This window comes from Salinicola salarius (assembly GCF_003206135.1).
GTDB lineage: Bacteria > Pseudomonadota > Gammaproteobacteria > Pseudomonadales > Halomonadaceae > Salinicola > Salinicola salarius.
This window is the reverse complement of record NZ_PZJT01000003.1, coordinates 382158-434031: the sequence shown is the minus strand read 5'-3', so window position 1 is coordinate 434031 and position 51874 is coordinate 382158. Positions and strand designations below refer to the sequence as shown.

48 protein-coding genes are annotated in these 51874 nt (G+C 62.6%); 28 read left to right on the top strand and 20 right to left on the bottom strand.

All coding sequences use genetic code 11. The features are described from left to right. The first annotated feature begins 309 nt into the window (after positions 1–309). Positions 310–792 (top strand): cold-shock protein, encoded by a 483-nt coding sequence (locus DOM32_RS18210; RefSeq protein WP_110631810.1) that lies wholly within the window; start codon positions 310–312, stop codon positions 790–792. A 63-nt stretch (positions 793–855) separates the two neighbouring features. Here DOM32_RS18210 and DOM32_RS05170 read toward each other — a convergent pair whose 3' ends face one another. The 5 genes from DOM32_RS05170 to DOM32_RS05150 all read right to left on the bottom strand — a co-directional run bounded on the left by DOM32_RS05170 (position 856) and on the right by DOM32_RS05150 (position 4922). Continuing rightward, positions 856–1797 carry a cation diffusion facilitator family transporter gene (locus DOM32_RS05170; protein WP_110631806.1) on the bottom strand — a complete coding sequence of 314 codons (942 nt, stop codon included), beginning with the start codon at positions 1795–1797 and terminating at the stop codon, positions 856–858. Between the two features lie 49 nt (positions 1798–1846). After that, positions 1847–2239: a hypothetical protein gene (locus DOM32_RS05165; protein WP_110631803.1), complete on the bottom strand. Its 393-nt coding sequence runs from the start codon at positions 2237–2239 to the stop codon at positions 1847–1849. Continuing rightward, positions 2223–3404 carry a succinyl-diaminopimelate desuccinylase gene (dapE, locus tag DOM32_RS05160; protein WP_110631800.1) on the bottom strand — a complete coding sequence of 394 codons (1182 nt, stop codon included), beginning with the start codon at positions 3402–3404 and terminating at the stop codon, positions 2223–2225. The genes DOM32_RS05165 and dapE overlap by 17 nt, the downstream gene beginning before the upstream one ends. Positions 3405–3439: 35 nt before the next feature. Then, a complete protein-coding gene (dapD, locus tag DOM32_RS05155) occupies positions 3440–4465 on the bottom strand; it encodes a 2,3,4,5-tetrahydropyridine-2,6-dicarboxylate N-succinyltransferase (protein ID WP_110631797.1) in 1026 nt (341 codons plus the stop codon). A 94-nt stretch (positions 4466–4559) separates the two neighbouring features. Further along, on the bottom strand, positions 4560–4922 hold the full coding sequence (locus tag DOM32_RS05150) for an ArsC family reductase (protein WP_071231807.1): 363 nt from the start codon (positions 4920–4922) through the stop codon (positions 4560–4562). Between the two features lie 212 nt (positions 4923–5134). Here DOM32_RS05150 and copM point away from each other — a divergent pair, with 212 nt between their 5' ends. Further along, positions 5135–5542: a CopM family metallochaperone gene (gene copM, locus DOM32_RS18205; protein ID WP_277354940.1), complete on the top strand. Its 408-nt coding sequence runs from the start codon at positions 5135–5137 to the stop codon at positions 5540–5542. Positions 5543–5588: 46 nt separating this feature from the next. Here the strand turns inward: copM and DOM32_RS05140 are convergent, their stop codons facing one another. Together DOM32_RS05140 and map are read right to left on the bottom strand one after the other, a co-directional pair. Next, positions 5589–8264, bottom strand: a complete 2676-nt coding sequence (locus tag DOM32_RS05140; RefSeq protein ID WP_110631795.1) for a [protein-PII] uridylyltransferase — start codon at positions 8262–8264, stop codon at positions 5589–5591. 39 nt (positions 8265–8303) lie between these two features. Beyond that, complete coding sequence (gene map, locus DOM32_RS05135; protein WP_071231809.1) at positions 8304–9095, bottom strand: type I methionyl aminopeptidase; 792 nt, start codon at positions 9093–9095, stop codon at positions 8304–8306. 355 nt (positions 9096–9450) lie between these two features. Here map and rpsB point away from each other — a divergent pair, with 355 nt between their 5' ends. From rpsB to tilS, 18 genes are all read left to right on the top strand, one after another. Continuing rightward, positions 9451–10191 carry a 30S ribosomal protein S2 gene (gene rpsB, locus DOM32_RS05130; RefSeq protein WP_071231810.1) on the top strand — a complete coding sequence of 247 codons (741 nt, stop codon included), beginning with the start codon at positions 9451–9453 and terminating at the stop codon, positions 10189–10191. Positions 10192–10364: 173 nt separating this feature from the next. Continuing rightward, on the top strand, positions 10365–11234 hold the full coding sequence (gene tsf, locus DOM32_RS05125) for a translation elongation factor Ts (protein WP_110631792.1): 870 nt from the start codon (positions 10365–10367) through the stop codon (positions 11232–11234). Positions 11235–11392: 158 nt separating this feature from the next. Continuing rightward, positions 11393–12166 (top strand): UMP kinase, encoded by a 774-nt coding sequence (gene pyrH, locus DOM32_RS05120; protein ID WP_244179812.1) that lies wholly within the window; start codon positions 11393–11395, stop codon positions 12164–12166. 10 nt (positions 12167–12176) lie between these two features. Beyond that, positions 12177–12734 (top strand): ribosome recycling factor, encoded by a 558-nt coding sequence (frr, locus tag DOM32_RS05115; RefSeq protein ID WP_110631790.1) that lies wholly within the window; start codon positions 12177–12179, stop codon positions 12732–12734. Between the two features lie 63 nt (positions 12735–12797). Continuing rightward, entirely contained in the window at positions 12798–13559 is a 762-nt protein-coding gene (uppS, locus tag DOM32_RS05110; RefSeq protein WP_071231814.1) for a polyprenyl diphosphate synthase, read from the top strand. Continuing rightward, positions 13552–14352 carry a phosphatidate cytidylyltransferase gene (locus tag DOM32_RS05105; protein WP_110631787.1) on the top strand — a complete coding sequence of 267 codons (801 nt, stop codon included), beginning with the start codon at positions 13552–13554 and terminating at the stop codon, positions 14350–14352. The genes uppS and DOM32_RS05105 overlap by 8 nt, the downstream gene beginning before the upstream one ends. Positions 14353–14359: 7 nt before the next feature. Further along, positions 14360–15571 (top strand): 1-deoxy-D-xylulose-5-phosphate reductoisomerase, encoded by a 1212-nt coding sequence (gene ispC, locus DOM32_RS05100; RefSeq protein WP_110631784.1) that lies wholly within the window; start codon positions 14360–14362, stop codon positions 15569–15571. Beyond that, positions 15571–16926: a sigma E protease regulator RseP gene (gene rseP, locus DOM32_RS05095; protein ID WP_110631781.1), complete on the top strand. Its 1356-nt coding sequence runs from the start codon at positions 15571–15573 to the stop codon at positions 16924–16926. Before ispC ends, rseP begins: the two co-directional genes overlap by 1 nt. Positions 16927–17100: 174 nt before the next feature. Continuing rightward, positions 17101–19437: an outer membrane protein assembly factor BamA gene (gene bamA / locus DOM32_RS05090; RefSeq protein ID WP_244179811.1), complete on the top strand. Its 2337-nt coding sequence runs from the start codon at positions 17101–17103 to the stop codon at positions 19435–19437. A 92-nt stretch (positions 19438–19529) separates the two neighbouring features. Further along, positions 19530–20033, top strand: a complete 504-nt coding sequence (locus DOM32_RS05085; RefSeq protein WP_110631779.1) for an OmpH/Skp family outer membrane protein — start codon at positions 19530–19532, stop codon at positions 20031–20033. 22 nt (positions 20034–20055) lie between these two features. Beyond that, on the top strand, positions 20056–21096 hold the full coding sequence (gene lpxD / locus DOM32_RS05080; RefSeq protein ID WP_110631776.1) for a UDP-3-O-(3-hydroxymyristoyl)glucosamine N-acyltransferase: 1041 nt from the start codon (positions 20056–20058) through the stop codon (positions 21094–21096). Between the two features lie 182 nt (positions 21097–21278). Next, complete coding sequence (gene fabZ, locus DOM32_RS05075) at positions 21279–21722, top strand: 3-hydroxyacyl-ACP dehydratase FabZ (protein ID WP_071231920.1); 444 nt, start codon at positions 21279–21281, stop codon at positions 21720–21722. After that, complete coding sequence (lpxA, locus tag DOM32_RS05070; RefSeq protein ID WP_110631773.1) at positions 21719–22486, top strand: acyl-ACP--UDP-N-acetylglucosamine O-acyltransferase; 768 nt, start codon at positions 21719–21721, stop codon at positions 22484–22486. The genes fabZ and lpxA overlap by 4 nt, the downstream gene beginning before the upstream one ends. Positions 22487–22495: 9 nt before the next feature. Then, positions 22496–23662 carry a lipid-A-disaccharide synthase gene (lpxB, locus tag DOM32_RS05065; protein WP_110631770.1) on the top strand — a complete coding sequence of 389 codons (1167 nt, stop codon included), beginning with the start codon at positions 22496–22498 and terminating at the stop codon, positions 23660–23662. Positions 23663–23673: 11 nt separating this feature from the next. Next, entirely contained in the window at positions 23674–24297 is a 624-nt protein-coding gene (rnhB, locus tag DOM32_RS05060; protein ID WP_110631768.1) for a ribonuclease HII, read from the top strand. Positions 24298–24405: 108 nt separating this feature from the next. Then, complete coding sequence (gene dnaE / locus DOM32_RS05055; RefSeq protein WP_110631765.1) at positions 24406–27915, top strand: DNA polymerase III subunit alpha; 3510 nt, start codon at positions 24406–24408, stop codon at positions 27913–27915. A gap of 134 nt (positions 27916–28049) precedes the next feature. Beyond that, positions 28050–29003: an acetyl-CoA carboxylase carboxyl transferase subunit alpha gene (gene accA / locus DOM32_RS05050; RefSeq protein WP_110631762.1), complete on the top strand. Its 954-nt coding sequence runs from the start codon at positions 28050–28052 to the stop codon at positions 29001–29003. Positions 29004–29172: 169 nt separating this feature from the next. After that, positions 29173–30438, top strand: coding sequence for a tRNA lysidine(34) synthetase TilS (gene tilS, locus DOM32_RS05045; protein WP_110631759.1), 1266 nt, complete (start codon positions 29173–29175; stop codon positions 30436–30438). Between the two features lie 29 nt (positions 30439–30467). On the opposite strand, the gene ppx is transcribed toward tilS, so the two are convergent. Then, positions 30468–31976, bottom strand: coding sequence for an exopolyphosphatase (gene ppx / locus DOM32_RS05040; protein WP_110631756.1), 1509 nt, complete (start codon positions 31974–31976; stop codon positions 30468–30470). Between the two features lie 188 nt (positions 31977–32164). Here ppx and DOM32_RS05035 point away from each other — a divergent pair, with 188 nt between their 5' ends. The 5 genes from DOM32_RS05035 (at position 32165) to folM (ending at position 37472) form a co-directional block, all read left to right on the top strand. Continuing rightward, on the top strand, positions 32165–32497 hold the full coding sequence (locus tag DOM32_RS05035; protein ID WP_110631753.1) for a thioredoxin family protein: 333 nt from the start codon (positions 32165–32167) through the stop codon (positions 32495–32497). Positions 32498–32921: 424 nt separating this feature from the next. Beyond that, complete coding sequence (gene rho, locus DOM32_RS05030) at positions 32922–34181, top strand: transcription termination factor Rho (protein WP_071231828.1); 1260 nt, start codon at positions 32922–32924, stop codon at positions 34179–34181. Between the two features lie 245 nt (positions 34182–34426). Continuing rightward, positions 34427–35944: a 4-hydroxy-3-polyprenylbenzoate decarboxylase gene (gene ubiD, locus DOM32_RS05020; RefSeq protein WP_110631747.1), complete on the top strand. Its 1518-nt coding sequence runs from the start codon at positions 34427–34429 to the stop codon at positions 35942–35944. A 20-nt stretch (positions 35945–35964) separates the two neighbouring features. Beyond that, entirely contained in the window at positions 35965–36783 is an 819-nt protein-coding gene (locus DOM32_RS05015; RefSeq protein ID WP_071231830.1) for an FAD-binding oxidoreductase, read from the top strand. Further along, entirely contained in the window at positions 36780–37472 is a 693-nt protein-coding gene (gene folM, locus DOM32_RS05010; protein ID WP_071231831.1) for a dihydromonapterin reductase, read from the top strand. The genes DOM32_RS05015 and folM overlap by 4 nt, the downstream gene beginning before the upstream one ends. A gap of 16 nt (positions 37473–37488) precedes the next feature. Here folM and DOM32_RS05005 read toward each other — a convergent pair whose 3' ends face one another. Both DOM32_RS05005 and DOM32_RS05000 read right to left on the bottom strand, forming a co-directional pair. Then, positions 37489–38196 (bottom strand): anti-sigma factor, encoded by a 708-nt coding sequence (locus DOM32_RS05005; RefSeq protein WP_083387332.1) that lies wholly within the window; start codon positions 38194–38196, stop codon positions 37489–37491. Then, on the bottom strand, positions 38175–38729 hold the full coding sequence (locus DOM32_RS05000; protein ID WP_110631744.1) for a sigma-70 family RNA polymerase sigma factor: 555 nt from the start codon (positions 38727–38729) through the stop codon (positions 38175–38177). The genes DOM32_RS05005 and DOM32_RS05000 overlap by 22 nt, the downstream gene beginning before the upstream one ends. A 194-nt stretch (positions 38730–38923) precedes the next feature. On the opposite strand from DOM32_RS05000, the gene DOM32_RS18200 reads away from it, so the two are divergent. From DOM32_RS18200 to DOM32_RS04990, 3 genes are all read left to right on the top strand, one after another. Then, the gene (locus DOM32_RS18200) at positions 38924–39049 is read left to right on the top strand and encodes a hypothetical protein (RefSeq protein ID WP_276233242.1); all 126 of its coding nucleotides are present in this window, start codon (positions 38924–38926) and stop codon (positions 39047–39049) included. A gap of 133 nt (positions 39050–39182) precedes the next feature. Continuing rightward, positions 39183–40259: a 3-deoxy-7-phosphoheptulonate synthase gene (locus DOM32_RS04995; RefSeq protein ID WP_071231834.1), complete on the top strand. Its 1077-nt coding sequence runs from the start codon at positions 39183–39185 to the stop codon at positions 40257–40259. A gap of 99 nt (positions 40260–40358) precedes the next feature. After that, positions 40359–42491 (top strand): PhoX family protein, encoded by a 2133-nt coding sequence (locus tag DOM32_RS04990; RefSeq protein WP_110631741.1) that lies wholly within the window; start codon positions 40359–40361, stop codon positions 42489–42491. 155 nt (positions 42492–42646) lie between these two features. On the opposite strand, the gene ppk1 is transcribed toward DOM32_RS04990, so the two are convergent. The 10 genes from ppk1 to DOM32_RS17860 all read right to left on the bottom strand — a co-directional run bounded on the left by ppk1 (position 42647) and on the right by DOM32_RS17860 (position 51844). Continuing rightward, a complete protein-coding gene (gene ppk1 / locus DOM32_RS04985) occupies positions 42647–44899 on the bottom strand; it encodes a polyphosphate kinase 1 (RefSeq protein ID WP_110631738.1) in 2253 nt (750 codons plus the stop codon). Positions 44900–44938: 39 nt separating this feature from the next. Further along, positions 44939–45946 carry a porphobilinogen synthase gene (hemB, locus tag DOM32_RS04980; RefSeq protein ID WP_071231837.1) on the bottom strand — a complete coding sequence of 336 codons (1008 nt, stop codon included), beginning with the start codon at positions 45944–45946 and terminating at the stop codon, positions 44939–44941. Between the two features lie 185 nt (positions 45947–46131). Next, entirely contained in the window at positions 46132–46905 is a 774-nt protein-coding gene (gene tatC, locus DOM32_RS04975; protein ID WP_071231838.1) for a twin-arginine translocase subunit TatC, read from the bottom strand. Further along, positions 46902–47360 carry a Sec-independent protein translocase protein TatB gene (gene tatB / locus DOM32_RS04970; RefSeq protein ID WP_110631735.1) on the bottom strand — a complete coding sequence of 153 codons (459 nt, stop codon included), beginning with the start codon at positions 47358–47360 and terminating at the stop codon, positions 46902–46904. The genes tatC and tatB overlap by 4 nt, the downstream gene beginning before the upstream one ends. A gap of 5 nt (positions 47361–47365) precedes the next feature. After that, positions 47366–47647, bottom strand: coding sequence for a Sec-independent protein translocase subunit TatA (gene tatA / locus DOM32_RS04965; protein WP_071231840.1), 282 nt, complete (start codon positions 47645–47647; stop codon positions 47366–47368). Positions 47648–47686: 39 nt separating this feature from the next. After that, entirely contained in the window at positions 47687–48028 is a 342-nt protein-coding gene (locus tag DOM32_RS04960; protein ID WP_071231841.1) for a phosphoribosyl-ATP diphosphatase, read from the bottom strand. 185 nt (positions 48029–48213) lie between these two features. Then, on the bottom strand, positions 48214–49836 hold the full coding sequence (gene ubiB, locus DOM32_RS04955) for a ubiquinone biosynthesis regulatory protein kinase UbiB (protein WP_110631732.1): 1623 nt from the start codon (positions 49834–49836) through the stop codon (positions 48214–48216). Further along, positions 49833–50456 (bottom strand): ubiquinone biosynthesis accessory factor UbiJ, encoded by a 624-nt coding sequence (locus DOM32_RS04950; protein ID WP_110631729.1) that lies wholly within the window; start codon positions 50454–50456, stop codon positions 49833–49835. The genes ubiB and DOM32_RS04950 overlap by 4 nt, the downstream gene beginning before the upstream one ends. Before the next feature lie 11 nt (positions 50457–50467). Further along, on the bottom strand, positions 50468–51214 hold the full coding sequence (ubiE, locus tag DOM32_RS04945; RefSeq protein WP_071231921.1) for a bifunctional demethylmenaquinone methyltransferase/2-methoxy-6-polyprenyl-1,4-benzoquinol methylase UbiE: 747 nt from the start codon (positions 51212–51214) through the stop codon (positions 50468–50470). 246 nt (positions 51215–51460) lie between these two features. Then, complete coding sequence (locus tag DOM32_RS17860; RefSeq protein ID WP_167400647.1) at positions 51461–51844, bottom strand: gamma-butyrobetaine hydroxylase family protein; 384 nt, start codon at positions 51842–51844, stop codon at positions 51461–51463. Positions 51845–51874: the final 30 nt, after the last annotated feature.

Below are 51874 nucleotides of genomic sequence, written 5' to 3'. Positions count from 1 at the left end.
CCTGACCAGCCTGTCGAGTGTTTCCAGCCAGTCATCCTGGAACGCCACACGACTCTCTAGTGCATCGAGACGCGCTTCCAGGGACATGCGCGAGGTCGGCTCTACCGTGTTAGACTTCCAAGGCTGTGTGTCATCTTTCATTCACGGCACCTTTAGTTAGTGGCTAGTTAATGTAGTTAGTGGCAATAGATTATTGGCAATAGGTTGGTTAGTAAGTAAGTTGATGATATCTAGTAAGAAAAACCGTCCCTGCTCGAGGTCAAGAGTAGGGCGTTTTCCTTGTTCCGACGTCTAGAGATATGAGAATCCATGAATAGCAAGGTAATTCTGCGTTGTACGCTGATCAGTCTGCTCCTCTCGATACCCTCGCCATTGCTGATCGGTCTCTTGATTACGCTGATCAGTAGCATGTTGGCAACCGATCTGACCTGGTTCTTGAACGTGGAAGGCGTCTCGGCCATGTATGGTGCGACGGTAATCGCCGTCTTCATCGTACTGTGGCTGGGTACTCTGGCCATGGCGCTGCTGGCGCCAGCGACTCCGAAAGCGGTCACCGCTGCCATGCTCGCCGATGTCGAAAACGACGACCGTGAGCTGGGCGAGGTCAAATGGTTCAACGTCAACAAAGGCTATGGCTTCATCACCCGAGCCGATGGCGAAGATGTCTTCGTGCATTTTCGCGCGATTCGCGGCAAGGGGCATCGAACCCTGGCCGAGGGGCAGAAAGTGCGTTACCACGTGATCGAGAACGATCGTGGATTGCAGGCGGATGACGTGACCGTCATCACCTGAGCCGGCAACTGAACGATCGATACCCCTCCGAGGCAAAGCCTCCGAGGGGTATTTTTTACTGGATCAACTGCTGGCGAGGGATTCCGGCGGTATCTTGTCGACCCCGGCCCGGGCCTCGGCCTCGACGAACACGCGCTTGACGCTGTCGTGAGCCTGCTTGATCTCGCGGTCGAGCCTGACGATGGTTCGCTCGATCTGCTCTGCGGTAGTGTTTCGAGCGAAACGGACGCTGAGATTGACCAGAATGAAATTAGGCCCCATGTGCATGGTCAGCACTTCATTGACGCCCTCGACGCCATCGGCGCTCCCCGCCAGCTGCCGGATGTTTTCGACCACATTCTGGTTGGCGCTTTCGCCGATCAGCAGGCTCTTGGTTTCCTTGGCCAGCCAGATCGCGGTGCCGCCCAGCAGCAGACCGATGATGACCGAAGCGATACCATCGAACAGCAGAATGCCGGTCCACTGCGATAGCGCCACGCCGACCAGAGCTACCATCAGCCCCAGAAGCGCCGCCGAATCCTCGAAGATCACCACGAACATCGAGGGGTCCTTGCCGCGATGCACGGCCTCCACGTAGCCCCATTTGCCCTTGGTCTTGCGGAATTCATTGAGCGCGAAGGCCCAGGAGGCGCCCTCGAACAGAATGCCCAGGCCCAGCACGACATAGTTGACCAGCGGCGACTCGATCGGCTCGGGGTGCAGGATATGTATCACCCCTTCGTACAGAGAGACACCGGAGCCGATCGCAAAGATCAGCAGCGCGACCACGAAACTCCAGAAGTAGATTTCCTTGCCGTGGCCGAAGGGAAACTGGGGGCTCGGAGGCCGTTTGGCGCGTTTCATGCCCAGCAGCAGCAGAATCTGGTTGCCGGTATCCACCACCGAATGGATGCCTTCGGACAGCATCGCCGAGCTGCCGGTAATGGCCGCTGCCACGAATTTGGTTACCGCGATGAGCAGGTTGCCGCCCATGGCGGCATAGATGACTGGTTTGGACTCCGCCATTCGATTGACTTCCTGTCAGATGGGCCGCATTTCGGCAGCCAGGGCGCAATTAACGGCCTGAATCCGGCCATTCTATGATGTTTTCGCTGCCGTCCGGCAGTACCTGCCAGAAGCGATCGGGATCATCGCCAGGTTGCCAGCCGCCGAGAGAGCAGCGGGCCTCGCAGCCCAGCTCGCCAGCGGCGGCACGTGCACAGTCGGTATCTCTGGGCCAGGGCGTGGCATCGCAATCGAACCACAGACTGGCGTAGCCATCGGCGGCCCGTTCGACGAGCATGATGCCGATTTCGCGCTCGGCGCCCGCCGCCTTGCCACGCCAGATCCCCTTGCCGGCGCGGCCTAGCGCCATCTCCTCGTCGCCCAGGGCAGCCCTGAGCCATCGGGTGATGGCGTCGACGTCAGCGACGGCGAGATAGATTTCGATGTCAGGAAAGCGCTCCATGGGTTCCTCTGGTGAACAGCCGCTCGAGTGTCGCTTCGTAGATGCGGCTCAGGGTATCGAGGTCGTCGGCACGGATGCGTTCGTTGACCTGGTGAATAGTGGCATTGACGGGACCCAGCTCGATCACCTGTGTGCCCAGTGTAGCAATGAAGCGGCCGTCCGACGTGCCGCCCGAGGTCGAGAGCGTCGGCCGGTGTCCGGTGACGCTCTCGCAGGCCTGCTGTGTTGCCTCGAGCAGCTCGCCGGCTGCGGTCAGGAACGGTTCACCGTTGAGCGTCCAGTCGATCTGGTAGTCGAGTCCGTGAGCGGAGAGCTTCCGCTCGACCCGTTCGCGTAGCTGAAGATGCGTCACTTCACTGGAGTAGCGGAAGTTGAACGTCACTTCCAGCTCACCGGGAACGACATTGGTGGCGCCGGTTCCCGCATGCAGGTTGGAGATCTGGAAGCTGGTCGCCGGGAAGAAGTCGTTACCGGCATCCCAGGACTCGTTCACCAGCTCGGACAGAGCCGGCAGCGCCTGATGGATCGGGTTGCGAGCCAGGTGCGGATAGGCCACGTGCCCCTGAATGCCGCGCACCCGAAGCACGCCGCCCAGCGAGCCGCGGCGCCCGTTCTTGATCACGTCGCCGAGATGGCTGGTGGAGGAGGGTTCGCCGACGATGCAGTAGTCCAGCGCTTCATTGCGCTCGCGCAGCCGTTCGACGACCGCGCGAGTGCCGTGGACCGCTGGCCCCTCTTCGTCTGCGGTGATCAGGAAACCGATCCTGCCGTGGTGATCCGGATACGCGGCGACGAAGCGCTCGACTGCCGTCACCATCGACGCCAGGCTTCCCTTCATGTCGGCGGCCCCCCGGCCGCAGAGAAAGCCCGCCTCGTCGATCAACGGCGCGAAGGGCGGATGTTCCCATTCGCTCTCGGGACCGCTGGGCACGACATCGGTATGGCCGGCAAAAGCCAGCATCGGCCCGTGCTGGCCGCGAGTGGCCCAGAAGTTGTCGATGCCGCCGATCGTCATGCGCTCGACCTGGAAACCGATCCGCTCCAGCCGCTCGATCATCAATGCCTGGCAACCATGGTCGTCCGGCGTCACCGAAGGCCGCCTGAGCAGTTCCAGGGCCAGGGCCAGCGTGTCGGAAGGCGCGGTCGTCTGTGACGCGTGAGGCATGTAGTTCTCCAGGGCAGGCGGCCGGTCGGTCCGGATCAATTGTGAGCGTGCAGGGATTCGTTGAGCGCCACGGCACTCTTGTTGGTGCGGCACTCCAGCCGCCCGGTCACCGAGTGGCGAATGAACAGGAGGTCGTCCTGGCCTGCGAGCTCGCGGGCGGCGACGGTCTTGACGGCTTCGCCCTTGTCGTCGAGTACGGTCACCTTGGAGCCGGCAGTGACATAAAGGCCCGCTTCGACGGTGCAGCGATCGCCGAGGGGAATGCCGAGGCCGGCGTTGGCGCCGATCAGGCAGTTCTCGCCGATCTTGATCACCACGTTGCCGCCGCCCGAGAGCGTGCCCATGGTCGAGCAGCCGGCGCCCAGGTCCGAGCCCTTGCCGACGAAGACGCCGGCGGAGATCCGGCCTTCGACCATGCCCGGACCTTCGGTGCCGGCATTGAAGTTGCAGAAACCTTCGTGCATGACCGTGGTGCCTTCGCCCAGGTGGGCGCCGAGACGCACGCGGGCGGTGTCGCCGATCCGGATACCCTTGGGCACGACGTAATCGGTCATCTTGGGGAACTTGTCGACGCAGTCCACGGAGAGTGCACGTCCCGCGAGGCGGGCCTTGAGACGACGTGCCGGCAACTCTTCGACGTCGATGGCGCCCTCGTTGGTCCAGGCGATGTTCTTGAGCAGGCCGAACATGCCGTCGAGCTGGGTGCCGTGAGGCTTGATCAGGCGATGGGAGAGCAAGTGCAGCTTGAGATAGACCTCCGGCACGCTGGTCGGCGCATGATCCTCGTCCAGAAAGACGGCGACCAGCGGACGCTGCGCGTCGGCGAAGGTTTCGGCGATATCGGCCTGATCGGTGGCGCCAGCGTCGCGCAGGGCCTTGGCCAGCGAGGCTGCCTGTTCCGGCAGGAAGCTGACGACTTCCTCGGCCTCGTCAGCACCCAGCGCCTGGCGTGCAGCGGCGACGAGCTTGGCGTCGGGCTGGTGCAGCGGGGCCGGGTAGTAGACTTCGAGCCAGTCGCCCTGACTGTTCTGAGTGCCGATTCCTAGCGCGAAGCTCAGCATCGCAGGTTCCTCATGATGGTTCTCGAAAGGGGTCGTCGAGATGGTTGTCGAAAGGGGTCGTCGAGACGGCCGTGGACCAGGTGCGCCGGGCCACTCAGGACGCCAGCGCTGCGTAGCGGGCAGGGTCGAAGCCGACGATCAGCGTGTCGTCGCTTTCGGGCTTTGCGCTTTGCAGTACCGGGCGCTTGATCAATGTCGGATTGGCGAGCATCAATGCCCGCGCCCGCTCGGCATCCAGCGGCTGCTTGTCCGCGGCATCGAGCTGGCGCCAGGTCGTGCTGCGGGTGTTGAGCAGCGTTTTCCAGTCGGCCTGGCTCAGGAAGGCGTCCAGTTGCCGTGGCTCGAGGCCGTCTTCGCGCAGATCGTGGTAGCGATAGGCGATGCCCTGATCCTCGAGCAGGCGTCGGGCCTTGCGGCAGGTATCGCAGGTCTTGATGCCGTAAACGGTGATGGTCATGCAGCGGGCCGTTGCGCGTCTCTGAAGAAGCGGACGATTATAGGCGTCCGCGCACGGCGGCTCAAACCGCGCCGGTTTGCCGCAGGGTACAGGCCGGGAAAACTTGGCTGGTTCGGCCCGGGCGGTGAGATAATCGGAACCGTCAGGTCGCGCTTGACCTGTGGGTTACACCTCGGTGCTAGTGTCGCATTTTCCCTGGGGAGAGATAACGAATGATGACTTCAAAGCGCTGGATGGCCGGTCTCGTGGCGGCTGGCTCGCTGGTTTTCGCCGTTGGTGGTTTTGCCCAGTCCGGTGGCGGTAATGGGGATCACCAGGTTCACTCCGGCTCGGATATCCATGCCGACCTCAGCGAGGCCGGCGATGCCTATCGCGAGGCGGCGACGATCATGCAGCACGACATGGAGCAGGCGAATACCGGTGACCCGGATGTCGACTTCGCTACCGGCATGCTGGCGCATCACAAGGGGGCGGTCGCGATGGCTCAGGTCGAGCTGGAGTATGGCAATGACCCGGAGATGCGGGCGCTGGCTCAAAAGATCATCGAGGCCCAACAGGCAGAAATAGAACAGATGCAGGCGTGGCTGAAAGCCAACGCCGATCCTGCACCGGTCGATTGACGATGACTGGCCGTCGCTTCGTCTAGCAGCTCGTCCGCCTGGCACGTCATACGTCGAGCACTTCGTACAAGCGCTCGCGCAGGCGTGCCTGGGCTTCCGGGTCGGTCAGCGGCTGGCCGCGCTTGTCGGTGATGAAGAAGACGTCCTCGACACGCTCGCCGAGGGTGGCGATCTTGGCCGCCGACAAGGCGATGTTCTGTTCCATGAAGATGCGTCCGACGCGAGCCAGCAGCCCCGGGCGGTCCGGTGCGATCAGTTCCAGCGAGGTGCGGGCATTGGCGGGATCCTGCTCGATGATGACCTCGATCGGCACCCGGAAATGCTTCAGCTGTCGCGGGGTATGGCGGCTGACGATCTGCGGATAGTCGTCCGGGTCGTCGAGTTCCTCGACCAGATGACGGCGGATCGTTTCCAGTCGTTCCGGATCGCGAATGGCTTCGTCATCGTCATCCAGCAGGATGAAGGTATTGAGCGTCCAGTCGTCGCTGGACGTGGCGATGCGCGCATCGTGGATCGACAGGCCCAGTTGCTCGATGGCGGCGGCCGTGGCGGCGAACAGGTCATCGGCCGAACGGGTGTGGATGAACAGCTTGGTGCCGCCCTCGGTCATGTCCTCGCTGGGCGCGCTGACCAGGATCAGCGGCAGATGATCGTCACGATGGGCGAGAATGCCCTGGGTCTGCCAGACGATTTCGCTGGGCGTGTACTGGAGGAAATAGTCTTCGCCGAAGGTTTGCCAGAGTGCGGTGACACGGGCGATGTCGGCGCCGATGGCCCGCAGCAGGCCCGAGGCTTCCTCGCGGGTCTCGCTGGCCCAGCCCTGGCGATCGACGGTGTTGTCGAGCCCCCGACGCAGTACGCGACGGGTCTCGGTGTAGAGCTGGCGCATCAGCGAGGCGCGCCATCCGTTCCATAGCGTCGGGTTGGTGGCGCTGATGTCGGCGACGGTCAGTACGTAGAGATAGTCGAGATGGGTTTCGTCGCGCACCGTGCGGGCGAAGGCGTGGATCACGTCCGGGTCGGAGATGTCGCGCTTCTGGGCAGTCTTCGACATCAGCAGATGATGCTCCACAAGCCATGCGACCAGGCGTGTATCCCAGTTCGACAGCGCATGGCGCTGGCAGAATTCGGCGGCATCGACCGCGCCGAGCTCCGAGTGATCGCCGCCGCGGCCCTTGCCGATATCGTGGTAGAGCCCGGCGATCCACAGCAGTTCGAGCTTGGGCAGTTTCTGAATCACGTCGATGGCGACGGTGTATTCATCGGTGTCCCGTTCCTCGCGGAAGCGCTGGAGAAAGCTCAGGAGACGCAGCGTATGTGCGTCGACGGTATAGATGTGGAACAGGTCGTGCTGCATCAGGCCGACGGCTTCGCCGAACTCGGGCAGGTACTTGCCCAGCACCCCGTAGCGGTTCATGCGGGTGAGTTGGGTCGGCACATCGCCGCCACTGCGTAACAGTTCCATGAACAGGCTCTGATGGCGCAGATCGTCGCGAAAGGCATCATCGATCAGATGGCGGTGATCGCGAATCTGGCGGATGGTGTCGGCGCGCACGCCTTCGATTTCCGGATGCTGCGCCATCACCAAAAACAGCTCCAGCAACGCGCCGGGGCGGTGGAGAAAGACGTTGGGATGGCGCAGCTGGATGTAGCCGCCCCGGATCTCGAAGCGTGCATTGATCGGCTTGACCTCGAGCGACTCGCCCGCGTGGAGGATCACCTCGTCGAAATGCTGCAGCAGCATGTCGTTGAGCCCCGCCAGCGCGGTGACGTGGCGATAGTAGGCCTTCATGAACTGCTCGACCGCGAGACGCTGCGGCGTGTCGGTGTAGCCGAACAGCTTGGCCAGGGCGCGCTGATGATCGAACAGCAGGCGGTCTTCGGCGCGTTCCGCAATCATGTGCAGCGCATAGCGCACCTGCCACAGGAAGGCCTGGCCCTGGCTCAGAATCCGCAGTTCGGCGTCGTTCATGAAGCCCTGGGCGACGACATCCTCGTAGCGCAGCGGCCCGAAATGACGCTTGGCCACCCAGCCGATCATCTGGATGTCGCGCAGCCCGCCTGGCGCGCTCTTGATGTTGGGCTCGAGATGATACTCGGAGTTGTTGTGCTTGAAATGGCGGGTAATCTGTTCCTGCCACTTTCCCTCGAAAAACGCGGCCGACGACCACATGTGCCGGGTCGACAGCCGTTCCCGCATCGCCTCGCGCAGACTTTCCGGCCCCGCCAGCGTCCGGGTTTCCAGCAGGTTGGTGATGACGGTGATGTCGCCCCGGGCCTCGCGTTCGCAGTCGTTGAGCGAGCGTACGCTCTGGCCGATCTCGAGTCCGATGTCCCAGAGGAAGGTAATGAAGCCGGTCAGCGACTCGCGATACGGCGTGTCATCGTCGGTGCCGAGCAGCAGCAGCAGGTCGATGTCGGAGTAGGGGTGCAGCTCGCCACGGCCGTAACCGCCGACGGCGAGCAGCGCGACGTTGTCGTCCGGCCAGTCGAATCGCTCCCAGGCAATTTCGAGCAACCGATCCAGGCACCAGGCGCGACCGTAGACCAGGTCGCGCACGTCGGCACCGGCGCGGAAGCGCTCGTCGAGACGCTCCCGGATCGTCCTGAGGGCCTGTTTGAACAGCGGGATCGGTTGACGATCCCGCGCCAGCGTCTCGCGAAAGGCCGTTGCATCGAATAGCGTCGGGTCGGGGTGAAAGCGATAGTGATGCAGCAGCATGCGACGTGCGTCTCCGATGGCGAGGCGTTGGCTGGTCGATCAGGACGCCAGGAAGCTGAAGTCTTCGTCGGAGCGGGCCGTCAGGACTTCCACGCCAGTGGCGGTCACCAGCAGGGTATGCTCCCACTGTGCAGACAGGCTCTTGTCCTTGGTCACGGCTGTCCAGCCATCCTTCAAGACCTTGGTGCGATAGCCGCCGGCGTTGAGCATCGGCTCGATGGTCAGGCACATGCCTTCGGCGAGTTCGACATCGGCCTCCGGAGCATAGCCGTCGTAGTGCAGCACCTGCGGTTCTTCGTGGAAACCGGCGCCGATGCCGTGGCCGCAGAAGTCGCGCACCACCGAGTAGCCGGCTTTCTCGGCGTGTGCCTGGATGACGCGGGCGATGGTCGATAGCTTGACGCCTGGTCGGACCTCGGCGATACCTTTATATAGGCTCTCCTGGGTGATGCGACACAGGCGCTCGCCTTGGATCGTGTCGCCGATCACGAACATCATGCTGCTGTCGCCGTGGTAGCCGTCCGGTGTCTTCACGGTCACGTCGATGTTCATGATGTCGCCATTCTTGAGCTTCTTGTCGAAGTCCGGAATGCCGTGACAGACCACGTGGTTGATCGAGGTGCAGATAGACTTGGGAAAGCCGTGGTAATTGAGCGAGGCGGAGATCGATCCGAGTTCCTGGACCACGAAGTCATCGCAGAGCTTGTCGAGTTCGCCAGTGCTGACGCCTGCCCGCACATGGGGCGTGATCATTTCCAGTACGGCGGCGGCCTGGCGTCCGGCTTCGCGCATTTTCTCGATTTCTTCGGGGGTCTTGCGTGGAATGTTCATGCGCTCTCTCGATAGGGGCGATAGGGTGACGAGTCGTTGCGGGCGTCGATGGGTGGCTTTCCCTGGCGTAGAGGGTTGGACGACCGGCGACTTCATCTTGCGTGCGTTCTATGGTATAAATCCGCGCGCTCGACTGCAATTGCCCTGTCTTCGGGGCAGGCAAAGTGGCATGCGATATGCATCATGTCGTTGCCATCACGATAGTCGAGCCCGTAGCGACGGGGCTTTCCCATGATTGCCACGTCATCAAAAACACACACGCACCGACACATGGTCCCGGGTGCCGCGACGGCTTGGCCGAACGGTCGGATCCATGGGGTGTGTGGAGGCCTAACCCGATTCTTCAGGAGTCATCATGGCACAAGTCAATATGCGTGACCTGCTCAAGGCAGGCGCACACTTCGGTCACCAGACCCGTTACTGGAACCCGAAAATGGGTCAGTACATCTTCGGTGCCCGTAACAAGATCCACATCATCAACCTCGAGCACACGCTGCCGGCACTGCTGGAAGCGACGAGTGTCGTCGAGAAGATGGCCTCTTCCAACAACAAGATCCTGTTCGTCGGCACCAAGCGTTCCGCCAGCAAGATCATCAAGGAAGAAGCCAATCGTGTGGGTCAGCCGTTCGTCAACCATCGCTGGCTCGGCGGCATGTTGACCAACTACAAGACCATTCGTCAGTCGATCAAGCGTCTGCGCGAACTCGAAACCATGCGCGAAGACGGTACGTTCGAGAAGCTGACCAAGAAAGAAGTCCTGATGGCGACTCGCGAGCAGGACAAGCTCGAGCGCTCCATCGGCGGCATCAAGGACATGGGCGGCCTGCCCGATGCGCTGTTCGTGATCGATGTCGATCATGAGCGCATCGCGATCAACGAAGCCAACAAGCTGGGCATTCCGGTGATCGGTGTGGTCGATACCAACTCCAATCCGGACGGCGTCGATTACGTCATTCCGGGTAACGACGACTCCATCCGTGCCATCCAGATCTATGTGCAGGCGATCGCCGATGCCTGCGGCAAAGCGAAGGAAGGTCGCCCCGACGAGTTCGTCGAGGTGAGCGAGACAAGTGAGACAAGCGACGCCGCCCAGTAAGCAAGAAGGAAGCGGCATCGAGTCTGCGCTGAGCATGCTCCCGCAGAGTGGCAGTCGTTTGCCGATCTCGGCGCAGATAAAAGGGGGCTTATAGCCCCCTTTTTACACTTACACCCGGAGCGGTGCGCTTTGGCGCCGCTCGTCAGACGAAACACGATTCTCAGGGGTAGAACATGGCAGCTATCAGCGCTTCTCTGGTCAAGGAACTGCGTGAGCGTACCGGTCTCGGCATGATGGAGTGCAAGAAAGCACTGACCGAAGCCGACGGTGATATCGAGCGTGCGATCGAAGATCTGCGCAAGAACTCCGGCTTGAAGGCCGCCAAGAAGGCAGGCCGTATCGCCGCCGAAGGCGCGATCCTGACTCAGGTCGCCGAAGACGGCAGCTGCGCCGCGATGCTGGAAGTCAATTCGGAAACCGACTTCGTCTCTCGCGACGACAACTTCAAGGGTTTCGCCGCTAAGGTTCTGGCCAAGGTTTTCGAGACCAAGTCCGAAGACATCGCCACGATCATGGAAGGTGAACTGGAAGACGCCCGCAACCAGCTGGTGCAGAAGATCGGCGAGAACATCTCCGTGCGTCGTGCGGTCGTCGTTGAAGCACCGGAAGGCGGCGTCGTCGGTGCCTACGTCCATGGTGATCGTATCGGCGTGCTGACCGTTCTCAACGGTGGCAACCCGGAAGTGGCCAAGGACATTTCCATGCACGTGGCCGCGATCAACCCGGTCGTCGCGCGTCCGGAAGACATGCCGCAGGCGCAGCTGGACAGCGAGAAGGCGATCATCCTGGCGCAGCCGGATATGGCAGGCAAGCCGGCGGAAATCGCCGAGAAGATGGTCCAGGGCCGTCTCAAGAAGTACCTGGCAGAAAACAGCCTGACCGAGCAGCCGTTCGTCAAGGATCCGAATCAGACCGTCGCGGCATATGCCAAGGCTGCCGGTGGCCAAGTCGTCGGGTTCACGCGCTTCGAAGTCGGTGAAGGCATCGAGAAAGAAGAAGTCGACTTCGCCAAGGAAGTGATGGAACAGGCTCGTCGCAGCTGAGTTTCCTGTAATGCCTGGGGCCGAGGGTCAGGTATCATCGTCTGATCTGGCCCCATTGATGGCGTGCGCGAAAGCGCACGCCATCGCGTATCCGGCAGATGAGAAGTGCATCTGTCATGACCTGCCGAACCCGACTCGTCAAACCAGGAGAGAGCGTCATGCCTGAAGTCATCGATCGACCCAACAAGCCCAACGAGCGTGGCGATAAGTCTGAACGTGGCGATAAGTCAAAGTACAAGCGCATATTGCTGAAGTTGTCAGGTGAAGCGCTGACCGGTGAGCAGGACTTTGGCATCGATCCCAAGGTGCTCGATCGCATGGCGCTGGAAATTGGTCAACTGGTGGGCATCGGTGTTCAGGTCGGAATCGTGATCGGCGGCGGCAACCTGTTTCGGGGTGCGGCGTTGCATGCGGCGGGCATGGAACGGGTCACCGGCGATCATATGGGCATGCTGGCCACGGTGATGAACGCACTGGCGATGCGCGATGCGCTGGAGCGCTCCAACATTCGTTCGCGGGTGATGTCGGCAATCCCCATGAGCGGTGTCGTCGAGCACTATGATCGGCGTACCGCGATTCGCTATCTCACGTCCGGTGACGTGGTCATCTTCTCCGCCGGTACGGGTAACCCCTTCTTTACGACCGACTCTGCTGCCTGTCTGCGAGGCATCGAGATCGACGCCAATGTGGTGGTCAAGGCAACCAAGGTCGATGGTGTCTATGACAAGGATCCGGTCAAGCATCCGGAAGCCGTCAAGTACGAGCGTTTGGGCTACGATGACGTGCTGGACCAGAAGCTTGGCGTCATGGATTTGACCGCCATCTGCCTGGTACGGGACCATGACATGCCGGTTCGCGTCTTCGACATGACCAAGCCTGGGGCGCTGTTGAATCTGGTAGTCGGTGGGCGAGAAGGCACGCTGATTGATTGAGGTTTAGGACATGATCGACGATATCAAGAAAGACGCTAGCGCGCGCATGAAGAAGAGCCTGGAAGCGCTCCAGAACAACTTCCACAAGATCCGTACCGGTCGGGCGCACCCGAGCATTCTGGATGCGGTGATGGTGGAGTATTACGGCAGCAACATGCCGATCAACCAGGTTGCCAACATCACGATCGAAGACGCTCGCACTCTGGCGGTAACGCCCCGGGAGCGGCCGATGGTGCCGAAGGTCGAGAAGGCGATCATGATGGCCGACCTGGGGCTGAATCCTGCCACGGCGGGCAACGTGATCCGGGTTCCGATGCCGCCGTTGACCGAGGAAACGCGCCGCAACTATATCAAGCAGGCGCGTGCCGAGGCCGAGAATGCGCGCGTTGCGATCCGCAGCATACGCCGTGACGCCAATGGCGACCTCAAGACGTTGCTCAAGGACAAGGAGATCAACGAAGACGAGGAGCGCCGCGGCGAAGAGGAAATCCAGAAGCTGACCGACAAGCACGTCGCTGAAATCGATCGGCTCCTGGAAACCAAGGAACACGACCTGATGCAGGTATGAGGATCGGGGCGCCCGGGCTCGACAGGGGTCGGGCGCCACTGTCCACCTGTCTTGCGAGCTATCATGACAGACATGCAGTCGCGTGACGTTCAAGCGATGTCGCCGATGCCTCGCCACGTGGCGATCATCATGGACGGCAACAATCGCTGGGCGCGCGCCAGAGGGCTTTCCAGCGCGCAAGGACATCGTGCTGGCGTCGAATCGCTGCGTGCGGTCATTCGACGTGCGGCAGAGCAGCGAATCGAGACGCTTACGCTCTTCGCCTTTTCGAGTGAAAACTGGCGCCGGCCCTCGGCCGAGGTCAGCGCGCTGATGGAGCTTTTCATGCTGGTGCTCAAGCGCGAGGTGAAAAAGCTCCACGAGAACGACATTCGTCTCAGCATCATTGGCGATCGTCAGCGTTTCTCGTCGTCTTTGCAGAAGTCGATGAGTCGTGCCGAAGCACTGACCCGCGACAATACGGGGATGCATCTCGTGGTGGCGGCCAATTACGGTGGTCGCTGGGACATCGCTTCCGCCGCACAGCGCCTGGCGCGCAAGGTTGCCGAGGGCGTGATGAGTCCCGATGCCATCGACGAGACGGCGCTGGATCGCGAGATATGCCTGAGTCAGGAACCACCGATCGATCTGTGCATTCGCACCAGTGGGGAGCAACGAATCTCTAATTTCCTGTTATGGCAGCTTGCCTACGCGGAGTTCGTGTTTGCGCCGGAGCTGTGGCCCGATTTCGATGGTGCGGCTTTCGATGCAGCGCTCGAGACGTTTCAGCAACGTCAGCGTCGTTTCGGCATGAGCCAGCAGCAGATCGAGGCCCAGGGTGCTTAAGCAGCGCATACTGACGGCGCTGGTATTGGCGCCTCTGGCACTCGGTGGCCTGTTCGGGTTGTCGGGGGGCGGCTTTGCGACGTTTACCGCCCTGGTGCTGCTACTTGGGGCGTGGGAGTGGGCGCGTCTCGCCGGGTTCGATGACGTCAAGTCGCGGCTGCTCTACACCGCCGGCCTCGGGCTGTTGCTGTTGATTGCCTGGTGGGCGGATTGGATGCTGGATCGCTGGCCACTATGGATCGGCGCCATGGGCTGGTCGATCAACGCCTGGTGGGTTTCGCGCTATCCCCAGAAGACTGAACAATGGCAGCCGCCGGCGCTGCGCCTTGGCATGGGAGCCTGGGTGCTGTTGCCTTGTTGGGTCGGGCTCTACCAGTTGCGGCAGGACGGTAGCGAGTGGCTGCTGTTCGTGCTGCTGCTGGTCTGGGTGGCAGACATCGGCGCGTATTTCGCCGGTCGTCGCTTCGGCCGCCGCAAGCTGGCGCCGCACGTCAGCCCGGGCAAGTCCTGGGAAGGCGTCTATGGTGGCTGGGTAGCCGTGGCAATCCTGGTCTTCATCTACTCTGCGTGGCTCTCGCTCGACAGTCGTCAGACGCTGGCCTTGCTGGCCGTGGCGCTGGTCGTCGCGTTCATTTCCGTCATCGGGGATCTACTCGAAAGCATGCTCAAGCGCTTTCGTGGCCTGAAGGATTCCAGTCGTCTGCTACCGGGTCACGGTGGCATTCTCGACCGTATCGATAGTCTGACCGCTGCCGTTCCGCTCTTCGCTTTGATCCTCCCCTGGCTGGGATAGCACGCTGATGCCCTCATCTTCTCGCAAGATCACCCTGCTGGGTGCAACCGGTTCCATCGGTCGCAGCACGCTGGACGTGATCTCTCAACACCCCGACGCTTACGAACTCTATGCGGCGACCGCGCATCGTTCGCGCGAGTCGCTGCTCGATATCTGTTTGCGTTTTGCCCCGGCCCGAGCGGTGATCGGCACGGAGAGCGATGCCGAATGGCTGCGAGCGAAGTTGCACGAAGCCGGGCGTGGTGATGTCGATGTCGACCATGGAGAGGCCGCGCTATTGGACGTGGCGCGTGCCGCCGAGGCCGATACGGTGATGGCGGCGATCATCGGGGCGGCGGGATTGCTGCCGACGCTGGCAGCCGTGGAAGCCGGCAAGCGCGTGCTGCTGGCCAACAAGGAAGCGCTGGTGATGTCCGGCGGGCTGTTCATGGATGCCGTGTCGCGTCATGGCGCGACTCTTTTGCCCATCGACTCGGAACATAATGCCATCTATCAGTGTCTTCCTATGCAGCATCGTGGCGGGTTGTCTCGCCACGGCGTGTCGCGGTTACTGTTGACCGCCTCGGGCGGGCCGTTCCGGGAGTGGTCGCGGGAGGCTCTGGAGGCGGTGACGCCGGATCAGGCCTGTGCTCATCCCAATTGGTCGATGGGCCGCAAGATATCGGTGGACAGCGCGACCTTGATGAACAAGGGGCTCGAATTGATCGAGGCCTGCTGGCTGTTCGATGCGGGACCCGATCAGGTCGAGGTGGTGGTTCATCCACAAAGCATCGTTCATTCGATGGTCGGTTATGTCGACGGCACGGTGCTGGCGCAGATGGGAAATCCGGACATGCGGACACCGATCGCCTATGGTCTGGCCTGGCCGGCGCGGGTCGAAGCCGGGGTCGAGCCGCTCGATCTGTTCGCGGTATCCCGGCTCGATTTCGAAGCCCCGGACGAAGCGCGCTTCCCCTGCCTGCGACTGGCGCGGGAAGCCATGACGGCAGGCGGAACGGCACCGGCGAGTCTCAATGCTGCCAATGAAGTGGCGGTGCAGGCGTTCCTCGATGGAAAGCTCTCTTTCCTGGGTATCGCCCGTCTGGTGCAGGCGACCCTGGAGGCGACCGAGGTGCGCGCGGCGGATTCGCTCGACGTGGTATTGTGCGAGGATGCACGAGCACGGCAGTTGGCCGAGCGTTTGCTGCGTCAACGGTCTTTCCAGGAGGGGCGGGCGTGATGGATACGATCCAGAACGTACTGGCGGTCATCGTCGTACTCGGTCTGCTGATCACGTTTCACGAGTTCGGGCATTTCTGGGTGGCCCGTCGTTGTGGCGTCAAGGTGCTCCGTTTCTCGGTCGGTTTCGGCAAGCCGCTGTGGTCGCGCTTCGATCGGCAGGGCACGGAATATGCCATCGCTGCCATTCCGTTGGGTGGTTATGTCAAGATGCTCGACGAACGCGAGGGGCCGGTAGCGCCGGAAGAACTCGATCGCGCTTTCAATCGCAAGAGCGTCTGGGCCCGGATCGCGATCGTGGCAGCGGGGCCGATTGCCAATTTCCTGTTGGCACTGGTGGCCTACTGGGCACTTTTCGTTTATGGGTCGACCACGGTAGCGCCGGTGATCGGCGACGTGGCGCCGGATTCGCCCGCGTTCCAGGGCGGCTTGCGCAGCGGGCAGGAGATCGTCAGTGTCGAGGGCCACGAGACACCATCGTGGAACGAGGTCAATCTGCAGCTGATCGCGACCATCGGCGCCGATGGCGAGCTGCAGTTCACGACTCGTGATCCCTCGGGTGGCGCGACGCGAACGCATGCCGTGCCGGTGCAGCAGTGGCTGGTGCGTCAGGATCCGCCGCAGCCGATGTCGTCACTCGGCATTACCCCGTGGCGCCCTGAAGTTCCGGCAACGCTGGGGCGCGTGCTCGAGGATAGCCCGGCGAGCCGTGCCGGACTGGAAGCGGGCGATCGGATCGTCAGCGTCGACGGCGAACCGGTTGCCGATTGGGTGGCGTTCGTCGACGTCGTTCGAAGCCATCCCGGTGCCGACCTGTCACTGGATGTCGAGCGAGACGGCGTGACACGCAGCATCACGCTGAGACCCGAGTCGAGGCAGGCCGAAGATGGTGGGGATATCGGTTACGTCGGCGCCGCATCACAGGCAGTCGAGTGGCCTGAGTCCTATCGCCGCGAGATTCGCTATGGTCCGATCGAGGCGATCGGGCAGGCAGTGACCAAGACGGGCGAGATGACCTGGCTGACAGCGGACTCGATCCGCAAGATGATCGTCGGCTGGATATCGCCTTCGAACCTGTCGGGGCCGATCACCATTGCTCGCATTGCCGGAGATTCGGCACGCAGCGGGGTCGAGACATTCATCGGCTTCCTGGCTTATCTGTCGATCAGCCTGGGGGTACTGAACCTGTTGCCGATCCCGGTACTCGATGGGGGGCATCTGGCCTATTACCTGATCGAGCTGGTTCGCGGCAAGCCGGTGTCGGAAACCGCTCAGGCGCTGGGTCTGCGCGTCGGCGTCGCGCTGGTCGGGTGCCTGATGATGATGGCGCTCTACTTCGATCTGATGCGACTGTGATGACAGGGATTTGATGCGACGCTAGCGACGGGATGCCGTTAGCGGTCAGCGCCGAGAACGTCGGCGCACGGGAAGACCCCATGAGTGGCAAGCCGTGAGCTTGTCAGTCATAGGGAGAAATGTATAAGGTGCCTGTTCGATACGCGGGCGGACCCCACAGAAGCGATTGATTGCATGAAACTCAAGACCATCGGATTGGCAGGACTACTGCTGGCCAGCTCTCCCGTTGCGCTGGCGGCACCTTTTGAGATTTCGGATATTCGTGTAGAGGGGCTGCAGCGCGTCTCGGCCGCATCCGTTTTCAACGCTTTCCCCGTTAGCGCCGACCAGACGGTCGATGAGCAACAGCTGGGCGAGGCTGCCCAGCAGCTGTTCGACACCGGGTTGTTCGATGACATTCGATTGTCCCGCGATAACGACGTGCTGATCGTCAACGTGGTCGAGCGGCCATCCATTGCCGAGATCAATATCGAAGGCAACTCGCAGATTTCCGACGATGACCTGCGCAAGGGGCTGACCGACGCCGGCTTGGCCGAAGGTCAGGTGCTGCAGCGTTCAACGCTGGAGGAGATGCAGCGAGAACTCGAACGGCTCTATCAGTCTCAGGGGCGTTACAGCTCGAACATCAAGACTTCGGTCGAACAGCTCGAGCGTAACCGGGTTCGCGTCAACATCGATATCAACGAGGGGGAAGTGGCGAAGATTCGCCAGATCAACGTCGTCGGCAACGAAGCCTATGACGACGATACCCTGAGCGATCTGTTCCAGCTCGAGGACAAGCCGGGCTGGTTCTTCGGCTGGTTCTCCGATGACGAATATTCCCGTGAAGCGCTGTCTGGCGACCTGGAGACGCTGCGTTCCTGGTATCTCGATCGCGGTTACGTCAACTTCGCGATCACCTCGACCCAGGTGTCGATCAGCCCTGACAAGTCGCGGATCTTCGTCACCATCAATGTCGATGAAGGCAAGCGCTACAAGCTCGACGAGATCAGCTTCGATGGTGATCTGAAGATCGACGAGTCGACGGCGCGCTCGCTGGTGACGGCCAAGTCGGGTGAATATTTCTCCCAGAGCAAGCTGACCGAATCCTCGGAAGCGCTACGTCAGAAACTCGGTGCCGAGGGCTTTGCCTTCGCCGACATCCAGGCGGTGCCGACCGTGGACGAAGCGGGCGACACCGTGGACATCACCTTCCGTGTCGATCCAGGCCGCCGTGCGTACGTTCGCCGTATCAACTTCGAAGGCAACACCACGACCCAGGACGAAGTGCTGCGTCGTGAAATGGTCCAGATGGAAGGGGCGCCAGCCTCGACCGATCAGATTTCGCAGTCGCGTCAGCGTCTCGAGCGGCTCGGGTTCTTCAAGCAGGTGGACGTGGACACCCGGCCGGTGGCCGGCGAGCCGGATCAGCTGGACGTGACCTACAATGTTCAGGAGCAGCCCTCCGGTTCCATTTCCGCAAGCGTCGGCTTCTCTCAGACGGCCGGGGTCATCTACGGCGCGGCGCTGTCCCAGAGCAACTTCCTGGGGACGGGTAACCGGGTCAACATCGGTGCGCAGCGAAGCGACACGTTCACCAACATCAACTTCGGCTTCACCGACCCGTACTGGACGCTCGACGGTATCTCGCGCGGCTATAACGTTTTCTATCGCGAGACCGATTACGAAGATTCCGACATCTCGACCTACTCGACCGACTCCTACGGCGGCAACATCAACTTCGGGTATCCGATCAACGATCTGTCACGTCTGAACTTCGGTGTCGGGCTCGAGAATCTGTCGATCGATACCTACGACGACACGCCGGCAGAGATCGTCCAGTACACCGACGATCAGGGCGAGGACTTCTTCAACTACAAGCTGACGGCCAGCTGGACCCGCAACAACCTGAACCGCGGGATCATGCCGACGGCCGGCAGCTACCAGCGGGTCTCGCTGGAAACCGCTCTGCCCGGGTCGGATGCGGAGTATTACAAGCTGCGCTACCGTGGTCAGAAGCTGTTCGAACTCAATCCCGACTGGTCGCTCAAATTCAGCAGTAACCTGGGCTATGCCGATACGCTCGGCTCCAACGATCCCTATCCGTTCTACGAGAACTTCTACTCGGGCGGCCTGGGTTCGGTGCGCGGCTATACCGGCAACACGCTGGGGCCGAAGACGACGGAGCGTGGCGATGGCGACGACGATACGCTGGGCGGCAACGTTCTGGTCGAAGGGTCTGCCGAGTTGATCTATCCGTTCCCGTGGATCGAGGATCGCCGCTCGCTGCAGACCAGCATTTTCCTCGATGGCGGTAATACTTATCTGACCGACTGCTACGCCGTCCCGGATGGCTATACATCGAGCTGTGAGAGCGGCGTCAATCTCGATGACCTGCGCTACAGCGTGGGCCTGGGGCTTTCCTGGCTGACGCCGGTCGGGCCGCTGACGTTCAGCGTGGCCAAGCCGCTGAACGAGAAGGACGGCGACGACCCGCAGGTGTTCCAGTTCTCGCTGGGTCAGACGTTCTAATATCACGTCCTGGATTCACGGCGTCCTGGCGGCGTCGTGAGTCCAGACCGATTTTCAGACAGCTGGTCTGTCTAGTTTCAAGGAGATGCCGTATGCGCAAGATAGCAGGAGTTCTCGGGCTCGGTTTGCTGACGATGGTTTCCGTACCGGCGATGGCGACGGAAGTGGGCGTGCTCGATTGGCGTGAGGCACTGATGTCTTCCGATTCCGCCCAGGCATCGATGAATCAGCTGAAAAACCGGATCAGTGCTCAGCAGCAGCAGGCCCAGTCGTTGAGCCAGGAGCTGCAACAGCTGCAGCAGCGTCTGCAGAAGGATGGGGACGTGATGTCCGAGTCCGAGCGGAACTCGGTCACCCAGCAGCTGCGCCAGAAGGGCGGCCAGTTCCAGCAGCTGCGGGGCCAGATTTCCCAGGCGCAGCAGCAGGCCGAGCAGCAGTACCTGAAGAGCGCCAAGCCCAAGCTCGATCAGGCGATTCAGAAGGTCGTCGACGAGCACGATCTGGATATGGTCGTGGATCGTGATGCCGTGGTCTATTCGGGTGACAGCCTCGATATTACCTCCGAAGTCACGAAGATCTTCAATTCGCTCAACTAATGGTTCAAACCGGCGCCCGTTCATGAAGAGAGATGCTTCTACCTCTTACACGCTTGGCGAACTCGCCGAGCGGATCGACGCTCGCGTGGTCGGTGACGCGAACCTGCGTGTCAGCGGGCTGTCGACGCTGACCGATGCCGGTCCGGCGGATCTGGCATTTCTCGCCAATCGGGCTTATCTGAAGTATCTGTCCACGACCCGTGCCGGTGCCGTACTGGTCAATCCGGCTCATGGCGACAGTTGTCCCTGTCCGCGACTGGAACTGGACAACCCCTATCTGGGCTACGCCAAGCTGTCGCGGCTGTTCGATCCGCTGGTCAACCAGGCCTCTCGAGGCGTGCATGCGACGGTGGTGATATCGCCCGAGGCGACCCTCGGCGAAGGCGTCGAAATTGGCGCTCATTGTGTCATCGAAGCCGGCGTCGTCCTTGCTGATGACTGCGTCATCGGCGCAGGGTGCTTCATTGGCGCCGATACCACGATCGGTCGTGGCTCCCGGCTGCATGCCAACGTGACGCTTTATCACGGTGTGGTCATCGGTGAGCGCGCCATTCTGCACAGCGGCTGTGTCATCGGCGCTGACGGGTTCGGATTCGCCCACGACGGCAAGCAGTGGGAAAAGATCGCCCAGCTGGGTGGCGTCATTCTGGGCGACGATGTCGAAGTCGGCAGCTGCTCGAGTATCGATCGTGGGGCGCTGGGCGACACGCGGATCGGCAATGGGGTCAAGATCGACTCTCAGGTCCAGATCGCCCACAACGTGCAGATCGGCGATCACAGTGCGCTGGCAGGGTGTGTCGGTATCGCCGGTTCCACCAAGGTCGGCCGTCACTGTCTGCTGGGCGGCGGGGTCGGGCTTTCCGGCCATCTGACGCTGGCCGATGGCGTCCAGGTGACCGGCATGAGCCTGGTCACGAACTCGATCCTGGAGCCTGGTGTCTACTCTTCCGGCACCGGTTCGATGTCGAATAGTCAGTGGCGCAAGAACGCGGTACGTTTCAAGCAGCTCGACCAGATCGCCAAGCGATTGACCCGTCTCGAGCGTGATATCCGCGACGCCTGAGGGTTCTCTGATGGATCCGGGGAAGTCTTTCCGGGCCATTTCGATCACATCCCCGAAGCTGGCAGTCGCCCGGTGCGCCTGTATAATGCCCGCCCACACGGGTGAATGCTGTCTTACCGCCCTGTGCCTGCCCTTGGTCAAAGAGTAGGGGCAGGCATTTCGTTATTTCAGAGGTTGTATTGATGATCATGGACATCAACCAGATTCGCGAATATCTACCGCATCGTTATCCGTTTTTACTGGTAGATCGCGTGATGGAGATCACGCTGGGCGAATCGATCGTGGCGTACAAGAACGTCAGCATCAACGAACCTTTCTTCAACGGCCATTTCCCTCATCATCCGATCATGCCCGGAGTGTTGATCATCGAAGCGATGGCGCAGGCTTGCGGCATCCTTGGCTTCAAGACGGTCAACAAGCTGCCAGCCGACGGCTACGTCTATTATCTCGTCGGCAGCGATAACGTACGCTTCAAGCGTCCGGTCATGCCGGGAGACCAACTGCGTCTCGAGGCCAATGTCATCAAGGGCAAGCGAGGCATCTGGAAGTTTGCCTGCCGAGCCACGGTCGATGGCGAGTTGGCCTGCGAAGCCGAAATCATCTGTGCCGAGAGGAAAGTCGCTTGATTCATCCCTCCGCCATCGTCGATCCCTCCGCCCGACTGGCCGATGACGTCGAAGTCGGTCCCTTCAGCGTGATCGGACCCGACGTCGAAATCGACGCCGGCTGCGTGATCGGACCGCACGTGGTGATCAAGGGGCCGACTCGAATCGGCAAGCGTAACCGGATCTTCCAGTTCGCGTCGGTCGGAGAAGAGTGCCAGGACAAGAAGTACGCCGGTGAGGCGACACGGCTCGAGATGGGCGACGATAACGTCGTTCGCGAGAGCGTGACGATTCACCGCGGCACCATCCAGGATCGCGGCGTGACCACCATCGGCAACCGTAACCTGTTCATGGCGTACTCTCACGTGGGCCATGATTGCCTGATCGGCAACGATTGCATTCTCGCCAACCAGGCCACGCTGGCCGGTCATGTGACGCTGGGTGACTTCGCCATCATGGGCGGGCTCTCGGCCATTCACCAGTTTGCCAACATGGGCGAGCATGCCATGGCGGGCGGTGGATCGATCATCACCAAGGATATTCCCGCGTTCGTCATGGTCAACGGTAACCCTGCCGCGGCGCATGGCCTGAACTCCATTGGCTTGAAGCGTCGCGGTTTCTCGGCGGAAGCGGTGCGGGCGCTGGGCGAATGCTATCGTCTGGTCTACCGCAAGGGTCTGACGCTCGAGCAGGCCATCGGCGAAATCGAAAGCCGCTTCTCGCTCGACGAGACGCGCCGCTTCGTCGATTCGCTGAAAGCCTCTCAACGTGGCATCACCCGTTAGGGCGGGCGCATGCGCGTCTATCTCGTCGCGGGCGAACTCTCGGGGGATATTCTCGGCGCCGGCCTGATGCAGGCGCTCAAGCGCCGCCATCCGCAGATCGCTTTCAGAGGCATTGGCGGTCCGCGGATGCAGGCGCAGGGGCTCGAGTCGCTCTATCCACTGGAAACCTTGTCGGTCATGGGCCTGGTCGAGGTGTTGAAGCATCTGCCGGGCCTGATCAAGGTGCGTCGTCACCTCAAGCGCGATGCCCTGGCGTGGCGGCCGGATATCATGGTGGGCATCGACGCCCCGGACTTCAATATCGGACTCGAGCGTCAGCTGCACGACCAGGGCATCCGTACGGCACACTACGTCAGTCCGTCGGTCTGGGCCTGGCGCCAAGGGCGGGTCAAGAAGATCGCCAAGGCGGTCGATGGCATGTTGACCTTTCTGCCATTCGAGGCGGATTTCTACGCCGATCACCATGTGCCGGTCGCTTATGTCGGTCATCCGCTGGCCGACGAACTGCCCCTGGTCAACGACCGGGCATCGGCGCGGCAGGCGCTCGGGCTGGCGCTCGATGTGCCGACCCTGGCCGTACTGCCGGGTTCTCGCGGCAATGAGATTCGCTTTCAGGGAGAGATCTTCCTGCGGACGGCGTCCGCGTTACGTGAACGCCTTGGCGCGCTGCAGGTAGCGATCCCCGCGGCCTCGCCGGAGCGTCGGCAGGAGCTCGAGGCTCTGCTCGAACGGTTTCCGGAGCTGGCAGCTCATACCGTCGTCGTCGAAGGGCGTTCACGTGAGGTGATGACCGCGTCCGATGCCGTGTTGCTGACCTCCGGTACGGCAGCATTGGAAACCATGTTGTGTCATCGTCCCATGGTGGTTGCCTATCGCATGGCACCGGCGACCTACTGGCTGGCCAGGCGGATGGTCAAGACACGCTGGATCTCGTTGCCGAATCTGATCGCGCAGGAAACGCTGGTGCCGGAGCTGATCCAGGATGCCGTGACCGCCGACGCGCTGGTCGAGACGCTGTTGCCGTGGTTCGAGAATGAACAGGCGCGCTCGACGCTCGAACAGCGCTTCGCGGCACTCCACGCCGAACTCCAGCGCGGTGCCAGCGAGCGAGCCGCCACGGCCGTCACCTCGCTGGTCGAGCATGAGGCACTGGATCCCGAAACTGGAAAGGTCTGACGAGAGAAGTCATGTCATCGAAGTCTCCGATTTCCGCCTGGCCGGACATCGTCATCGAGTACGACGGGCATCTGATTGCCGGTGTCGACGAGGTCGGGCGAGGGCCGCTGATCGGCTCGGTGGTCGCTGCCGCCGTGATCCTGGATCCTGATTGCCCGATCGACGGGCTGACCGATTCCAAATGCCTGAGCGCGGCACGGCGCGAAGCCTTCGATCGGCAGATCCGGGAATGTGCGCTGGCCTTCGCCATTGGTGAAGCCACGCCGCAGGAGATCGATTCGCTCAATATCTACCACGCCACGCATCTGGCGATGCGTCGTGCCATCGATGCGCTGCCGACACCGGCCGAATACCTGCTGGTGGATGGCAACCGGCTGCCGGGACATGCGTGCCCGGGGCAGGCCGTGGTCAAGGGCGACCTTCGTCACCCTGCGATCAGCGCGGCATCGATTCTGGCCAAGGTGGCCCGCGACGCACAAATGGTCGCGCTCGACGCGCGTTATCCGCAGTACGGTTTCGCCCGCCACAAGGGCTATTCGACGCCCGAGCATCTCGAGGCGCTGGTTCGATGGGGGCCGCTCGAGGAACATCGCCGCTCCTTCGCTCCCGTGCGCGAGCAACTGGTTCTGATCTGAAGGCAAGTCAAGAATCGGATCGATCGACCATTGTGAGCCGTCGCGGCTTTGGGCATGCTGATGCTCTGCTCAAGCCGGAATTCATTCGCCGCCTGACTCGAGTTCGTCATGACAACACCCTTCGTTCATCTTCGTGTCCACAGCGAATACTCCCTCGTCGATGGCCTGGTCCGGCTCAAGCCGCTGATCAAGGCAACGGCCGAGGCCGGCATGCCGGCGGTCACCGTGACCGACGACACCAACCTGTTCGGCCTGGTCAAGATCTACAAGGCGGCCCAGGGCGCCGGGTTGAAGCCGATCATCGGCGCCGACCTGTGGCTGCACAACACGCACGACGAAAGCCATCCCTATCGTTTGACGCTGCTGGCGATGAACGATACCGGCTATCGCAACCTGACCGAGCTGATCTCGCGCGCCTGGACCGAAGGTCAGCGCCAGAACATGGCGATCCTCGACAAGGCCTGGGTCTTCGAACAGAGCGAAGGGCTGATCGCGCTGTCCGGCGCCCGGGAAGGGGAGATCGGCCGGTTTCTGATCGCCGAGCACGTCGACACGGCACGCCAGCTGCTGGCGGAGTGGCAGCAGCACTTCCCTGGCCGCTTCTATCTGGAGCTGCAGCGTACCGGCCGCCAGTACGACGAGGAGTGCGTGCACCACTCCGTGCGGCTGGCCAGTGAAAGCGGCGTACCGGTGGTGGCGACCAACGACGTCCGTTTCCTCGAGCGCGAGGATTTCTGGGCCCACGAAACGCGGGTCTCGATCGGTGAAGGCAAGGCGCTGGAAGACCCCAGGCGCGAGCGGCGCTACAGCGAAGAGCAGTATCTGAAGACGCCCGAAGAGATGGCCGAGCTCTTCGCCGACATCCCCGAGGCGCTCGAGAACAGCGTGATGATCGCGGCGCGCTGTAGCGCCAGCGTGCGCCTGGGCGAGATCTTCCTGCCGGAATACCCGATCCCGGAAGGGATGACCCAGGACGAGTTCTTCCGCAAGATCTCCCACGATGGTCTCACCGATCGTCTCAATCAGCTGTTCGGCGGCGATACCCCGATCTACCCGGAGCGATCGCTGGCCGAGCACGAGCCCGCCTATCGCCAGCGGCTCGACTTCGAGCTCGATATCATCCTCAAGATGGGGTTCCCCGGTTACTTCCTGATCGTGATGGACTTCATCCAGTGGGCCAAGGACAACGACATCCCTGTCGGCCCCGGACGAGGGTCGGGCGCCGGTTCGCTGGTGGCCTATGTGCTCAAGATCACCGATCTCGATCCGCTGGAATACGACCTGCTGTTCGAACGCTTCCTGAACCCGGAGCGTGTCTCCATGCCCGACTTCGACGTCGACTTCTGCATGGAGAAACGGGATCGGGTCATCGACTACGTGGCCGATCGCTACGGCCGCAACGCGGTATCGCAGATCGTCACCTTCGGCACCATGGCCGCCAAGGCGGTGGTGCGCGACGTGGCACGTGCCCAGGGCAAGCCGTATTCGATGGGCGACAAGCTCTCCAAACTGATTCCGTTCGAGGTCGGCATGACGCTGGCCAAGGCGATCGAGCAGGAGCCGCAGCTCAAGGAGTATCTCGAGTACGACGAAGAGGCTGCCGAAATCTGGGAGATGGCGCTCAAGCTCGAGGGCATCACGCGCGGCACCGGCAAGCACGCCGGGGGCGTGGTCATCGCGCCAACCAAGCTGACCGATTTCTCGCCGCTTTTGTGCGAGGAGAACGGCTCCGGCCTGGTGGTACAGTTCGACAAGAACGATGTCGAGGATGCCGGGTTGGTCAAGTTCGACTTCCTCGGTCTGCGCACGCTGACGATCATCGACTGGGCGCTGGAGATGGTGGACGTAGTGCGCGCCCGCGACGGGGTCGGCCCGCTCGACATCAGCACCATTCCGCTGGACGACGCCAAGACCTTCGACATGCTCAAGAAGGCCGAGACCACGGCGGTGTTCCAGCTCGAATCCCGCGGCATGAAGGAGCTGATCAAGCGCCTGCAGCCGGATTCGCTGGAGGACATGATCGCGCTGGTGGCGCTGTTCCGCCCGGGGCCTTTGCAGTCCGGCATGGTCGACGACTTCATCAACCGCAAGCATGGCCGTGCCGAGCTCGCCTATCCCAGCGCGGATTACCAGCATGAACTGCTCAAGCCGGTACTGGAGCCGACCTACGGCATCATCCTGTATCAGGAACAGGTCATGCAGATCGCCCAGGTGCTAGCCGGCTACACCCTGGGCCAGGCGGACATGCTGCGGCGCGCCATGGGCAAGAAGAAGCCCGAGGAGATGGCCAAGCAGCGCGCCGGCTTCATGGAAGGGTGTGCGGCCAACGGCATCGACAAGGACTTGGCCGGCAACCTGTTCGATCTGGTGGAAAAATTCGCCGGCTACGGCTTCAACAAGTCCCACTCGGCCGCCTACGGCCTGGTGTCGTACCAGACCGCCTGGCTCAAGGCGCACTATCCGGCGCCTTTCATGGCAGCGGTACTGTCGACCGAGATGGACAACCTCGACAAGGTGGTGCCGCTGATCGAGGAGTGCCGTCATATCGGGCTGACGGTAACGCCGCCCAACGTCAACGTGGGAGCCTACAAGTTCACCGTCGACGAAGGCGGCCAGGTCGTCTACGGGCTGGGCGCGATCCGTGGCGTCGGCGAAGGGCCGATCGGTGCCATCGTCGAAGCGCGCGAAGCGGATGGCGAGTTCTCGGACCTGTTCGATTTCTGCCGGCGTATCGATGGCAAGCGCATGAACAAGCGCACCCTCGAAGCACTGATTCGCTCCGGCGCGCTGGATACGCTCGGACCATCCCGCGCAGTGCTGGCGGCGTCGCTGGACGCGGCGATCAAGGCCGCGTCGCAGAACCAGACCAACCAGAACCTGGGCATGATGGACATGTTCGGCGAGGCCTTTGCCGACGCCGACGACCATGAGGATATCTACGCCGACTACCGCCACGCGCGCGAGTGGAGCGACAAGGAGCGCCTGGCCGGCGAGAAGGACACGCTCGGGCTCTACCTGACCGGTCATCCGATCGACGAATACGAGCACGAGCTCAAGCGCTTCGTGGCGACGCGCATCGTCGACCTCAAGCCTTCTCGCGAACCGCAGCGGGTCGCCGGGCTGGTCGTGGCGATGCGGACCATGAAGTCGAAGCGTGGCGACACCATGGCGTTCGTCACTCTCGATGATCGCACCGGGCGCATCGAGGCCTCGCTGTTCGGTGAACTGTTCGATCAGGTCCGCGGGAAACTGACCGCCGACCAGGTGCTGATCATCGAAGGCGAAGTCTCCAGTGACGACTATTCCGGCGGTTTGCGTCTGCGCAGCAAGGACGTCACCCTGATGGCCGATGCTCGTGCCCGCTTCGGCGAGGCGGTGGAGCTTTCGGTGGATGGCGGGCGTCTCAACGGCCAGTTCTCGCGTTCGCTGCACGATAGCCTGTCGCCATGGCTGAGCGAATCGGGCCTGCCGGTCCGCGTGCGTTATCGTAACGCCAAGGCCAGTGGCTGCTTCGAGCTTGCGGAGACGTGGAAAGTCTCGCCCAGCGACGAGTTGATGATGGCCCTGCGCGAAGTCGAGGGTTATGAAAAGGTTGCGCTACGCTATCGAGGTGGCTGACCCGCCGAAGCAGGGCGCCTCCTTGCTAACACTCGTGGAGGTGCGATAATAATCCGTTTCGCGGCACGCCAGTCGCCCGTGTTTCGCTCGTATTCAGACACCGAAGCTTGCCAGGATCACACAGTAGAAGCTCTATGAATCCCAATTATCTAGACTTTGAACAACCGATTGCCGAACTCCAGGCCAAGATCGAAGAGCTGCGACTGGTCGGCAACGATAGCCGCATCAGCCTGAGTGACGAGATCGGTAAGCTCGAAGAGAAAAGCCGTAAACTCACCGAGCAGATCTTTCGTGACCTGACCGCCTGGCAGGTGACGCAGCTGTCGCGCCATCCGCAGCGTCCCTACACGCTCGACTACCTGGACAGCATCTTCACCGATTTCGACGAGATGCACGGCGATCGCAATTTCGCCGACGATGCCGCTCTGGTGGGTGGCGTGGCACGTCTCGACGACAAGCCGGTAATGGTCATCGGCCATCAGAAAGGGCGCGACGTCAAGGAGAAGGTACGCCGCAACTTCGGCATGCCGCGCCCCGAAGGGTATCGCAAGGCGTGTCGTCTGATGGAGATGGCCGAGCGCTTCAAGATGCCGGTACTGACGTTCATCGACACCCCTGGCGCCTATCCCGGCATCGATGCCGAGGAGCGTGGCCAGTCGGAAGCGATCGCCTACAACCTTGCCGTCATGTCGCGCCTGAAGACGCCTATCGTCGCCACGGTCATCGGCGAAGGCGGTTCAGGCGGCGCCTTGGCCATCGGCGTCTGCGACGAACTGCAGATGCTGCAATACTCCACCTATTCGGTGATTTCGCCGGAAGGGTGTGCCTCGATTCTCTGGAAGAGCGCCGAGAAGGCCTCCGAAGCCGCTCAGGCCATGGGCATTACCGCCTCGCGCCTGAAAGAGCTCGGCTTTGTCGATTCACTGATCGAAGAGCCGCTGGGCGGCGCGCATCGCAATCCGCGCAAGACCGCCAATCAGGTCAAGGAAGCGTTGACGGATAGCCTCGATCGGCTGCGGGCGATGGATACCGAAAGTCTTTTGGAGCGAAGGTATCAACGTCTGATGAGCTACGGCGCCCCTTCGTGAAGATGACCGGCTGCGCTCACTCATACGGCGTTGAGCGCTCACTCGGTCTGCTCATGTAGTGAACTACACTGCGCGCCCTCGATCGCGCTCGCCTTGTCTGAGTATCGCTCGCACGGTCACGCGGCGGTATGGGATTTTGTCGAAAGGTCGAGCGTTCAGGAGCCTTGCGTTGCAGCATTCTCTAGAAGCTCTCATTGATAACGCCCTGGCACGCCATGTGCCGGGGCGTGTCGTCTGGGTGGCGCTTTCCGGCGGTCTCGACTCTTCCTTGCTATTGAGTGTGGCGGCGCCGCTGGCGCGCAAGGCCGGGGTCGAGTTGCGCGCGATTCACGTCAATCATGGTCTGCAGGCGGCGGCGGGCGGCTTCGAGACGACTTGCCGCGAGCTGTGCGATTCGCTGGCCGTGCTGTTGACGGTGGCTTCGGTCCGGGTCGACGCCGCGGGGCAGGGGATCGAGGCGGCCGCTCGGGAGGCCCGCTACCAGGCTTTTGCGGCGCATCTTTCGCCGGGTGACCGCCTGTGGCTGGCACAACATGCGGACGATCAGGTCGAGACCTTTCTGCTGGCCGCACTGCGCGGTAGCGGCGTGCGGGGGCTGGCCGGCATGCCTTCCCGGCGCGAGTGGCGAGGCTTTCAGATCGAGCGGCCCTGGTTGAGCCTCGCCCGGTCGGTCTTGCTGGCAGAAGCGCAGCAGCGTGGGCTCGAGTGGTCCGAAGACCCGACCAATACTGACCTGGCGTTCGATCGAAACTACCTGCGCCATCGCGTGGTGCCGCCCTTGCGAGAGCGTTGGCCGGATGTGGCCGGGGCATTCGGGCAGAGTGCCGAGTGGCTGCAGGAAGCCGACGAACTGCTGGCTGAGCTGGCGGCGATCGATCTGGACCAAGCCGGGGGCGATCCCGGTCGATTGCGGCTGGCGACACTGGCCGCGCTACGCCCTTCTCGCCGTCGCCTGCTGATCCGTCATGCGCTCGAACGTCTGGGCATCCCCGCGCCGCCGGCTGCGCGCCTGATCGAGCTCGAACGGCAACTGACGATGGCGGGCGTGGATCGCCTGCCGGTCATTCATTGGCCGGGCGGCGAGGCGCGGGTCTGGCGGCATCATCTCTATCTGATGGCGCCGCTGTCGCCAGTGGATCCCACGTGGCAGGCGGCGTGGAACGGGCAGTCGCCGCTCGTCACTCCCTGGGGCGTGCACTGCGTGAGCCTCCATCGACTGCACGGGACTGGCACGCCATCGCTGCGGGTCGGCCTGCGTCAGGGGGGCGAAAGCCTGCGGCTGGCGGGGCGTGGCAGTCGCGATCTCAAGCGTCTGCTGCAGGAATCGGGCATCCCGCCTTGGCAGCGAGACCGGCTGCCGCTGGTGTGGCACGGCGACGAGCTGGTAGCCGTGCTCGGCGTGTTGTCGGCGGAAGGCTGGTCTCAGGCGTCGTAGTTCAACGGTCGTAGTTCAACGGTCGTAGCTCAACGGTCGTAGTTCAACGTCAGCCCCGCAGCCTTCTGGTAGGCCGCTTCCTGTTCCAGATCGTTGAGCAGCAGCGCCTGATGCCGGGTTTCCGGCAGCGTGAGATGCAGGGTGTCGCCGTCGTTGGCGAGACGGAAGTCGGTGATCGCCTGTTCCGGTCGGGCGTGGTTGAGCATCACGGCGAGCCGGAGCAGACGGGCCAGTCGTTGGTAGGTCGCCTGCACGGCACTGGGCAGCGCCTCCAGCTCCTTCTGGGCGAATTTGCGCCGGTGGGCGCGTACCAGAAACGCCAGTGCCTGCTGTTCGGGGCGGGAGAAGCCGGTCAGGTCGGAGTGTTCGATGAGATAGGCGCCGTGGCGATGAAACTGGCTGTGGGAGATCGCCAGACCGATTTCATGCACTTGGGCTGCCCAGTAAAGGAACAGTCTCTGCTCTTCGCCGAGCGCCCAGGCGTCCCGGACCTGATCGAATGCGGCCATGGCGGTCTCTGCCACATTCTCGGCATGGGCCGTCTCGACGCTGTAGCGCCGCATCAGCAGGTCGACGCTGTGGCGGCGGGAATCCTCGGGAGTGTTGCGTCCGATCAGGTCGAACAGCACGCCTTCGCGCAGCGCGCCGTCGGAATAGCGCATGCGTTCCAGGTCGAAGGCTTCGAAGACCGCACAGAGGATGGCAACGCCGGCCGGGAAGACCCGCGCCCGATCCTCCTTGAGGCCTTCCATCGCGACCTTGTCCAGATGGCCGAAGCCGATCAGCTTCTTGCGCAGTTTCATCAAGGCTTCACGTTCGATCAGCGTGGCGTCGCCATCGCCTCGGGCAGCGATGACCGCTGCCGCGGCCTTGATCGTGCCACTGGAGCCGATCGGGTCCTGCCATCCCAACTGGCGGTAATGCCGCTGAATGTTGGCCAGTTCGGAAAGCGCGGCCATCTCGGCACGCCGGAATCGCTTTTCGCTGAGCTCGCCGTCGGTGAAAAAAGCGCCGGTATAGGCCACGCAGCCCATATGGAGGCTCTCCAGCGCCTGCGGTTCGAAGTCCTCACCGATGATGAACTCGGTGGAACCGCCGCCGATATCGACGATCAGGCGCCTGCCGTGTACTTCGGCCAGCGCATGAGCGGCGCCGAGATAGATCAGGCGCGCCTCTTCGCGGCCGCCGATGATCTCGATGGAGTGGCCGATCAGCGCTTCGGCACGCTCGATCAACGCCTGGGCGTTATGGGCTGCGCGAAGGGCATTGGTGCCGACGATACGCAGGTCGGCGGGCGAGACGCCTTCGAGAAAAGGGGCGAAGCGCTCGAGGCAGCCGAGCGCTCGATCCATGGCGGCTTCGGTAAAATTTTCGTCAGCATCGAGGCCAGCGGCAAGCTGTACTTTCTCGCCCATCTTGGCGACGACCTGGAGTTGGCCGTGCTGATAATTGGCGACCAACAGATGGAAGCTGTTGGAACCGAGATCGATGGCGGCCAGACGGCGCGTCGCGTCTTCGGCGGTCGAATTCCCGCTCATGGCGTGGCGTCCTCGAAAGCTGGCAGTAGACGGGCGAGCGCTGAGCATCCCGACATCGAATCATGTTCGGGTAGGTGGGAGTCCAGCGCGTCGGGTGCCTCAAGATTGCGGTGGGGGCGCGGCCTTGTCAATCGCCGAGGCGACAGGCATGCTGGCGGCACTGGCACTACCCATCGAGAATCGAACCCATGCAGCCACAGCGGCGCCATCTGGACAGCGAGAGTTTCGAGCGTCAGCGCGAAGAAGCGGAATCACCCTGGTTGGCGATCTTCGTTGCCGATTGGTGCCAGCCATGTGAAACCCTGCTGTCCCGGCTCGCTTCGGCTTCGCAGGAGTCGATTCGTGCGCTGCCGGTGGCGGTCGTGGATGTCGACCGAGAGCCGGCGCTGGCCGAGCGCTACGGTGTCAAGGGAACGCCGACACTGATCCTGTTCGTCGACGGCGAACCCAGGCTGACGCGTGTCGGCGCGTTGTCGGAACAGCAACTGCTGCAGATCGGTGAAGAGTGTGCGCGCCATTAGGCGAGGGCACTTGATAATGCGGCCGGTGATCGCCATATCGATACTTGCTTTCGGAAGATAGCTTGTCTACCATCTGGACGTTCGCCTGTTCCGAATGCTTCTCGACCGCGTCGCGGTCCCCCAAGTCGTCAGTCAATCCCAGTACCGATTTTCGGCCAATGCCGATCTTTGGACAGTGACCACTCTCTCGGATGACGCTTTCCGCGAGATGGCAGGCGAATCGAACCGCTCTCCCGGCACCTTCGTCACACGGCCAGTCGGCATCCCGACATGCGTCGACGCTGGGCCAACAGATCATGCGAATGCCTGACATCCTGGGACGACTGAACGCGCCGCGCGGCGTTTGAACTGACCGCCTCTTGTCCTTCTTTTCTATCTCGGCAAAAGTCATTGCCTGCGACACGAGCCTTCTCTGACAGAACTCATGAATCTAACCGAACTCAAGCAAAAATCCGTTCCTGAACTGCTGGATATCGCCCGCGAAATGGGTATCGATAATCTGGCGCGTTCACGCAAGCAGGACATCATCTTCGCCATCCTGAAAAAACACGCAAAGAGTGGCGAGGACATTTACGGCGATGGCGTCCTGGAGATTCTGCAGGACGGATTCGGTTTCCTGCGTAGCGCCGACTCCTCCTACCTGGCCGGCCCCGACGACATCTACGTTTCGCCGTCCCAGATTCGCCGTTTCAATCTGCGCAAGGGCGACTCGATTGCCGGCAAGATCCGCCCGCCGAAGGAAGGCGAGCGCTACTTCGCGCTGTTGAAAGTCAACGAGATCAACTTCGACAAGCCGGAAAACGCCAAGCACAAGATCCTGTTCGAGAACCTGACGCCGCTGTTCCCGCAGGAGCGCATGGTGATGGAGATCGGCAACGGCTCCACCGAGGACATCACCGCGCGGGTCATCGATCTCACCGCGCCGATCGGCAAGGGCCAGCGTGGCCTGATCGTGTCGCCGCCCAAGGCCGGCAAGACCTTGATGCTGCAGAACATCGCCACCTCGATCACGCGCAACAATCCCGAATGTCACATGATCGTGCTGCTGATCGACGAGCGCCCGGAAGAGGTGACCGAGATGTCACGGACGGTGCGCGGTGAAGTCGTGGCATCGACCTTCGACGAGCCGCCGGCCCGTCACGTCCAGGTGGCCGAGATGGTCATCGAGAAGGCCAAGCGTCTGGTCGAGCACAAGAAGGACGTGGTCATTCTTCTCGACTCCATCACTCGCCTGGCGCGCGCCTACAACACCGTAGTGCCGTCTTCCGGCAAGGTGCTGACCGGTGGTGTCGACGCTCATGCCCTCGAGAAGCCCAAGCGTTTCTTCGGCGCCGCGCGCAACATCGAAGAGGGCGGCAGCCTGACCATCCTCGCCACGGCGCTGGTCGATACTGGCTCGAAGATGGACGAAGTGATCTTCGAGGAGTTCAAGGGTACCGGCAACATGGAAGCCCACCTGGACCGCAAGCTGGCCGAGCGCCGCGTCTATCCCGCTCTCAACATTCGCCGTTCCGGCACCCGTCGCGAGGATCTGATCGCCTCCGAGGACGAGATGCAGCGCATGTGGATCCTGCGCAAGCTGCTCAACCCGATGGATGATGTGGCCGCGACGGAATTCCTGATCGATCGTCTCAAGGATACCAAGACGAACCTGGAATTCTTCGAAGCCATGAAAAGACGTTGATTCCGGCTGGCTGCACTCGATGATACTGCGTTGGAAAATCGCTCAAGCTGCTCATTTACTCCCGTAAACTCCGCGCTCTCGCGATTTTCCGCCTTGTCTCATCTTCGTTCGCTCAGCCAGCTCTCAACGCTTCGTGAGATCTTTGGGTCAAAGCAGAAAATAAAGGGCAGCATGTTATGCTGCCCTTTTTGCGTTCTGGGCCGCCGGGCGTAGTGGAAAGAGTGGGGAGGGATACGGGCAACGCCATGAAATATCACGATTTGCGGGACTTCATCGCGGCGCTGGAAGCGCGCGGTGAGTTGAAGCGTGTCACGGTGGAGGTGGATCCCTACCTGGAGATCACCGAGATCTGTGATCGCACGCTGCGAGCCGGTGGGCCTGCGCTGCTGTTCGAGAACGTCAAGGGCAGCGACATGCCGGTGCTGGGGAACCTGTTCGGCACTCCAGAGCGTGTGGCCATGGGCATGGGGCAGGAAAACGTCGAAGCGTTGCGCGAGGTGGGCAAGCTGCTGGCTTTCCTGAAGGAGCCCGATCCTCCCAAGGGGCTCAAGGATGCCTGGGAGAAGCTGCCGGTCTTCAAGCAGGTCATGAGCATGGGACCGAAGACGTTGCGTTCGGCGCCGTGCCAGCAGGTCGTGCTCGAAGGCGATGAGGTCGATCTCGATCGTCTGCCGATTCAGCACTGCTGGCCGGGCGACGTGGCGCCGCTTGTGACCTGGGCGCTGGTGGTGACCAAGGGGCCGCACAAGTCGCGCCAGAACCTGGGGATCTATCGTCAGCAGAAGCTTGGCAAGAATCGATTGATCATGCGTTGGCTGAGTCACCGCGGCGGGGCGCTGGATTTTCGCGAATGGCAGCAGACACACCCCGGCGAACCCTTCCCCGTCGCGGTGGCGCTGGGGGCCGACCCGGCGACCATCCTGGGCGCCGTGACACCAGTGCCGGACACGCTCTCCGAGTACGCCTTCGCCGGCCTGCTGCGCGGTTCGCGGACCGAACTGGTCAAATGCGGCCACGCCGACCTGCAGGTCCCGGCTTCCAGCGAGATCGTGCTGGAAGGTTTCATCCATCCGGACGACATGGCCCCCGAAGGGCCCTATGGCGATCACACCGGATACTACAACGAAGTCGAAAGCTTTCCCGTCTTTACCGTCGAGCGGATCACCCATCGGCGTGATCCGATCTACCATTCGACCTACACCGGCCGCCCGCCGGACGAGCCCGCGGTGCTGGGGCTGGCGCTCAATGAAGTGTTCGTGCCGATCCTGCGCAAGCAGTTTCCCGAGATCGTCGACTTCTATCTGCCGCCGGAAGGATGCTCCTATCGCATGGCGGTGGTGACCATGAAGAAGCAATACCCCGGTCACGCCAAGCGGGTCATGATGGGCGTCTGGAGCTTCCTGCGCCAGTTCATGTACACCAAGTTCGTGATCGTGCTGGACGACGATGTCGATGCCCGCAACTGGGAAGACGTGATCTGGGCGATCACCACCCGGATGGACCCTGCCCGGGATACGGTGATGGTGGAGAATACGCCGATCGACTATCTCGACTTCGCCTCGCCGACGGCGGGGCTGGGCTCGAAGATGGGGCTGGATGCGACCAACAAGTGGCCCGGCGAGACGACACGGGAGTGGGGAGAACCCATCGTCATGGATCCGGCGATCAAATCGCGGGTCGACGAGCGCTGGGAAAGCTATGGTATCGATATCGCGCCACCACAGGCGCGAACCGGAAAACCCTCGGACGGCGGTGCGGCATGACGGCAAACGATGAGGTGAACATGACGGTCAGAACGTTGACCTGCCAGGTGGAAACCGTCGAGGATCTGACGCCCGATGTGTTCCGGGTCGTGCTCGAAGGGCGTGCCGAGGCGATTGCCCATGCGCCCGGGCAGTATCTCGAACTGGAATTGCATGAAGAGACCTGGGTGCCGTTCTCGATCGCCTGCGCCGAAACCGGCGACGGCCGTCTGGAGCTGCACATTCAGCATTGGCCGGAACGCACCCACTCGGCGCGCCTGCGGGAGCTGCTGACCCATCGCAATCGGCTGTCGGTCCGGCTGCCCAGCGGCGAGTGCACGCTACCTGCAGGCCGTTCGGAGCCGCTGCTGCTGATCGCCGCCGGTACCGGCTTTGCCCAGCTCAAGGCCATCGTCGAAGCCGCCCTGACCGAGAATCCCGAACGGGACATCTCGATCTGGTGGGCCGTGCGCGAGCGCCGCGATCTCTATGCTGAAACCCAGGCGCGGGAATGGGCCCAGGCGTATGCGAACGTTCGTTTTCACGCTGTGGTCGAAACCCCGGAGGCCGCGCTCGAGGCGCTGCCCGGCGTGCGCTGGCACACCGGGCGTATCGATGAGGTGCTGGCATCGCAGCTGGATACGTTGGAAGGCGTCGAGATCTACCTCGCCGGATCTCCCGGCATGGTCTATGCCTGCGTGGATACGCTGGCCCCGTTGGGGCTGGTCGAATCGCAGGTCCATTCGGACGTCTTCAGCTATGCGCCGCGGGTGCCGTTTCTGCCACTGCCGGAGAGCGACCCGGATCAGGCGCCGTTGACCCCGGGCGAGATCGCCTCGTCACCGGAGAAGAAGTCGTGAGCCAATCCCCGATCCTGATCACCGGTGGCACCCAGCGCCTTGGGCTGCACTGTGCCGAGCGGCTGCTCGACGACGGCCATCCGGTGATCGTCACCTATCGCCGCGAGCGGGAGTCGCTGTCGGCGCTACGGGAGCGTGGCGCGGTGACGCTGGCGGCGGACTTTGCCACCGAAGCCGGTATTCTCGACTTCATCGCCCGGCTGCGGGATAACACCGCGAGTCTGCGCGCCATCATTCACAACGCTGGGGAGTGGTTGTCGGACCCCGGCCCCGAGGCGGCCGGCGAAACCTTCGAGCGTCTGTTCCGGGTCAACATGCAGGCGCCGTATCTGATCAATCTCCATGCCCGCAGCCTGCTGGACGCCTGCCAGGAGCCGCAGCGCGACATCGTGCATATCACCGACAGCGTAGTACAGCGGGGCGCGGCGGGGCAGTCCGCCTACGCCGCCACCAAGGCCGGGCTGGAAAGCCTGACCCGGTCGTTCGCCGCCCAGTTCGCGCCCACGATCCAGGTCAACGCCATCGCGCCCGGTCTGGTGATGCTCGCCGAGGGCGAAGACGTAGATGGCGGCCGCGACCGGCGCGTGCCGGGGCCAGGGGTGATCTACCAGACCCTGCGTTACCTGCTCGACAATGACTTCGTCACCGGCACGATAATGCCGGTTGACGGCGGCAGCCACCTGGGCTGAAAGCGCCGCGATTCGTCTATAGCGAGACGGTGCTGTTGCGAATCTGTACCAGTTTGCCTTCGTCGATCACGGGGCCGGATGGCTTGCCTCCCGGCGCGCCGGAGCTCGGCTCCATGCTGACGGCGAAATCGGCGGTCTTCATCAGGCCCAGCATCTTGGCGGGCAACTGCATGGTGGCCTGGCCCTGAATCGGCAACATGCCTAGCGAAACCGGCGTACCGTTCTCCATCATCCACAGCTCGCCACCCTTGCCTGCGGGCATCGGGCCGGGTTTGACCGCCTGAACCATCATCTTGCCGTCGAGGGTGGCGTTGATAATCCAGGCCGGCTGGCCGCTGGCGTGGTTGATCACGAAGACATATTCACCGGGCATCATCGCCGGCTCCCGTGGCGTCAGCGCGATCACTGCCAGAACCAGCGCCGCCGCCGTCGCGAAACCGCTGAACGCCCGCCAGAAGCCGAGACGCTGCAGCAGGCCCGCTCTCAGGCCCAGGCGCGCGACAATGCCGGACCACAGATGGCCGGGCGGCGTCACCGGTTCCAGCTGCTGGTTGAAGATCTGCAGGTGCTCTCGCCAGGCATCGACGCTACGCTGCAGATCCGTGCTGACCGCCAGCAATGCCTCGAACTCGGCGCGCTGGTCTCGATCCAGCGTACCGAGAACGTACTCTCCGGCGGCCAGCTCGCGCGCTTCGGGGTCGCTCAAGTCAAACGTGTCATGCATGCCTTCAACCTCTCGAGGCCTCTGCGGACCCAGCTCTTGACGGTTCCCAACGGCGTGGTGAGATGCGATGCCAGATCTTGATGGGTCAATCCTTCGAAAAATGCGAGCTCGAGCACCTGGCGCTGTTGCGCCGGCAATTCGGTCAGGCACTGCTGCAGCGATTCCGCCTGCTGATTGATGTCGCTCTCGCTCTCGACATCGGATTCGCCGGGCAGTGAATCGATGATCGCTTCGCTATCGGCTTCCTGGGGGCGTTGACGCCGGAGCCAGTCGATGCCGATGTTGCGAGTGAGGGTCGAAAGCCAGGTCATCGGGCGGGCGCGGGAAGCATCGTACTGTCCGGCCACCTGCCATACCCGCAGGTAGACCAGTTGCAGGCAGTCCTGCGCGGCCGCTTCCTGCCGAACGATACGCAATAGCTGGGCGTATAGATGCGGACTGGTCGCGCGGTAGAGCTTCTCGAAAGCGAGACCATCGCCACGGGCGCTGGCGTGAAGATTGTCGATCAGCACGTCATGAGGTGGGTAGGCCATGAAAGTCCTTGGAATCCTTTCTTTTTCTGATTTCCCAGTCTCGTCAACGGGCGAGAACAAGTAAAGCTCGGCGGCCAGCGTTTGCCTCAAAAGACTTGTCAAAACGCGCCGGGGCGTTAGGATAGAGAGACAATTTGCGACATCACGTCTTCGTGACGAACGATGTTTGCGAACGAACGTCTGTGAGAAAGATCATGACCGAACGCCACGATTCACGCTTCATCGACACCGCCAACGCCGTTGGCGGTGCGATGGCGTTTGCGTTCTTCGGTTATGGCTATTGGTTTAGGACTGGCGTGCCCGCCGGTTGGTCAACGTGACCTGAACCCGCGAGGCACGCCCGGAACCGGGCTGCCTCCTCCTCGCATCAAGAACCCCCGGATGGCAGGCCCACCCGGGGGTTCTCGCGTTTTCGGGTCTCGATTCTTGAACATCACCTGGAATGAGATCGTTATGGACGCTGCCACATCCGAATTGAAACCGGCCCTATCCACGCCGAAATCATCGTCTTCCATCAGAGCGCTGCCATTGCCGACGGCGCAGGAGCTGCGTCGGCAGCTGCCGGTGAGCGCGGCGCTCGAGGCCCGGATCGCTGCGAGCCGCGAGGCCATACGGGCCATCCTCGAAGGCGAGGACGATCGCCTGCTGGTCGTGACCGGCCCCTGTTCAGTGCACGACCCTGCCGCGGCGCTGGAGTATGCCGAGCGTCTGGCGGCACTCAATGAAGCGGTGGAGGACCGGCTTTTGCTGGTGATGCGCGTCTACGTCGAGAAACCGCGTACCACCGTCGGCTGGAAAGGGCTGGCCTACGATCCCCACCTCGACGGCAGCGACGACATGGCCGCGGGCCTGGCCATGGCGAGACGGCTGATGCGCGATATCGCCGAACTGGGCCTGCCGGTCGCGACGGAGCTGCTGCAGCCGATGGCCGGCGCCTACTTCGATGATCTGCTGAGCTGGGTGGCGATCGGCGCGCGGACCACCGAATCCCAGATTCACCGTGAACTCGCCAGCGGGCTGGCGGCGGCGGTCGGATTCAAGAACGGAACCCAGGGCAATGTCGATGTCGCTATCGCTGCCATGCAATCGGCGGCCCATTCGCATCGCCACTTCGGTGTGACCGCCGACGGCGGCCCGGCGATGATCGAAACGCCGGGCAATGCCGCCACGCATCTGGTGCTTCGCGGTGGCCGCAACGGGCCCAATCATGATGCCGAGAGCGTGGCTGCCAGCCGCCGGGCGATGACGCAGGCCGGGCTCGCGGCGAGGATCATGGTCGACTGCAGCCACGCCAATTCGAACAAGGACCACCGGCGTCAGACGGAAGTCCTCTATGATGTGCTGGAACAACGCATGGCCGGCGATCGCAGCCTGATCGGCGTGATGCTCGAAAGCCACCTGTTCGAAGGCAAGCAGGCGCTCAATCCCGCGGCGCTGCGCTATGGCGTGTCGATCACCGACGCCTGCCTGGGCTGGGAGACCACCGAACAGCTGTTGCTGCGTGCGGCGGAGCGGCTTGGTCAGGCCTGAACCGTGCCCCCGGCGGTCGCCGGGGTGGACATCATCTCGTCATATTCCCGGCTTAGCCTCGTCACGACGATCAATCCGTGACGAGCCAGGGAGACAAACATGAGCCGGGATGTCGAAGATCATCGAATTCACAACAACAGCCAGAACCTGCCTTTCGGTGAGGTTGTCGAGCGCCACCTCTCGCGTCGCCAGATTCTCCAGGGTGGCCTGGGGCTGGCCGCGCTTTCCATGATGGGAGGGTTCGGACTCGGCGGCAGCAACGGCGCCTGGGCCCAGGACAAGACGCCGCTGGCGCTGGCCTTCGAATCGATCAAGGGCTCGCACACCGATGCGGTCGTGGTGCCAGCCGGATATCGGGCACAGGTGCTGATTCCGTGGGGAACGCCGCTCAATGCCCTGGCCGGTGCCTGGCAGAAGGATCTCGCCATGACCCCCGAGCAGCAGGCGAACAGCGTGGGCATGCATCATGACGGCATGCATGCCTTCCCCCTGGACTCGGAAAGCGGCTCGCGCCGTTTTCTGCTCGCGCTCAACAACGAGTACATCGACCAGGATGCCCTGTGGGCGCCCCAGGGCGGCCCGACCCGGCCGGACGGCGTGCGGCCGGCCGACGAGGTTCGTACCGAAATCAACGCTCACGGCGTCACTATCGTCGAGATCCGCCGCCAGGACGACGGTGGCTGGACGCATGTGGTCGACTCTCCCTACAACCGCCGAATCACGACCGCCACGCCGGTCATGCTGGCCGGGCCGGTCGCAGGCAGCGACTACGTCAGGACGCGCTACTCGACCGACGGTACTCGAACGCGCGGCACCAACAACAACTGCGCCAACGGCTACACGCCGTGGGGAACCTACCTGACTTGCGAGGAAAACTGGCCGGAAGTCTTCGTCAATACCGGCGAGCGTTTCAGCGACGATGCTCGCCTGGGATTGCCGACAGATCGCGGGCGCTACGGATGGGAAACGGCGGCCGGCGATGGCGAACAGGACGACGAATTCTCGCGCTTCGACGTCACGCCCGGGGCGGGCGAGGCGAGCGAGGACTATCGCAACGAGGCGCGAACCTTCGGCTACGTGGTCGAGATCGATCCGTATACCCAGGCCATGGCCGTCAAGCGCACGGCGCTGGGGCGTTTCCGCCACGAGGGATGCTGGCCCGGGCCGGTCCGCGCCGGCGAGCCGCTGACGTTCTACACCGGTCACGACTCGCGCAACGAATATATCTACAAGTTCGTCAGCGCCGCCAAGTGGGATCCCGCCGATGCCCCTCGGCCGGGCAACGAAGCGAATCGTCTGGCCATCGGCAGCAAATATTTCGACGAAGGCACGCTCTACGCGGCGCGCTTCGATGAAGACGGACGAGGCGAGTGGCTGCCGCTGACGCCGGACGCAAAAACGCCATCCGGCCAGACGCTGGCCGCGGCGCTGGGCCTGGATGCCGACGATACCGCCGGCATCATCATCCACACCTGCGATGCGGCCGACCTGATGGGCGCGACGCCGATGGATCGGCCGGAATGGTCCAGCGTGGATCCCGTCTCCGGCGAGGTCTACTTCACCTTGACCAACAACTCGAAACGCACGGCGGCGGATACCGAAGCCAGTTTCACCAACGACGGCACGGCGATCGATGCCGGCGGCGTGGGCTATGCCACGGCGCCCGCCAATGTCGCCAACCCGCGCGCCAACAACGAGAGCGGTCACATCATTCGCTGGCGAGAGCAGCCGGACAATCGCTTTGCCTGGGAAATCTTCGTGTTCGGCAGCGATGCCGGCGCGGGCGACAATCGCTCCGGCCTGACCGAGGACAACCAGTTCGCGAGCCCCGACGGCCTATGGTACGACGAGCGTGGCGAAGGGCAGGGCATTCTCTGGTTCCAGACGGACAATAGCGACAATGCCGTGGCCGAATACACCAACGACCAGTTGCTGGCGGTGGTGCCGGGCGCGCTCGGCCAGGACGCCAGTGGTGCCGGCTCGGTCATCGATGCCGGCAACCAGAGCCATCTCAAACGCTTCGCCGTCGGCCCGAATGGCTGCGAGGTGACCGGTATCTTCGCTACGCCGGACCGCACCGCGCTGTTCATCAATATCCAGCACCCGGGCAACTGGCCGGCGGATGGTGATGCCCTGAGCCAGGACGCCACCCGAGCCACGAACGGTCAGGTTCGCCCCCGCGCGGCGACGGTAGCGATCTGGAAGGGAGACGGCGGCCAGGTCGGCCTCTGATCGATCGAGAGCCGCGAGCATGGAAAAGGCCGAATGCGAAAGCATCCGGCCTCTGCCATCGGATCGCCCACTATTCAACCCGCCAACTCGCCAACTCGCCAACTCGGCAGTCACCGATCATCGCCGCGATCAGCGCAATGATCCGGTGGCCGCGCTCACGCCTGGCTGGCGTAGGCGTAAAGCAGCGTCTCCTGCGCGCTGATCGGCTCGGCGTCGCCCGAGTCGCATAGATGGTACTGTCCCTCTGTGTCGAGCTCCCAGCTCTGGCAGTTGTCCAGCAGATAGGTATCGAGATCCTTGCGTACCTGCTGAGCGACTTTCTTGTCCAGCAGCGGGAAGCAGGTCTCCACCCGATGGAACATGTTGCGCTCCATGGCGTCGGCGCTGGAGCACCACACCTCGTGCTTGCCGTCGTTATGAAAGTAATAGACGCGGGTATGCTCGAGGAAGCGACCGATGATCGAGCGTACCCGGATGTTGTCGGAGATACCCGGTATGCCCGGGCGAAGGCAGCACATGCCACGAATGATCAGCTCGCAGGTCACGCCGGCCTGGGAAGCCCGATAGAGCGCGCGGATCAGCTTGGGCTCTGTGATCGCATTGCATTTGAGGACGAGCCTGGCCTTCTTGCCGTTCTCCGCCAGTCTGGCTTCGCGTTCGATCATCTCGATCAACGCCTTGTGCAGCGTGAACGGCGCATGCAGCAGCGTCTGGATCTTGCGCGGCTTGCCCATGCCGGAGAGTTGCTGGAACACCTTGTGCACGTCTTCGCACAGCGCCTCGTTGGCGGTCATCAGGCTGTAATCGGTATATAGCTTGGCGGTCTTGGCGTGATAGTTGCCGGTGCCGAGATGAGCGTAATGACGGAGCGTGCCTTTCTCGCGGCGCACGATATGCATCATCTTGGCGTGGGTCTTGCAGGCCATGACACCGTAGATGACGATGGCACCGGCTTCCTGCAGCCGGGAGGCCAGGGCCAGGTTGTCGGCCTCGTCGAAGCGCGCCCTCAGCTCGATGACGACGGTCACTTCCTTGCCGCCGCGCGCGGCCTCCACCAGTGCGCCGACGATCGACGAGTCGGCGCCGGTGCGATAGAGGGTCTGCTTGATGGCCAGCACGTCGGGATCCCGTGCCGCCTGGCGCAGCAGATCCTCCACCGGGGTAAACGACTGGAAAGGATGATGCAGCAGGATATCGCCCTGCAGAATGGCGGAGAACAGGTTGGCCTCGCCGCGTAACGGCTTGGGCAGGCCGGGAGTGAAGGGGCGATAGCGCAGGTCGGGGCGTTGGACGTCGCCGAGCACCGCCATCATCCGGGTCAGGTTGACCGGACCGTTGACCCGATAGAGATCCTCTTCGCCCAGCTCGAACTGTTTGAGCAGGAAGCTGATCAGGCTGTCGGGGCAGTTGTCGGCCACCTCCAGGCGGACGCCGCTGCCGTAGCGTCTGGCCAGCAGTTCCCCGCGCAGCGCGGAGGCCAGATCCGAGATTTCTTCGGGATCGACCGACAGATCGGCGTTGCGCGTCAGCCGGAACTGGTAGCAGCCGCCCACTTGCATGCCGGGAAAGACCTCGTGGGCATGGGCGTGGATCATCGACGACAGAAAGACGTAGTCGGTGAAGCCTTCCTCGCAGAGCGCATCCGGCAGCCGGATCAGGCGCGGCAGCGAGCGCGGCGCGGGCAGGATCGCCATGCCGCCCTCGCGGCCGAAGGCATCGGTGCCATCGAGCTCGACGATGAAGTTGAGGCTCTTGTTGACCAGTCGCGGAAACGGATGGGAAGGGTCGAGCCCGATCGGGCTGATGACCGGAGCGATCTCCTCCTCGAAATAGTCGGCGACCCAGGCCGCCTGTTCGGGGGTCCACTGGGCACGACGTCGGAAGCGGATCTTCTGCTCTTCCAGTGCCGGCACCAGTACATCGTTGAGAATGCGGTACTGGCGCTCCACCTGCTCGTGAGCGATCCGTGACACCTCGCTCAGGACGCGAGCGGGCGCCATGCCATCGGCGCCGGTCTCCTCGCGAAACGAAGCAAGCTGATGCTTGAGCCCGGCCACGCGAATCTCGAAGAACTCATCGAGATTGGAGGAGAAGATCAGCAGGAACATCAGGCGGTCGAGCAACGGATGCGAAGTGTCTAGAGACTGCTCGAGCACGCGGATGTTGAACTGCAGATGTGACAGTTCGCGGTTGAAATAGAGCGCGGGGTCGTCGAGATCCGCCTGGGAAGAGGGCGCCTCCTTGGCGTGGATCCCCTTGCGCGTGCGGTTGACGCGCAAGGGGGTCGCATTGATCTCCTCACCGGTGACCGATACCAGCGTATCGGCCGAGGTAGTGAGCGTATCGGTAGAGGCAGAAAATGTATGGGTAGAGGTATCGGGCGTGTCTGGTGTGCCTGAGTCTGTCATCGAAAGTCTCCGGTACCGGGGCAGACACGCCCGCGGCCCTCAGGAATTGAGCAATTGTGCGGCGCGTTTGGCGAAATAGGTCAAGATGCCGTCGGCGCCCGCGCGCTTGAAGCAGGTCAGCGACTCCAGGATCACGCTGTCGGCATCCAGCCAGCCCTTTTCGAAGGCGGCCATGTGCATGGCGTATTCACCGCTGACCTGATAGGCGAAGGTCGGGACACCGAAGGAGTCCTTCACGCGCTGGATGACGTCCAGGTACGGCATGCCGGGCTTAACCATGACCATGTCGGCGCCTTCCTGAATATCCAGTGCCGTCTCGTGCAGCGCTTCGTTGGTGTTGGCCGGATCCATCTGGTAGCTGAACTTGTCGGCCTTGCCCAGGTTGCCGCTGGAGCCGATGGCATCGCGGAACGGGCCGTAATACTTCGAGGCGTACTTGGCCGAATAGGCCATGATCTGCGTCTCGTGCAGCCCCTCGCGTTCGAAGGTGGCACGAATCTCCCCGATCCGGCCATCCATCATGTCGGATGGAGAGATCACGTCCGCTCCGGCCTCGGCATGGGACAGCGCCTGCTTGATCAGCGCTTCGATGGTGCGATCGTTCATCAGATAGCCGTTCTCGTCCGGCACCCCGTCCTGACCGTGGGTCGTGTAGGGGTCGAGCGCCACATCGGTGATGATGCCGAGATCCGGGAAGCGCTCGCGCAACGCCCGAATCGCACGCTGGATCACGCCGTCCGGATTCCACGCTTCGGCGCCGTCGACAGTCTTCTTTTCCGCCGGCGTGAAGGGAAAGAGATCGATCGCCGGGATGCCGAGTTCGACCAGCTCTTCGGTCTCGCGCAGCAGCTCGTCGATGGACAGACGCTCGACGCCCGGCATCGACGCGACCGGCTCGCGGCGCTTCTCGCCGTCGAGCACGAAGACGGGAAGAATCAGGTCGTCAGTCGTCAGTGTCGATTCTCTGGCCAGGCGGCGGGAAAAATCGCTCTTGCGTAGACGACGCAGGCGGGTGGCCGGGTACTGACGAGGAAGGTTGTAACGCATGAATTTCTCCACGGTGGACGGCGAACATGTCTTGCGACACGTTCGCGGCGCCGGTAGCTACTCTACCGACGGCGAATGACAGAACGATGACAGTGGGTTCGATGCCTCAGTATAACAACCGTGAGGGCCGACAGGATGAGGGCGGTTGTCGCAGCGGCTTGTCACGGCAGTGCCGCGCGAACGGATCAGTCCGCGCCGGTCGGATCTTCCGCGCGGCGACGCTGGACGATACGGCCGAAGACGATGCCGACCTCGAAAAGAAGCCACATGGGCACGGCCAGCAGGCTCTGCGAAATGATGTCCGGCGGGGTGAGCAGCATGCCGATGATGAAACAGATCAGGATCACATAAGGGCGCTTCTTGCTCAGGCTCTTCACGTCGGTGATCCCGGTCCAGATGACCAGAAAGGTGGCGATGGGGATTTCGAACGCCACGCCGAAGGCAAAGAACATCTTCAGCACGAAGTTGAGATAGGCGTTGATATCCGTCATCACCGTGACGTCCTGCGGCCCGGTATGCACGAAGAAGCTGAACAGCAGCGGGAACACGACATAGTAGGCGAAGGCGGCGCCGCAGTAGAACAGCAGGATGCTGGAGGCGAGCAGCGGGAATGCCAGCGCTTTTTCGTGCTTGTAGAGCCCCGGCGCGATGAACGCCCAGGCCTGATAGAGAATGAACGGGATCGCGGCGAAGATCGCGACCACCATGGTCAGCTTGAACGGTGCCAGGAACGGCGAGGTGACCTCGGTGGCGATCATCTTCGATCCCACCGGCAGCAGGGCCACCAGCGGGTCGGCGACGAAGCGGTATATCTCGTTGGAGAACGCGTAGAGCCCGACGAAGATCACCACGACGACGATCACGGCCTTCATCAGTCTGGAGCGCAACTCTATCAAGTGCTCGATCAGTGGCGCCTGTGGCTGCTGTTCATCTGGCGGTGGAGAAGAGGCATCGCTCATCGGGAAGCCGAATCCTTGTCCGCGGGGGAGGAAGAAGGGGCAGCGGGGGGCGACTCGGGGGACGACGACGGCTGCGGGTCGGCGTCGGAGGTTGCCCCGGCCGATTGCCGGTCATTCCCGGAAGAGGGCGTCGATATCGAGGGCGTCGATGTCGAGGGGGACGATGTCGAGGGGGACGAGCCGCCTTTCGGGTCGCTTTCGAAGTGCTTCTCGACGCCTCGGCGCGCCTGGTTGACGCCCTCGTCCAGTTTCTTCTGCTGCTCGGCCAGTTTCTGGCGCAACTCCTCGGCCTCGAGCTGAGAGGTGATCTCCCGCTGCATGGTCGAGACGCTGCGCTTGATCCGGCCGACCCAGAGGCCGGCGGTACGAGCCGCCTTGGGCAGGCGCTCCGGCCCCAGTACCAGCAAGCCCACGATGCCGATCAGCAGAAGTTCGAAGAAACCGATATCGAACATGTCGGTTACTTGCGCTCGGCCTTGTCGCTGGACGTCTGCGTCTCGTCGGCGCGGCTATCGAAGTTGCTGTCCTGGGTGGTGTGGTTCGCCGAGTCCTGGGAGTGGTTGATGCTATGCTGCGTCGTGCTCCCTTTTTTCTCGTCTTCGTCTTCACCGACGGCCTTCTTGAAGCCCTTGACGGCACCGCCCAAGTCGCTGCCGACGTTGCGCAGTTTCTTGGTGCCGAAGATCAGAATGATGATCCCGAGAACGATCAACAACTGCCAGATGCTAATCCCGCCCAGCATAACTTTCTCCTTACCGATGCGCGTTGGCGCGATGATGATTCATGAGTCTCGCTGGCGCGATGCCTTTTCGTCCAGCCCCGAAACGCCGAAGCGCCGGGCCAGTTCCGCCAGTACTTCACGATGGTCGATATCGAGGTGCGACAGCATGACCAGACTGTGAAACCAGAGGTCGGCCACTTCGCCGACCAGATCCTGACGGCTCTTTGCATCATCCGCCTCGACATCCTTGGCAGCAAGCAGCGTTTCCGTCGCTTCCTCGCCGACCTTTTCCAGGATCTTGTTGAGGCCTCGATGATGCAGTTGCGCGACATAGGAGCTATCCGGGTCCGCGCTGCGACGGGCGTCCAGTACCGCCGCCAGTTGCTCGAGAGTATCACTCATGAGATGACATTCCTGCTTCTGAGGCTAGATTGGCTTCGAGCCGCCCCGACTGCGTCGGAAGCTGTAAGCCGTAAGCTGTAAGCCGTAAGAAAAACCAAGTCGCGAGCTTCGGGCGCCGGCTTCGGGGCGCTGTAAAAAGCAGCTTCGAGCTCGATGACTTCGATGTACGGGGCGTCATCATACACTCAGCGCCACGCCAGCAGCACTATGCCCAGGCCGGCCGCGACCAGCACCGGCCACGGTTGCTGTTCCGCCCACGCCAGCATCGGCTGCCAGGCCAGCGCCACCGCCAGCAGAACGGCACCCAGGCGCAGGCGTCGGGCGCGGGGGGCGGCTCGCTGGAAGCGGGCTTCCAGGCTCGACAGCGCCTCCGTCTGCTGACGGTTGAGCCGACGCTGCTGCTCGCGGTCGGAGAGAGCCTGGTGCGCGAGCACCGGCAGTTCCGGAATCTGATGCGCCAGTTCCGGCGCGTGCTTCTGCAGTGTCTTCCAGAAGCCCTTGGGCCCGGCGCGTTCGCGCATCCAGCGCTCGAGATAGGGCTTGGCCGTGCTCCACAGGTCCAGATCGGGGTAGAGCTGGCGACCGAGTCCTTCGATGTTGAGCAGCGTTTTCTGCAGCAGTACCAGCTGTGGCTGGACTTCCATGTTGAAGCGCCGCGCGGTCTGAAACAGCCCCAGCAGCACCTGACCGAAGGAGATGTCTTTGAGCGGCTTCTCCAGAATCGGCTCGCACACCGCGCGGATCGCCGACGCGAACTCGTTGGCTCGCGTGCCTTCGCCGACCCAGCCGGATTCGATATGCAGTACCGCGACTTCGTAATAATCCTGGCGGAAGAACGCGAGCAGGTTCCGCGCCAGGTAATCCTGGTCTTCCCGGGTCAGGCTGCCGACGATACCGCAGTCGATGGCGATGTAACGAGGCTCGGTGGGGTTGTCCCGCGAGACGAAGATATTGCCGGGATGCATGTCGGCATGGAAGAAATTGTCGCGGAAGACCTGGGTGAAGAAGATCTCGACGCCACGCTCGGCCAGCTTCTTGAGATCCGTGCCCTGGGCGCGCAGGGCATCGATATCCGCCACCGGAATGCCGTTGATGCGTTCCTGGACCATGACCTGACGGTGAGTCAGCGACCAGTGGATGGCAGGCACGTAAAGTAGCGGCGAGCTCTGGAAGTTGCGCTTGAGCTGCGAGGTGTTGGCGGCTTCCTTGTTGAGATCGAGCTCGTCGAACAGCGTCGCTTCGTAGTCCTGGACCACTTCCACCGGCCGGAGGCGACGCGCTTCGGGAATCCGGCGCATCAGGCGCGCGAAGGTATACAGCAGCCCGATATCTTCGCGCATGATGCGATCGATACCGGGGCGAATGATCTTGACCACGACCTGCTCGCCGCTGTGCAGCTCGGCGGCGTGAACCTGAGCGATCGACGCCGAGGCCATCGGCTCGGTCTCGAACGCCGCGAACGCTTCCTCGACCGTCTGGCCCAGCTCGATCTCGACCATGGCGCGAGCGGTTTCGCCGGGGAAGGGCGGAACCTGATCCTGCAGCCGTTTGAGTTCATCGGCGATATCCGGCGGCAGCAGATCGCGTCGCGTCGACAGCATCTGGCCGAACTTGACGAAGATCGGGCCCAGCGACTCCAGCGCCAGGCGCAGTCGCTTGCCCCGCGAATGGTCGCCGATCGGGATCAGGCGAACGGGAGCAAAGCGCCACAGCCAGCGAATGACCGGTGGCAGGCGTTCCTGGGGAACCAGGCTGTCGAGGCGATAACGGGAGACGGTCCAGGCGATGCGAAATAGCCGCAAACTCATGAATGCGACTCCCGGCGAAGTTGCAGCCGAGCCACTCTGGCCCCGAGTCGATCGACGGCCTGCTGGAGTTCGGTCAGATGGTCACGGGCGACGGCCAGCTGGTCGCGTCCCGCCAGCCAGCGTCGTTCCTCGAACAGATATTCACGCATGTCCTGTTGCCATTCGTTGGCCAGAAAACGGGCCTGACGGTCGAGATGACGGATACCGCTGGCCACGCCGTGCGCGGTGCCATTGCCCAGGATGCTGGCCAACGCGCCTTCCCAGTCGATGTCGAGATCCATGAACAGAGTCTGGATGGGAGCCAACAGCCCCGTCTGGCCGGTAACCGGCAATTGCCCGCTGAACAGCAGCCGTTCGGGCGAGTCGCCCGCCATCAGGCGGGTGAGGACGTCTCGGGTGACGGTGATCTCGAGATCGTCCGCGTCGTGCCAGTCATGCACGCGCCCCAGCGTGACGCCATCGTCATGAAAGGCCACGCGCAGTCCGAGCCGGGCCTCGGCGAAAGTCAGGCGCAGGGTATGACCGGCCAGTGCCGCCAGCCTCGCGGGCGATGCGGGGTCACGTCGCAGCAGCGTGTTCAGCGAGCGCTCCAGCGCGACCAGGGCGAATGTATCCAGCATGAGGCCGGCCCTCAGAGCTTGATGCCGCGGTGGAGCGCGACGATGCCGCCGGTCATGTTGGTATATTCGACGCGCTCCAGACCGGCAGCCTGCATCATGCCCTTGAGCGTTTCCTGATCGGGATGCATGCGGATCGACTCCGCCAGATAGCGGTAGCTGTCGGCGTCGTTGGCGACCAGTCGGCCCATCTGCGGCAGCAGGCGGAAGGAGTACTGGTCGTAGGCCTTCGACAGCAGGCCGTTGACCGGCTTGGAGAACTCCAGCACCAGCAGGCGCCCGCCCGGCTTGAGCACCCGCGTCATCGAACGCAGCGCCGCGTCCTTGTCGGTGACGTTGCGCAGGCCGAAGGCGATGGTGATGCAGTGAAAGCTATTGTCCGGAAACGGCAGGCTTTCGGCGTTGGCCTGCACGTATTTGACGTTGTCGCCGACACCATGATCAATCAGCTTGTCGCGTCCCACGCGCAGCATGGATTCGTTGATATCGGCGAGAATGACGCGGCCACTGGGTCCTACGCGCTTGGCGAACTGTCGGGTCAGATCGCCGGTGCCGCCGGCGATGTCGAGAACGCGGTGGCCCTGGCGAACGCCGCTGCGCTCGAGCGTCAACTGCTTCCAGAGACGATGGATACCGAACGACATCAGGTCGTTCATGACATCGTAACGCGCGGCCACCGAGTGGAAGACGTCCGCCACGCGGGCGGCTTTCTCGTCGATCGCTACTTTCTCGTAGCCGAAGTCGGTCGTGCGCTTGTCCATGTGCTTTTCTCCGAGATGACGCGAGCGGCGATCGTGCGCCATTGGGGCGATGATGTCGCTGTCTGGGCGGTGTGCTGCCAGGCGGCTCGAGCAGGTGCGAAAGGCGCGCTCGCGGCCGGGGTAAATCGATGTGAATCGACCGAGTCCGCATTGTAGCGTCTGGTCGCAAACTTGTCTTTGCGCATCATGACGCACCAAAAAGAAGACGGCGGCCCGTTGGCCGCCGTCACGCTCAAGGGTCTGGCATCAGACCTGATGGATCTGGATCACGCTGGCCTCACGCGAAGCGCCGGCGCGCTGCAGGCGGGCGAGATAGTCGTCCCACCAGGCTTGCCGATGAATCGCCATGTCGTAGAGATATTCCCAAGTGTAAAGCCCGGTATCGTGTCCGTCGTCGAAATGCAGCTTCAACGCGTAGCGACCGGCCTGGGAGATATTCAGCAGACCGACATTGCGCTTGCCCGTCTGCAACACGGCTTCGCTGGGGTGATGACCCTGGACTTCCGCCGAAGGCGAATAGACGCGCAGCAACTCGATCGGCAAGCGATAGCTTTCGCCATCGGGATAGCCAAGCTCGAGCTCGCGATCGCCCTTGTGGTAGTGAACGCGGTTGGGAACGGGGGCAGGCATTGGAAGACTCCTAGCTTCGACCGCGCCGGA

Bases quoted from the DNA above. Each gene is read 5' to 3' on its own strand.
- DOM32_RS18210 (WP_110631810.1), top strand. From the start codon at position 310: ATGAATAGCAAGGTAATTCTGCGTTGTACGCTGATCAGTCTGCTCCTC.
- DOM32_RS05170 (WP_110631806.1), bottom strand. From the start codon at position 1,797: ATGGCGGAGTCCAAACCAGTCATCTATGCCGCCATGGGCGGCAACCTG.
- DOM32_RS05165 (WP_110631803.1), bottom strand. From the start codon at position 2,239: ATGGAGCGCTTTCCTGACATCGAAATCTATCTCGCCGTCGCTGACGTC.
- dapE (WP_110631800.1), bottom strand. From the start codon at position 3,404: ATGCCTCACGCGTCACAGACGACCGCGCCTTCCGACACGCTGGCCCTG.
- dapD (WP_110631797.1), bottom strand. From the start codon at position 4,465: ATGCTGAGCTTCGCGCTAGGAATCGGCACTCAGAACAGTCAGGGCGAC.
- DOM32_RS05150 (WP_071231807.1), bottom strand. From the start codon at position 4,922: ATGACCATCACCGTTTACGGCATCAAGACCTGCGATACCTGCCGCAAG.
- copM (WP_277354940.1), top strand. From the start codon at position 5,135: ATGATGACTTCAAAGCGCTGGATGGCCGGTCTCGTGGCGGCTGGCTCG.
- DOM32_RS05140 (WP_110631795.1), bottom strand. From the start codon at position 8,264: ATGCTGCTGCATCACTATCGCTTTCACCCCGACCCGACGCTATTCGAT.
- map (WP_071231809.1), bottom strand. From the start codon at position 9,095: ATGAACATTCCACGCAAGACCCCCGAAGAAATCGAGAAAATGCGCGAA.
- rpsB (WP_071231810.1), top strand. From the start codon at position 9,451: ATGGCACAAGTCAATATGCGTGACCTGCTCAAGGCAGGCGCACACTTC.
- tsf (WP_110631792.1), top strand. From the start codon at position 10,365: ATGGCAGCTATCAGCGCTTCTCTGGTCAAGGAACTGCGTGAGCGTACC.
- pyrH (WP_244179812.1), top strand. From the start codon at position 11,393: ATGCCTGAAGTCATCGATCGACCCAACAAGCCCAACGAGCGTGGCGAT.
- frr (WP_110631790.1), top strand. From the start codon at position 12,177: ATGATCGACGATATCAAGAAAGACGCTAGCGCGCGCATGAAGAAGAGC.
- uppS (WP_071231814.1), top strand. From the start codon at position 12,798: ATGACAGACATGCAGTCGCGTGACGTTCAAGCGATGTCGCCGATGCCT.
- ispC (WP_110631784.1), top strand. From the start codon at position 14,360: ATGCCCTCATCTTCTCGCAAGATCACCCTGCTGGGTGCAACCGGTTCC.
- rseP (WP_110631781.1), top strand. From the start codon at position 15,571: ATGGATACGATCCAGAACGTACTGGCGGTCATCGTCGTACTCGGTCTG.
- bamA (WP_244179811.1), top strand. From the start codon at position 17,101: ATGAAACTCAAGACCATCGGATTGGCAGGACTACTGCTGGCCAGCTCT.
- DOM32_RS05085 (WP_110631779.1), top strand. From the start codon at position 19,530: ATGCGCAAGATAGCAGGAGTTCTCGGGCTCGGTTTGCTGACGATGGTT.
- lpxD (WP_110631776.1), top strand. From the start codon at position 20,056: ATGAAGAGAGATGCTTCTACCTCTTACACGCTTGGCGAACTCGCCGAG.
- fabZ (WP_071231920.1), top strand. From the start codon at position 21,279: ATGATCATGGACATCAACCAGATTCGCGAATATCTACCGCATCGTTAT.
- lpxB (WP_110631770.1), top strand. From the start codon at position 22,496: ATGCGCGTCTATCTCGTCGCGGGCGAACTCTCGGGGGATATTCTCGGC.
- rnhB (WP_110631768.1), top strand. From the start codon at position 23,674: ATGTCATCGAAGTCTCCGATTTCCGCCTGGCCGGACATCGTCATCGAG.
- dnaE (WP_110631765.1), top strand. From the start codon at position 24,406: ATGACAACACCCTTCGTTCATCTTCGTGTCCACAGCGAATACTCCCTC.
- accA (WP_110631762.1), top strand. From the start codon at position 28,050: ATGAATCCCAATTATCTAGACTTTGAACAACCGATTGCCGAACTCCAG.
- ppx (WP_110631756.1), bottom strand. From the start codon at position 31,976: ATGAGCGGGAATTCGACCGCCGAAGACGCGACGCGCCGTCTGGCCGCC.
- DOM32_RS05035 (WP_110631753.1), top strand. From the start codon at position 32,165: ATGCAGCCACAGCGGCGCCATCTGGACAGCGAGAGTTTCGAGCGTCAG.
- rho (WP_071231828.1), top strand. From the start codon at position 32,922: ATGAATCTAACCGAACTCAAGCAAAAATCCGTTCCTGAACTGCTGGAT.
- ubiD (WP_110631747.1), top strand. From the start codon at position 34,427: ATGAAATATCACGATTTGCGGGACTTCATCGCGGCGCTGGAAGCGCGC.
- DOM32_RS05015 (WP_071231830.1), top strand. From the start codon at position 35,965: ATGACGGTCAGAACGTTGACCTGCCAGGTGGAAACCGTCGAGGATCTG.
- DOM32_RS05005 (WP_083387332.1), bottom strand. From the start codon at position 38,196: ATGCATGACACGTTTGACTTGAGCGACCCCGAAGCGCGCGAGCTGGCC.
- DOM32_RS05000 (WP_110631744.1), bottom strand. From the start codon at position 38,729: ATGGCCTACCCACCTCATGACGTGCTGATCGACAATCTTCACGCCAGC.
- DOM32_RS18200 (WP_276233242.1), top strand. From the start codon at position 38,924: ATGACCGAACGCCACGATTCACGCTTCATCGACACCGCCAACGCCGTT.
- DOM32_RS04995 (WP_071231834.1), top strand. From the start codon at position 39,183: ATGGACGCTGCCACATCCGAATTGAAACCGGCCCTATCCACGCCGAAA.
- DOM32_RS04990 (WP_110631741.1), top strand. From the start codon at position 40,359: ATGAGCCGGGATGTCGAAGATCATCGAATTCACAACAACAGCCAGAAC.
- ppk1 (WP_110631738.1), bottom strand. From the start codon at position 44,899: ATGACAGACTCAGGCACACCAGACACGCCCGATACCTCTACCCATACA.
- hemB (WP_071231837.1), bottom strand. From the start codon at position 45,946: ATGCGTTACAACCTTCCTCGTCAGTACCCGGCCACCCGCCTGCGTCGT.
- tatC (WP_071231838.1), bottom strand. From the start codon at position 46,905: ATGAGCGATGCCTCTTCTCCACCGCCAGATGAACAGCAGCCACAGGCG.
- tatB (WP_110631735.1), bottom strand. From the start codon at position 47,360: ATGTTCGATATCGGTTTCTTCGAACTTCTGCTGATCGGCATCGTGGGC.
- tatA (WP_071231840.1), bottom strand. From the start codon at position 47,647: ATGCTGGGCGGGATTAGCATCTGGCAGTTGTTGATCGTTCTCGGGATC.
- DOM32_RS04960 (WP_071231841.1), bottom strand. From the start codon at position 48,028: ATGAGTGATACTCTCGAGCAACTGGCGGCGGTACTGGACGCCCGTCGC.
- ubiB (WP_110631732.1), bottom strand. From the start codon at position 49,836: ATGAGTTTGCGGCTATTTCGCATCGCCTGGACCGTCTCCCGTTATCGC.
- DOM32_RS04950 (WP_110631729.1), bottom strand. From the start codon at position 50,456: ATGCTGGATACATTCGCCCTGGTCGCGCTGGAGCGCTCGCTGAACACG.
- ubiE (WP_071231921.1), bottom strand. From the start codon at position 51,214: ATGGACAAGCGCACGACCGACTTCGGCTACGAGAAAGTAGCGATCGAC.
- DOM32_RS17860 (WP_167400647.1), bottom strand. From the start codon at position 51,844: ATGCCTGCCCCCGTTCCCAACCGCGTTCACTACCACAAGGGCGATCGC.